The organism is Pseudomonas quercus (assembly GCF_012033695.1).
GTDB lineage: Bacteria > Pseudomonadota > Gammaproteobacteria > Pseudomonadales > Pseudomonadaceae > Aquipseudomonas > Aquipseudomonas quercus.
Genome location: NZ_JAAVJI010000004.1, coordinates 167,747 through 224,749, shown reverse-complemented (window position 1 = coordinate 224,749; position 57,003 = coordinate 167,747). Strand labels below are relative to the sequence as shown.

The 57,003-nt window shown below is 62.8% G+C and carries 51 protein-coding genes and 3 pseudogenes (2 of these 54 only partly in view); 25 read left to right on the top strand and 29 right to left on the bottom strand.

Going from position 1 to position 57,003, the window contains the following annotated elements; translation table 11 throughout:
* Positions 1 to 201 carry the 5' portion of a zinc metallochaperone GTPase ZigA gene (gene zigA / locus HBH25_RS09830; protein ID WP_168083730.1) on the bottom strand. The gene continues 1,014 nt to the left of window position 1, outside the view, so only the first 201 of its 1,215 coding nucleotides appear in the window; its start codon is at positions 199 to 201; its stop codon lies beyond the left edge, outside the window.
* Positions 202 to 409: 208 nt separating this feature from the next.
* On the opposite strand from zigA, the gene HBH25_RS09825 reads away from it, so the two are divergent.
* Complete coding sequence (locus tag HBH25_RS09825; RefSeq protein ID WP_218585486.1) at positions 410 to 1,198, top strand: N-acetylmuramoyl-L-alanine amidase-like domain-containing protein; 789 nt, start codon at positions 410 to 412, stop codon at positions 1,196 to 1,198.
* Between the two features lie 57 nt (positions 1,199 to 1,255).
* Here the strand turns inward: HBH25_RS09825 and HBH25_RS09820 are convergent, their stop codons facing one another.
* The 11 genes from HBH25_RS09820 to HBH25_RS09770 all read right to left on the bottom strand — a co-directional run bounded on the left by HBH25_RS09820 (position 1,256) and on the right by HBH25_RS09770 (position 11,957).
* On the bottom strand, positions 1,256 to 2,215 hold the full coding sequence (locus HBH25_RS09820) for a transglycosylase SLT domain-containing protein (protein ID WP_168083729.1): 960 nt from the start codon (positions 2,213 to 2,215) through the stop codon (positions 1,256 to 1,258).
* A 290-nt stretch (positions 2,216 to 2,505) separates the two neighbouring features.
* Complete coding sequence (locus HBH25_RS09815; protein ID WP_168083728.1) at positions 2,506 to 3,138, bottom strand: LysE family translocator; 633 nt, start codon at positions 3,136 to 3,138, stop codon at positions 2,506 to 2,508.
* Positions 3,139 to 3,176: 38 nt separating this feature from the next.
* Positions 3,177 to 4,166, bottom strand: coding sequence for an MBL fold metallo-hydrolase (locus HBH25_RS09810; protein WP_168083727.1), 990 nt, complete (start codon positions 4,164 to 4,166; stop codon positions 3,177 to 3,179).
* A gap of 127 nt (positions 4,167 to 4,293) precedes the next feature.
* Positions 4,294 to 5,481 carry an ABC transporter substrate-binding protein gene (locus HBH25_RS09805; RefSeq protein ID WP_168083726.1) on the bottom strand — a complete coding sequence of 396 codons (1,188 nt, stop codon included), beginning with the start codon at positions 5,479 to 5,481 and terminating at the stop codon, positions 4,294 to 4,296.
* Positions 5,478 to 6,467 carry a CobW family GTP-binding protein gene (locus HBH25_RS09800; RefSeq protein WP_168083725.1) on the bottom strand — a complete coding sequence of 330 codons (990 nt, stop codon included), beginning with the start codon at positions 6,465 to 6,467 and terminating at the stop codon, positions 5,478 to 5,480. Before HBH25_RS09800 ends, HBH25_RS09805 begins: the two co-directional genes overlap by 4 nt.
* Positions 6,464 to 6,763, bottom strand: coding sequence for a hypothetical protein (locus tag HBH25_RS09795; RefSeq protein ID WP_168083724.1), 300 nt, complete (start codon positions 6,761 to 6,763; stop codon positions 6,464 to 6,466). Before HBH25_RS09795 ends, HBH25_RS09800 begins: the two co-directional genes overlap by 4 nt.
* A gap of 15 nt (positions 6,764 to 6,778) precedes the next feature.
* Complete coding sequence (locus HBH25_RS09790) at positions 6,779 to 7,528, bottom strand: SDR family NAD(P)-dependent oxidoreductase (protein ID WP_168083723.1); 750 nt, start codon at positions 7,526 to 7,528, stop codon at positions 6,779 to 6,781.
* Positions 7,529 to 7,537: 9 nt separating this feature from the next.
* Complete coding sequence (locus HBH25_RS09785) at positions 7,538 to 8,305, bottom strand: SDR family NAD(P)-dependent oxidoreductase (protein ID WP_168083722.1); 768 nt, start codon at positions 8,303 to 8,305, stop codon at positions 7,538 to 7,540.
* A 13-nt stretch (positions 8,306 to 8,318) separates the two neighbouring features.
* Positions 8,319 to 9,686, bottom strand: coding sequence for an MFS transporter (locus HBH25_RS09780; protein WP_168083721.1), 1,368 nt, complete (start codon positions 9,684 to 9,686; stop codon positions 8,319 to 8,321).
* Between the two features lie 24 nt (positions 9,687 to 9,710).
* Complete coding sequence (locus HBH25_RS09775; RefSeq protein ID WP_168083720.1) at positions 9,711 to 10,592, bottom strand: polysaccharide deacetylase family protein; 882 nt, start codon at positions 10,590 to 10,592, stop codon at positions 9,711 to 9,713.
* 27 nt (positions 10,593 to 10,619) lie between these two features.
* Entirely contained in the window at positions 10,620 to 11,957 is a 1,338-nt protein-coding gene (locus tag HBH25_RS09770) for an amidase (RefSeq protein WP_168083719.1), read from the bottom strand.
* Positions 11,958 to 12,244: 287 nt separating this feature from the next.
* On the opposite strand from HBH25_RS09770, the gene HBH25_RS09765 reads away from it, so the two are divergent.
* Positions 12,245 to 13,246: a GntR family transcriptional regulator gene (locus tag HBH25_RS09765; RefSeq protein WP_168083718.1), complete on the top strand. Its 1,002-nt coding sequence runs from the start codon at positions 12,245 to 12,247 to the stop codon at positions 13,244 to 13,246.
* Here HBH25_RS09765 and HBH25_RS09760 read toward each other — a convergent pair whose 3' ends face one another.
* The 4 genes from HBH25_RS09760 to HBH25_RS09745 form a co-directional block, all read right to left on the bottom strand.
* Positions 13,247 to 13,648: a response regulator gene (locus HBH25_RS09760; protein WP_267874374.1), complete on the bottom strand. Its 402-nt coding sequence runs from the start codon at positions 13,646 to 13,648 to the stop codon at positions 13,247 to 13,249.
* A gap of 157 nt (positions 13,649 to 13,805) precedes the next feature.
* Positions 13,806 to 14,084, bottom strand: coding sequence for a hypothetical protein (locus HBH25_RS09755; protein WP_168083716.1), 279 nt, complete (start codon positions 14,082 to 14,084; stop codon positions 13,806 to 13,808).
* 154 nt (positions 14,085 to 14,238) lie between these two features.
* Entirely contained in the window at positions 14,239 to 14,664 is a 426-nt protein-coding gene (gene uraH, locus HBH25_RS09750; protein ID WP_168083715.1) for a hydroxyisourate hydrolase, read from the bottom strand.
* Between the two features lie 11 nt (positions 14,665 to 14,675).
* Entirely contained in the window at positions 14,676 to 15,143 is a 468-nt protein-coding gene (locus tag HBH25_RS09745; RefSeq protein ID WP_168083714.1) for a GlcG/HbpS family heme-binding protein, read from the bottom strand.
* 133 nt (positions 15,144 to 15,276) lie between these two features.
* Between HBH25_RS09745 and HBH25_RS09740 the strand changes: the two genes are divergently transcribed.
* Positions 15,277 to 15,951: a heavy metal response regulator transcription factor gene (locus HBH25_RS09740; RefSeq protein WP_168083713.1), complete on the top strand. Its 675-nt coding sequence runs from the start codon at positions 15,277 to 15,279 to the stop codon at positions 15,949 to 15,951.
* Positions 15,944 to 17,356, top strand: a complete 1,413-nt coding sequence (locus tag HBH25_RS09735) for a heavy metal sensor histidine kinase (protein WP_168083712.1) — start codon at positions 15,944 to 15,946, stop codon at positions 17,354 to 17,356. Before HBH25_RS09740 ends, HBH25_RS09735 begins: the two co-directional genes overlap by 8 nt.
* Here HBH25_RS09735 and HBH25_RS09730 read toward each other — a convergent pair.
* From HBH25_RS09730 to HBH25_RS09720, 3 genes are all read right to left on the bottom strand, one after another.
* Positions 17,346 to 17,789 carry an RES family NAD+ phosphorylase gene (locus tag HBH25_RS09730; protein WP_168083711.1) on the bottom strand — a complete coding sequence of 148 codons (444 nt, stop codon included), beginning with the start codon at positions 17,787 to 17,789 and terminating at the stop codon, positions 17,346 to 17,348. The genes HBH25_RS09735 and HBH25_RS09730 overlap by 11 nt on opposite strands.
* Complete coding sequence (locus HBH25_RS09725) at positions 17,786 to 18,235, bottom strand: antitoxin Xre/MbcA/ParS toxin-binding domain-containing protein (protein WP_168083710.1); 450 nt, start codon at positions 18,233 to 18,235, stop codon at positions 17,786 to 17,788. Before HBH25_RS09725 ends, HBH25_RS09730 begins: the two co-directional genes overlap by 4 nt.
* Positions 18,236 to 18,350: 115 nt before the next feature.
* Positions 18,351 to 19,088, bottom strand: a complete 738-nt coding sequence (locus tag HBH25_RS09720) for an IclR family transcriptional regulator (protein ID WP_168083709.1) — start codon at positions 19,086 to 19,088, stop codon at positions 18,351 to 18,353.
* Between the two features lie 97 nt (positions 19,089 to 19,185).
* On the opposite strand from HBH25_RS09720, the gene HBH25_RS09715 reads away from it, so the two are divergent.
* The 4 genes from HBH25_RS09715 (at position 19,186) to HBH25_RS09700 (ending at position 23,559) form a co-directional block, all read left to right on the top strand.
* The gene (locus HBH25_RS09715) at positions 19,186 to 20,709 is read left to right on the top strand and encodes an MFS transporter (protein ID WP_324616876.1); all 1,524 of its coding nucleotides are present in this window, start codon (positions 19,186 to 19,188) and stop codon (positions 20,707 to 20,709) included.
* The gene (locus HBH25_RS09710; protein WP_168083707.1) at positions 20,706 to 21,734 is read left to right on the top strand and encodes an HlyD family secretion protein; all 1,029 of its coding nucleotides are present in this window, start codon (positions 20,706 to 20,708) and stop codon (positions 21,732 to 21,734) included. The genes HBH25_RS09715 and HBH25_RS09710 overlap by 4 nt, the downstream gene beginning before the upstream one ends.
* Positions 21,731 to 23,146 (top strand): efflux transporter outer membrane subunit, encoded by a 1,416-nt coding sequence (locus HBH25_RS09705; protein ID WP_168083706.1) that lies wholly within the window; start codon positions 21,731 to 21,733, stop codon positions 23,144 to 23,146. Before HBH25_RS09710 ends, HBH25_RS09705 begins: the two co-directional genes overlap by 4 nt.
* Positions 23,147 to 23,253: 107 nt before the next feature.
* Positions 23,254 to 23,559, top strand: a complete 306-nt coding sequence (locus HBH25_RS09700; RefSeq protein WP_168083519.1) for a hypothetical protein — start codon at positions 23,254 to 23,256, stop codon at positions 23,557 to 23,559.
* An 858-nt stretch (positions 23,560 to 24,417) separates the two neighbouring features.
* Here the strand turns inward: HBH25_RS09700 and HBH25_RS09695 are convergent.
* The 5 genes from HBH25_RS09695 to tpx form a co-directional block, all read right to left on the bottom strand.
* Complete coding sequence (locus tag HBH25_RS09695; RefSeq protein ID WP_168083705.1) at positions 24,418 to 25,851, bottom strand: efflux transporter outer membrane subunit; 1,434 nt, start codon at positions 25,849 to 25,851, stop codon at positions 24,418 to 24,420.
* The gene (locus HBH25_RS09690) at positions 25,848 to 28,955 is read right to left on the bottom strand and encodes an efflux RND transporter permease subunit (RefSeq protein ID WP_168083704.1); all 3,108 of its coding nucleotides are present in this window, start codon (positions 28,953 to 28,955) and stop codon (positions 25,848 to 25,850) included. The genes HBH25_RS09695 and HBH25_RS09690 overlap by 4 nt, the downstream gene beginning before the upstream one ends.
* Complete coding sequence (locus tag HBH25_RS09685; RefSeq protein WP_168083703.1) at positions 28,952 to 32,137, bottom strand: efflux RND transporter permease subunit; 3,186 nt, start codon at positions 32,135 to 32,137, stop codon at positions 28,952 to 28,954. The genes HBH25_RS09690 and HBH25_RS09685 overlap by 4 nt, the downstream gene beginning before the upstream one ends.
* Positions 32,134 to 33,432, bottom strand: a complete 1,299-nt coding sequence (locus tag HBH25_RS09680) for an MdtA/MuxA family multidrug efflux RND transporter periplasmic adaptor subunit (protein WP_168083702.1) — start codon at positions 33,430 to 33,432, stop codon at positions 32,134 to 32,136. Before HBH25_RS09680 ends, HBH25_RS09685 begins: the two co-directional genes overlap by 4 nt.
* A 160-nt stretch (positions 33,433 to 33,592) precedes the next feature.
* Entirely contained in the window at positions 33,593 to 34,093 is a 501-nt protein-coding gene (tpx, locus tag HBH25_RS09675) for a thiol peroxidase (protein WP_168083701.1), read from the bottom strand.
* Between the two features lie 339 nt (positions 34,094 to 34,432).
* Between tpx and HBH25_RS09665 the strand changes: the two genes are divergently transcribed.
* Complete coding sequence (locus HBH25_RS09665; protein WP_178088914.1) at positions 34,433 to 35,896, top strand: M10 family metallopeptidase C-terminal domain-containing protein; 1,464 nt, start codon at positions 34,433 to 34,435, stop codon at positions 35,894 to 35,896.
* A 498-nt stretch (positions 35,897 to 36,394) separates the two neighbouring features.
* On the opposite strand, the gene HBH25_RS09660 is transcribed toward HBH25_RS09665, so the two are convergent.
* Positions 36,395 to 36,796 (bottom strand): hypothetical protein, encoded by a 402-nt coding sequence (locus HBH25_RS09660; RefSeq protein WP_168083700.1) that lies wholly within the window; start codon positions 36,794 to 36,796, stop codon positions 36,395 to 36,397.
* On the opposite strand from HBH25_RS09660, the pseudogene HBH25_RS09655 reads away from it, so the two are divergent.
* From HBH25_RS09655 to HBH25_RS09585, 16 genes and pseudogenes are all read left to right on the top strand, one after another.
* Positions 36,719 to 36,952 (top strand): annotated as a pseudogene (locus HBH25_RS09655) (tyrosine-type recombinase/integrase); the annotation flags it as partial. The gene HBH25_RS09660 and the pseudogene HBH25_RS09655 overlap by 78 nt on opposite strands.
* A gap of 83 nt (positions 36,953 to 37,035) precedes the next feature.
* Positions 37,036 to 37,266 (top strand): type II toxin-antitoxin system VapB family antitoxin, encoded by a 231-nt coding sequence (gene vapB, locus HBH25_RS09650; protein ID WP_168083699.1) that lies wholly within the window; start codon positions 37,036 to 37,038, stop codon positions 37,264 to 37,266.
* Positions 37,266 to 37,676 (top strand): type II toxin-antitoxin system tRNA(fMet)-specific endonuclease VapC, encoded by a 411-nt coding sequence (gene vapC / locus HBH25_RS09645; RefSeq protein WP_168083698.1) that lies wholly within the window; start codon positions 37,266 to 37,268, stop codon positions 37,674 to 37,676. Before vapB ends, vapC begins: the two co-directional genes overlap by 1 nt.
* Before the next feature lie 22 nt (positions 37,677 to 37,698).
* A pseudogene (locus HBH25_RS23275) lies at positions 37,699 to 37,898 on the top strand (hypothetical protein).
* Positions 37,899 to 38,226: 328 nt separating this feature from the next.
* A complete protein-coding gene (locus tag HBH25_RS09640) occupies positions 38,227 to 39,738 on the top strand; it encodes a M10 family metallopeptidase C-terminal domain-containing protein (protein WP_168083697.1) in 1,512 nt (503 codons plus the stop codon).
* Positions 39,739 to 39,990: 252 nt separating this feature from the next.
* Positions 39,991 to 40,143 (top strand): annotated as a pseudogene (locus HBH25_RS09635) (IS3 family transposase); the annotation flags it as partial.
* 299 nt (positions 40,144 to 40,442) lie between these two features.
* On the top strand, positions 40,443 to 41,252 hold the full coding sequence (locus tag HBH25_RS09630) for a formate/nitrite transporter family protein (protein ID WP_168083696.1): 810 nt from the start codon (positions 40,443 to 40,445) through the stop codon (positions 41,250 to 41,252).
* Complete coding sequence (gene moaA / locus HBH25_RS09625; RefSeq protein WP_168083695.1) at positions 41,253 to 42,251, top strand: GTP 3',8-cyclase MoaA; 999 nt, start codon at positions 41,253 to 41,255, stop codon at positions 42,249 to 42,251.
* A gap of 114 nt (positions 42,252 to 42,365) precedes the next feature.
* Complete coding sequence (locus HBH25_RS09620) at positions 42,366 to 43,325, top strand: AAA family ATPase (RefSeq protein ID WP_168083694.1); 960 nt, start codon at positions 42,366 to 42,368, stop codon at positions 43,323 to 43,325.
* Between the two features lie 10 nt (positions 43,326 to 43,335).
* The gene (locus HBH25_RS09615; protein ID WP_168083693.1) at positions 43,336 to 44,298 is read left to right on the top strand and encodes a DUF58 domain-containing protein; all 963 of its coding nucleotides are present in this window, start codon (positions 43,336 to 43,338) and stop codon (positions 44,296 to 44,298) included.
* Positions 44,295 to 44,804, top strand: coding sequence for a DUF4381 domain-containing protein (locus HBH25_RS09610; RefSeq protein ID WP_168083692.1), 510 nt, complete (start codon positions 44,295 to 44,297; stop codon positions 44,802 to 44,804). Before HBH25_RS09615 ends, HBH25_RS09610 begins: the two co-directional genes overlap by 4 nt.
* Entirely contained in the window at positions 44,797 to 45,861 is a 1,065-nt protein-coding gene (locus tag HBH25_RS09605) for a vWA domain-containing protein (RefSeq protein ID WP_168083691.1), read from the top strand. Before HBH25_RS09610 ends, HBH25_RS09605 begins: the two co-directional genes overlap by 8 nt.
* Entirely contained in the window at positions 45,858 to 47,573 is a 1,716-nt protein-coding gene (locus tag HBH25_RS09600) for a tetratricopeptide repeat protein (RefSeq protein WP_168083690.1), read from the top strand. The genes HBH25_RS09605 and HBH25_RS09600 overlap by 4 nt, the downstream gene beginning before the upstream one ends.
* A complete protein-coding gene (locus HBH25_RS09595) occupies positions 47,570 to 49,186 on the top strand; it encodes a BatD family protein (protein WP_168083689.1) in 1,617 nt (538 codons plus the stop codon). Before HBH25_RS09600 ends, HBH25_RS09595 begins: the two co-directional genes overlap by 4 nt.
* A gap of 14 nt (positions 49,187 to 49,200) precedes the next feature.
* On the top strand, positions 49,201 to 50,433 hold the full coding sequence (locus HBH25_RS09590) for an exonuclease SbcCD subunit D C-terminal domain-containing protein (protein WP_168083688.1): 1,233 nt from the start codon (positions 49,201 to 49,203) through the stop codon (positions 50,431 to 50,433).
* Positions 50,430 to 54,062, top strand: coding sequence for an AAA family ATPase (locus tag HBH25_RS09585; protein ID WP_168083687.1), 3,633 nt, complete (start codon positions 50,430 to 50,432; stop codon positions 54,060 to 54,062). Before HBH25_RS09590 ends, HBH25_RS09585 begins: the two co-directional genes overlap by 4 nt.
* A gap of 172 nt (positions 54,063 to 54,234) precedes the next feature.
* Here HBH25_RS09585 and HBH25_RS09580 read toward each other — a convergent pair whose 3' ends face one another.
* The 4 genes from HBH25_RS09580 to HBH25_RS09565 all read right to left on the bottom strand — a co-directional run.
* Positions 54,235 to 55,392: a lactonase family protein gene (locus tag HBH25_RS09580; RefSeq protein WP_168083686.1), complete on the bottom strand. Its 1,158-nt coding sequence runs from the start codon at positions 55,390 to 55,392 to the stop codon at positions 54,235 to 54,237.
* A gap of 64 nt (positions 55,393 to 55,456) precedes the next feature.
* Positions 55,457 to 55,735: a DUF5629 family protein gene (locus tag HBH25_RS09575; RefSeq protein WP_168083685.1), complete on the bottom strand. Its 279-nt coding sequence runs from the start codon at positions 55,733 to 55,735 to the stop codon at positions 55,457 to 55,459.
* 55 nt (positions 55,736 to 55,790) lie between these two features.
* Positions 55,791 to 56,783, bottom strand: coding sequence for an AraD1 family protein (araD1, locus tag HBH25_RS09570; protein WP_168083684.1), 993 nt, complete (start codon positions 56,781 to 56,783; stop codon positions 55,791 to 55,793).
* Between the two features lie 21 nt (positions 56,784 to 56,804).
* Positions 56,805 to 57,003 carry the 3' portion of an MFS transporter gene (locus tag HBH25_RS09565; protein WP_168083683.1) on the bottom strand. 1,112 nt of this gene lie beyond the right edge of the window, so the window shows 199 of its 1,311 coding nt (coding positions 1,113-1,311); its start codon lies off the right edge, out of view; the stop codon is at positions 56,805 to 56,807.

Genomic DNA, 57,003 nt, shown 5'->3' with positions numbered 1-57,003 from the left:
GCCGGCACCTCCGTTTCGAACCAGGGCCGCGTCGATGTTTACCTCCGACATGTCATTGACGATGACAGCGACTCGCCGCCCCTCGCGGTTATTGAGGATGTGATTGAGCAGCGTGGTTTTCCCAGCGCCTAGGAAGCCGGATAAAACCGTCACGGGCAGGCGCTTGAACGGGGCCAGGGGAAGGGATGGCGACAGGGTCATAAATGCAGACTCACGGCTAAGATTCAGCGCTGCATTAAAACGTTATACTATAACAATTACAATAGGCATACTTACTGGGTTCTAGGGGACCACTGATTCAGCCCTTTAGGCTGTGGTACGTTGTGGCACTCGCCGCTCAGGCCCCCTGCAAGCACAAGGGCGTGCAGGGGGCTGACCCAAGCAGTTGACATTAACAGGAGGTTGACCAGTGATACGTAGCGTGTGGCCAGCGGCGTTATCGCTTTTGTTCATGTTGCCTGGCAGTGCCCCGGCGCAGGTTCAACTGGATGCCTACAGCAACGCGCTTATCACCCAGGCGGTGGCTGACCAGAAGGCGCGCATGGCTGACCCAGAACGCAGAGCAGAGCGTATTACCTCGCCGTTCCTGGGTACGCCTTACGAAGCGAATCGACTCCAGGGTTCGTACACCACACCCGAGCAACTGGTCATTGACCTGGAGCGGCTGGACTGCTTCACCTTCCTGGACTATGTAGAGGCGCTACGGAAAACAAGCCATGCGTCAGCCTTTCAGCAGAACCTGATACTCACTCGTTATGCTCAAGGCATCGTCAGCTACCCCAACCGCCGGCATTTCTTCACCGACTGGGCCATGACGCTGCCACGCAACGCGGTAGACATCACGCCCGAGCTGAGCCTGGATAGCCGTACCGTCACTAAAACGCTGAATGCAGGGAAACAGGGTGTGCCGCTCATTCCCGGTTTAGCCGTGGTGGCGCGTGACGTGCATTTCATCCCGGCGAGCCGCGTGGGGCCGGCGCTCATCAGCAAGCTGCGCCCCGGTGACTACGTCGGCATCTACAGCCCTGCCCCAGGCCTGGATGTCACGCATGTAGGTGTGTTTTTGAACACGGAACAGGGCCCGGTGTTGCGCAATGCGTCGTCGCGACCCAGCCAGCACAAGGTGATCGATTCACCCTTTCTTGAGTACGTGAGCAAAACGCCTGGGATTGTAGTGCTCAGGCCCATCGCGCCCTGATGGTGCCTGCCGCGCCAGTGTTCCAGGCGAAGCAGGCGCGCTCGATCGAAGCCAGCCTTAGGCCGCGCTGCCTTTCAACTCGGCGGCGATTTTCATCACGCTGTCGGCGTACTGGCTCGCGTGAATAGGCCGGTTGTAGTCATCTAACCCAGCTACCCCAGCCTGTTTCCAGTTAGGCCCGCCGTTATAGGCCGCCAGCTTATCCTGGTCGCTGCCTTTCAAGCGGCTCATGATCACGGCGGCCATTTCTACTTGGTCCGCCTGGCTGCCATGGTTGTACTCATGCCCTGCCTGCTCACGAAATGCTTGAGCATTGTCCGCACGGGTACCTTCCTGCACCTGCATCACACCATCCTTGCCACTGGCTCCGTTCAAGTCAGTACCAAACTGGCTCTCCTGCTTGGCCTGTGCGGCCAATATGTAAGGATCAACCCCATGCTTGTTTCCCGCAGCTACACAGTCCTGCCATAAATCCTGGGGCATGCCCTGGGGCGCGTTGCCGGCACTGGCAGTGGAATCTACGCCACCGGTACTGCCGGTGCCGCCCGCTTGGCCTACTGGCTCACCACCCCCGCTGCCGCCACCCGCAGGGGCACCACTGGGCTCTGCACTTGAAGGTGCCTGTGGCGCTACGGCCTGTTTGTTGGACAACGGGGCTATCGCGCCATTGCCAGAGGAGGATTTATCACCCTTGCCTTTGTTGCCATCTGTGCTGCCCATCATCTGGTTGAGCATGTCGATCAGCTTTTGCAGCAACGACATGATCTCGGCCTGCAGTCCACCGCTTGCTGCTTCCTGGCCACCCTGTGTATCGGACGTGGGGTTAGCCTGCAGCGCACGCTTTTCACTGGGCGAGGAAAAGTCCACCTCTTTGTTGCCCACGGCACCAAAGGAGAGGCCCTGTCCCGTACCTTGCTGCCCCGCCCCTTGGGACAAAGGCTTTTCGGAAAACGATGGGTCTGGCTGTAAAAGAAAACTCGTAGGGTTGGGGTTAAGGCTATTGATGGGTAGGTTCATGGCAGTCTCCGGTCACCGCGCTGTAGGCCAAACACTGGGTGGTAGCAGGGGGGGTTCCGGTTCCCTGGCAGGCGTCCCCTTGCACCTACATTGCCCTTGGAAGTTACGCTTCGTACGAAATCGCGAACTTGGCCTGTTGATTATCGGGTACCTACCCTGCAGCAGGTTCCCGGCCTCCGCCTTCGGCTGCGGTCGGTCCCACAGCATAGACTGAGCTCGCCGATCAGGCTCATGGCGGGTTGCGGCCCTTTGCCTACAACCTGGGCGGCCCAAGCAAGCGCCCCGTGCAACTAAACCGCCTTTGTACCCAGCAACCGCACGCCCAACCCTACGAACAAGGCACCCGTCGCCCGCTTGAACCACAGGCTCCAGCGGCTAGCGCGCAGTGTGCCGTTCAAACGGTAGGCGCTGTAGCAATACACCGAATGCACCAGCATTACCGTGGCCGCAATAGTGAGGTACATGACCGCGAACTGCGCCCACAGTGGCCGGTCGTGCGCCACAAACTGTGGGAGAAAGGCGCAGAAGAAGATGAGGGTTTTAGGGTTGGTTGCTGATACGAAAAACGCCTGTACAGCGATCCGCCAGCGGGCGGCTGGCAAGGTGTGCCCTGCAGGCGTTGCAGGCAAGGCTGGGCGCTCACGGGCAAACACTTGCCGTACCCCCAGGTAGATCAAGTAGCCTGCGCCTAACACTTTCAACGCTAGAAATGCCATGGGTAGGGCCAGCAGCAGCGCCCCTACCCCCGCGGCCACGGCACTGACCACCAGCAATTGCGCGGCAAGGTTGCCCATGAACGTAGCGCCCATGCCGGCAGGCCCATGCCGAAGCGTGTTCCTTACAACCAACAACACGTTGGGCCCAGGCGTGAGGGTAGTCGCCAGATAGGCCAGAGCAAACGTGAACCACAGGTGAAGTGCCATACAACGCTCCTTGTCAACGCAATGGGTAAACCCGCCCTTCAGTTACTCGCCCACTCCACCACATTCACGTCTTTGCCCACGTAGATACGCATCAGGTCCTTGCCTAACAGAATATGCCCCTCAGGCCAAGCCTTCAGGGCACGGGCGACCAAGGCCTCGTCGGCGTTGGTTTCGTCCTGCGGGCCGGGCCGGGAGATGTGGGAGAACACGGCCAGCTTGGGCTGTGCCTTGGCAAACACCTCGCCGGCCTGTTCGGGTGAGGTGTGATGGGCAACGCTAGGCTTGGCCCAGTCTTCGGTCAGGTGGTGCGTGGACACTGCGCCCACCTCGTGCACCAATACATCGGCACCCTTGGCGTTCTCGCTCACCTTTGGGTCATAACGGGTATCGCCCGACAGGGCCACCGTATGCCCGTTGTACTGCACCTTGTACCCATAGCTGGGCTTGACAAATTCCCCGTGGTTGACCTCGAACGCGGTCACCTTCACGCCTTTATGCTCATACACCACACCGGCATGGTGGAAGGTATGGGCCGTAATATGCTCGGCGTCAGCCTTTACACCGTTTTCATCGTGGCGGATGCGCAGGTCAGCGGTGAACATCATTTCCATGCCTTCCACGACGTTGTCCAGGCCAGGCGGGCCGTAGAGTTCAAAAGGCGTCGCGCGGCGGTTCTGCACGGTAGGGAGAAAGCCCGTGGCCCACAGGTCGGGCAGCCCGTTGATGTGGTCCGAGCGGTACTGCGTAATGAACGTGGCGTTCACCTTACCCAAGGGTATGCCCAGTTGAGCCAGGCGGATGGTGTTGCCACGGCCTGCATCGAACACCAGGTTCAAGCCATTGGCCTGCACCAGCGTAGAGTAACCAAAGCGGTTCGGGTCCAGGGTGGGCGAGCCGGTGCCCAGCAAGGTGACCACCAGGCTGGCTTCTTTGGCCAAGGCCTCGGTATTGGCCGGGGTGTCAGCGTGTGCAACGGTACCGGCCAGCAGCGCGGTGATTAAGCAGGCAACCTGCGAGCGGTGTTTCATGGCGAATGGCGCGTCCCTTCAGAATGATCAGGCCTATGGGCGACAGCACGCTACCGCCCCACTCTCGAACACAAAAGTATAATTTTCTTCGCCCAACCGCTGATTTATTTATCCACCCACAGCCGTTTCAGTTCCCACGGCTGGCGCGCATGAAGTCCGCCCACTTGCGCACCAGGTAATTGTGTTCGTCCATCACCGCATTCCACACGCCAATGTGTCCCATACGCTGGGCATAGGTACCACCCTCCCGTACCTCGCCTGGCTCGATCAGCGGTTGGCCATCGCTGCCAGGCAGCGCCTGGGCAGCGGGCTTGCCGTCATACCAGTAGTCCCATTCGGCGGGCGTGAGGTGGTCCCGTGCACGGGGCGGGTTGGAAATATAGAAACCTTGCCGCGCCATTACCGCACCCGGCCAACCGGCCAGCCACCAGTTGAGGTAGGCGTAGGCGGCATCTTTGACCCGCCCTTCCAGGCAGCGGGACAGCGACAGGCCGCCAAACCAGGCCCGGTACCCTTCCTGAGGAACGGCCAGGCGGTAGTGCAAGCCTGCCCGGTGCAGTTGCATCAAGGTGGGTGACCACAGGCTCTGGATATGAATATCCGGCCCCAGCATCAGCTCCCCCGCCTCACGGTCATCCGACCAGAAGGCCGCGAAGTGCCCTTGGCGCTGGCACGCGATCAGGCAGCGGGCCAAGGTGTCGATTTCTTCCAGGCGCAGGTTGCCCAGGTTGTGGAACTGCGCCAGCCCACTGGCCTGCACGGCCAAGGCGGCATCCAATGCACCAATGGCTGCATCGCTTTGCAGGGCAGCATGGCCACACCACCCTTTGGCCAGCAGCCAGGCCCAGCTTTCCGGCTGGTTCGCCAGAGACGCTGGCAGGTGCTCGGGCCGGTACGCAAAGCTGTCGGCGTTATGGGTCAGGGGCAGCATGCTGATGAAGTCGCTACGGCGGCTGCCCAGGCTGCCATCGTGCTGCACATACAGGCGGTCGCACGGCAGGCTGCCTTGTGCCAGGCGATCATCAGGGCGCAGACGGCCCAGCTTGGGCAGGTCGTTGATCTCGTCCCACAGTGCTACCCGGCGGGTGTCGATAGGCTGAATAGCCCGGGCGGGCCACACGAAATCCACGTTGTGAAACCATTGGTCGTAGAGGTCGTAGCTCTGTGGCTGCATCACGGCAATGCGCTGGGCCGCCTGCATGTCGTGGATCTGGTACTCCAGCCGAATCCCCAACTCCTCTTCGGCACGTTGCCGAATGGGCTCCAGCAACGTGACGGACGTGCCCAGTACCCGCAGTGTGATGGGTTCACTCATGCCGCGTGCCCGATGTCACCCAAAAAGGCGCGGAAGGATCGACGCAATTGCGCCGTATCCAGGTCTCGCACAATAAAAACCAGCCTCGATTGCCGCTTGCCCTCGGGCCAGGCACGCAGGTGAACCGGGGCATGCAGGCAATGCTGCACGCCGTGGATAACGATCGGCTGGGGAGAATCAATCACGTCGAGCAGGCCCTTGACCCGGAGAATGCGTTCGCCATGGCATCTTAACAGCATCGACAACCACACCCCAAAAGCCACCCAGTCCAAGGGCTGGTCGAAGGCCAGGCAGCACACCTCGGCATTGCCATGACGGCTGGCGTTTACCGACGAAAACAGCTGCCAGCCGGCAACTTCTTGTTCCGGGTGGGCGCCGCGCAGGCCTTCCCCCAACAGCAACGTATCGCCGGCGGTGATGTCTTGAACCAGGGCCTGGCTGGCAGACGGGTTGAGCGCGCGAAGCCGCGCTCGCACCTGGTCGAGGACCGCCTCCGGCACTCGGTCGGCCTTGCTCAGCAGCAAGCGGTCCGCCGCCGTGACCTGGCCCAGCCATTCCGGGTGCAGCCGCTGCTGCAACTCGGCCTGCTCAGCGTCTACCACCGTCACCAACAGGCCCAGGTGATACCGGCCTCGCAACTGGGTGTCACGCAGCAACGTGGCCAGAATGGGGGCTGGGTCTGCCAGGCCGGTGGTTTCCAGCAACACCCGCTTGAAGGCCGGCACCTCGCCGCGCTCGCGGCGGGCGTAAAGGTCCAGCAGGGCCTGGCGCAGGTCGCCATTGACGGTGCAGCACACGCAGCCCCCTGGTAGCAGCACCGTGCCTGGCGCCACCTCCTCCACCAGCCAGTGGTCGATGCCCACGTCCCCGAACTCATTGATCAGCAGCGCACTGTCGCCCAGGGTTTCTCCAGCCAGCAAACGGTTCAGCAAAGTGGTTTTGCCACTGCCTAGAAACCCTGTAATCACGCTGATCGGCAGGCTCATGGCCGAGCTTCCAGGGCGTCCAGAATACGCGGATCGAGGGGGTCTAACGGGCGAGCGATCAGCGTTTCAGCCTGCTGCCAGAGTTCATCCAGCCCTGTGGCCAGCGCTTGGCGACCCGTAGCGCCCTGCAGCAGATAAGACGCCCCTTGCACGTCGCTGATGGTCAACCGGAAAGGCGCTACCACCCGGTTGATGGCCGCGATCCGCCGCAGCCGCTCCCGCCGCCGAGGCAGGCTGTTACCCAAGGGGTCGCTCCAATGGCCGTCTTCCCCGATCAAGCCGCATAGCCCACACATGTTTCTCCCCTCCCCTTACGGCATCACATCGCCAGAATTGGGCCCCAGCGTCTGCCCCACGAACAGGTTACCGCCAGGCTCCGACGCCAGCAGCACCGCCACAGGGGCCACTTCATCGGCGCGGCCGAAGCGGCCTAGGGGCAGTTCCTTGGCCTTGGCGGTTTTCCAGGCCTGGCTGATACCGTCCACCAGTGCCGTTTCAATAGGGCCTGGGGCGAGGGCGTTGACCAATACGTTATGGGCGCTTACTTCCAGCGCCAAGGATTTGGTGAAGCCGATAACGCCAGCTTTGGCCGCCGCGTAATGGCACAGCTCGGCGCCGCCTTTGATGCCTAGCTGGGAAGCCACGTTGATGATCCGGCCCCACCGCTGGGCCAGCATGTGGGGCAGCGCCCGCTGGCTGGCGATAAACACGCTGGTGAGGTCTACCCGCAGCATGTCGTCCCACATCTGCTGGGTAAGGTCTACGCAGGGTGCCTGGGTCAGCATGCCGGCGTTGTTCACCAGAATGTCGATACCGCCGAAGGCCTGTACGCAGGCATCCACACCGGCCTGGGCGCCTTCGCGTGTGCCTACATCGGCCACTGACTCCACCACCTGTGCGCCGAGTTCTAGGCACTGGATGGAAACCGCTGAAAGCTGTGCGGCGTTGCGGTCGCACAGCACCAGGTGGGCACCGGCCTGGGCATAGGCGTGGGCAATGGCGGCTCCGATACCACTGGCGGCGCCGGTAATCACGGCGCGGCGTTCGTGCAAGGGGTTCATGGGGCCTCCTTATTCTGGCCAGCGTACGGTCAAACCACCGTCCACAATAATGCTTTGCCCGGTGATGTAGCTGGCCAGGTCGCTGGTGAGAAAGCGCACCAGTTCGGCCACTTCACTGGCCTTGCCCACGCGGCCCAGGGGGATGGCGCGTGCAGCCTGGGCCAGCCCTTCAGGCCCGAGAGAGTTCTTGGCGTCCAGCGATTGCGGGGTTTCGATCAGGCCGGGAATCACCGCATTGCAGCGGATACCCTGGCTGGCCAGTTCCACGGCCAGCGAGCGGCACAGGCCAGGCACGCCCGCCTTGGCGGCCGCGTAGTGGCTGTGGTCCTGCCAGCCATAGACACCGCCGGCAATGGACGAAATGGCCACCAGTGCCCCGCTTCCGTTCATGTGGCGCACGGCACTGCGGAAGGTACGCATCACCCCGGTAAGGTCCACGTCCAGCATGGCGTGCCAGGCCTCGTCGGTCATCTCCAACAAGGGCGCACGGCGCAGCAGCCCCGCATTGGCCACGGCATAATCCAGCCGGCCAAAACGTTCCACTGCCGCGGCAGCCAACGCGTCCAGGGAGGCGCCGTCGGTCACGTCCGCCGGTAGCAGCAGGCATTGCCCGCCGGCGGCTTCCACCAGCTGGCGGGTATCGTCAGGGTTGTGGGGGTCGCCAGGGAAATAGCCGCCAGCCACATGAATGCCATGCCGTGCGTAGGCCACGGCCAAGGCCTGGCCAATGCCGCTGGCGGCACCGGTGATCAAGGCTACAGGTTGGGCAGAGGTCATCAACGGTCTCCAATCATTTGATATGGGTAGGGTCCACGTGGCGTGCGGCCCACATCACCACGCCAGACAGGAAGCACGGCAAGGCGCCGAACCACAGGGCCGCACTGTGCCAATCGCCGCCTGCCGACAGCACCCCCGTAATGCCCAGGCCAGCCAGGATCGCCCCCACGGGGCCCATGGCATGCACGATGGCGCCGCCCGTGGCGCGAATGCTGGTGGGGAAGCTTTCGCCCATGAAAAACAACATGGCGGAATAGGGGCCGGTGAGGAAGAACAGCCCCAGGCTGTACAGGGCGACCACAATGCCCAATTGGCTAGGCGCCTGGACCATGGCGAAGAAGCTCACGCCGCCCAGCATCCAGCCGATGGCCACCGTGTTACGCCGGCCAATGCGGTCCCCCAGCCAGCCATGGAACAGGTAGCCGATAAAGCCCACCAGGTTGGACAGCACCAGAATCCACAGGGAATTCTCGAACGACAGGCCATGCACGCTTACGATTACCGACGTACCCAGTACGCTGAACACCTGGATCGCTGACCAGTTCAGCAAAATGGCCAGGCTCAGCACCAGGGTTGGGCGCAGGGCTGCGCCTCGGAAGGCTGCCGCCACCCCAGCCTTGGCGTGGTCCTCGTAATCCACGCTGTGGGCCTGGGCCAGGGCACGCGCCTGCGCGTCCTGGCCGCTTTTGCGCAGCGCACCGATACGCTGGTGTACCTGGAACTGTGGGCTTTCCTTGAGCTTACGCGCCAGTACCGCAATCACGAACGCGGGCACAGCGGCAAATACGAAACACCCCTGCCAGCCAATGTGAGGCAGTAGCAAGGCGGTAAGGCCCGCCGCAATAAGCGCGCCCACCGGCCAGCCGCTTTGCACCAGGCTGTAGATAAAGCCACGGCGTTTGACCAGGCGGGGGTCCTCGGACGCTGCATAGATCTCGGTGAGGTAGGTAGCGTTTACCCCCTCCTCCGCATACCCCAGGCCTGCCACAGAGCGCACGCCGATCAACGCCCCCTTGCCCATGCCCGCGCACACCGCTGTCAACGCCGAACACAGGGCCGCGCCGCCAATGGTGAACATGATGCCGCCACGGCGGCCGATACGGTCGACCAGTGGCCCGATGGCAAACGCCACCACCGCACCGCCCACGGCCACCCAGGTGGCGATTTCCGCTTGTTCAGCCTGGCTCCAGCTGAAATGCCCACCCATCACTGGCAGCAGCGTGCCGAACAGGATGAAGTCGTATACGGCAAATACCCAGGCAAAGAACGCGATCCAGGTGGCGTATACCACGTCCTTGGTCGCCAGGGGGACTGGCGCCCAATCATTGGGCGTTGGTGTGTGCAGCGGCGTGCGCAGCGGCGTTGCGATTGGCGTCGTCATGGCGGTGGTCTCGCAGGTAAGGGATCAGCGTTGCCGTGGCTGGCGGGCGATGAAGTCGTCAGCGATCTCATCCATGGTCACGAACCGCACCCCTTCATGGCCGCGAATGTATTCGATCAACCGCTCCAGCATCAGCAGCACCTGCGGGCGGCCGGAGACGTCGGGGTGAATGGTGATGGGGAACACGGCATAGTCCATTTCCCGGTACACCCAGTCGAACTGGTCCCGCCACATCACTTCGATGTCCCGCGGGTTGACGAAGCCGTGGCTGTTAGGGGCCTTCTTGATGAACATCATCGGTGGCAGGTCATCCAGGTACCAGTTGGCCGGAATCTCCACCAGGTCGGTTTCCTGGCCACGCACCAAGGGCTTCATCCAGGTATCGGGGTGAGCGCTGTAGTCGATCTTGGTCCAGCTGTCCTTCACCCGAACGTAATACGGGGTGAAGTCGTTGTGCATGAGGCTGTGGTCGTACTTGATGCCTTTTTTAAGCAACAGCTCGTTGGTTACGTTGCTGAATTCCCACCAAGGCGCCACATAGCCGGTGGGGCGTTTCCCAGCTAGCTGGGTAATCAGCTCGATGGCTTTGTCCAGCACCACCTCTTCCTGCTCCGGCGTCATGGCAATAGGGTTTTCGTGGCTGTAGCCGTGAATGCCAATCTCGTGGCCTGCCTCTGCCACGGCCTTCATCTGCGCGGGGAAAGTTTCGGCCGAATGCCCTGGGATGAACCAGGTAGTGCGCAGTTGGTATTTGTCGAACAGCTTGAGCAGGCGTGGCGACCCCACTTCCCCCGCGAACAGCCCGCGGGAGATATCGTCGGGTGAATCCTCTCCCCCATAAGAGCCCAGCCAGCCTGCCACGGCATCCACATCCACGCCGATGGACACCAGAATTTCTTTAGCCATTGTGTTGTTCCTCCAGGTTGTCAGGGATCAAGCGCCGCGCACCAGGGCCTCAGCGGCCAGCGCAGCCCGTAACAGGTAACAATCGTTTCCACTGGGCGCCGACAGCAGCACACTGGTGGCCAGCCCCTCGGCGTCTGTGCCGCTGGGCAAAGCAATGCCGGGCATGTCCAACAGGCTGCCGGGCATGGTCAACCGCAAGGTGGCCAGGTTAGTGCGCGCAAACAGTTCTGGGTCCGCCTCCAGCGGCTTGAGCAGGGGCGCCACGTGGGCCACGGTCGGGGTGACCAGCAACGCACCGTCCAATTGTTCAGCGAGCTGCTGGCGCAGGTCGTCGGCGGCCTGGTACAGCGCCACTTGGGTGCTGGCCGGAAAGGCGCGGGCGGCTTCCAACCGCGTGCGTACACGGGGGTCCAGCTGTTCGGCCAGCGGGCTGTCCAGCAGCGGCTGGTGCAGGGCGAAGGCCTCGGCACTGCCCAGCCAGCCACGGGTTTCAATCAAGCTCAAGGCTGTGGCGAACGCCGGCACAGGGCGCTCGTCGATCACCGCACCGGCCTGCGCCAGGCGCTCTACGGCCGCCAGCAGGTTAGTGCGCACGGCGTGCTGAATACGGGTATCGGCCAGCAGTTGCGGGTCCAGCCGCAGCCGCAAACCGGCCAGCGGCAGCGGCCGGGTAATGGCGTCCCCGCCTAATAACTGGTCCACGCACACCACATCGCGCACGCTGCGGCCTATAGGCCCCAGTGCATCAAGGGAGCGCGCCAAGGGGAACACACCGGTGAAGGCGTAACGGCGGCGGCTGCTGCGATAGCCCACCAGCCCATTGAGGGCAGCGGGGATACGAATGGAGCCGGCGGTGTCCGTGCCCATGGCCAGCGGCACGGCCCCGGCCGCCACTGCGATGGCAGACCCTGAGGATGAGCCGCCAGGCGCCCGCGCCTCTGCGTAGGCAGGGTTGATAGGCGTACCAAAATGCGGGTTGAGGCCAAGCCCTGAATAAGCGAGTTCGCTCAGGTTGGTTTTGCCAAGGCTGACCAGCCCGGCCCGGGCCAGAGCATTGACCAAGGTCGCATCCTGGGTAGCAGCGGCACGCAAGCGATAGGCCTGAGCGCCTGCCGTGGTCACAGTGCCTGCCAGGTCAAACAGGTCCTTCCAGGCCATGGGCACACCGTCGAGGGGAGACACCGGCTCACCGGCTTCCCAACGCGCCTTGGACGCTTCCGCTTCACGCCACGCACGGGCTGGCGTCAGTGTGATGAACGCAGCAGGCACCGTGTCGGCCTGAGCCAATGCTGCGCCCAGGGCGCGCACGGGGTCATCCGTACCCGCTTGAAAGGCTGCGGCAAGGGCATGTGCATCCTGGAACATGGCCACTCCTAAAAATGTATTCATTAATAATTTGTACGTTTTATGCGACGCAGTGTTCGTGCCAACCGCACGCTGCCAGTCTCCAATGCTTGAAGATTGCCTAGTAAGCGTGCCCTAGAGCGCCTCGCTTGTTAGGATCCACGAATGTACTATTTTATAAATGATCCATTACTGGGCATTCCTGTAACACGTGCACTGCCAGGTATCACGGGTGTGTTACGGCCACCCACTGCTGAGCGGTGCAGGCTGTGAGAGAATCAACCGCTGCCGCACACTGGACCGAGCCCATGCCCACCGCTGTCACCCCAGACCGTTCCGCTTCCCGCTATGAAATGATCCGCGATACCTTGCGCAGCGCCATCCTCAAAGGCGTAGCCGTGCCGGGCCTGGTGCTGGTAGAGGCACCCTTGGCGCAGTTGTTTGGAACCAGCCGGGTGCCTGTACGCCAGGCCCTCACCCTGTTGCACGAGGAAGGGTTGATTCAGCGGTTTGAGGGGCGAGGCTATGTGATCGGCGGCCCAGGGCAAGAAGCACCGCCCTGCCGCCTGCCGCTGACCCGGGCGTTGCTGGGCTTGGAGCCCTTGCAGCACCTGATCGATACCCGCGCATTGGGCGAACGGGTCTACGATACGTTGGCCAGGGCTGTGACCCATGTGATGGTGTTCGGGCATTACCGTATCGACGAGCAGCACGCAGCCGAAACCCTTCACGTGAGCCGCAGTGTGGTCCGTGAAGCCTTGATGCGGCTGCGTGACCGCGGCTTGGTGGAAAAGGAACCCTACGCGCACTGGCTGGCGGGGCCGCTTACGGCCCATGCCATCACCGAAGACTACGAACTGCGCGGGCTGCTGGAGCCCGATGCCCTGCGCCAGCGCGCCAGTGCCGTACCACGCACCGAACTGCAGGCCATGCTCACGCGCATTACCACGGCGCAGCAGGCCGGTGCTGGGGTAACACGCGCGGCGATCGAGCACATCGAACAGGACCTGCACGTGACGTGCCTGGCCGGCCTGCCCAACGCACGCATGGCCGCCATCATCGGCCAGTGTCAGATCCCCATGAGCATCGGCCGGGTGCTGCACGAGGCGCTTCACACCAGCATGGACGACGCCATGCTGAACGAGCACCGGCTGGTATTCGAATCACTGCTGCACGGTACGGTGGAATCCGCCGCGCTCAGCCTGCGCGAACACCTGCTGCGCGCGCGGGAACGTACGCTACAGCGCCTCAAGGTCTTATCCGTACTGCCCGAGCCCGCTTTGCCTGGCTATATGCAGCGGCTTGCGTGATCAGCGCAGGGGTCGCTGGGCCAGGCATTGGCTGACTAACGCGCAGATGTCGCTCAGCGACCAGGGTTTGGCTACAAAAGTGGCATTGGGCGGGAGGTCAACTGTCTGCCGCAGGCTGAAACCGCTAGTGACGATCACTTGCAGCTCCGGGCGATGATGGTAGGCCCAGGCGGCCAGCTCCCACCCTGAGGTACGGCCGGGCGTCACTACGTCGGTGATCAACAGGTCCAGTTCCGCGTGGGCCATCATGGCGTCAACGCCCTCATCCGCCGTCCGGGCGGTGTGGACGACGGCGCCCATGTCTGCAATCACTTCAGCCAACAGGTCCCGAAGGATCATGTCGTCTTCCACAATGAGGATAACGGGGGGTTGCGTAGGTGGTGTAAGGGCTAGATGCACCATGAGTACACGAGTCTCGTCATCAGGTCATCCTACGACAACGCTTCGGCGTTATCCTTCCCACCTGTTCGACGAAATAGCAGGTTTGTACAGCTTTAGGCTACTTTCCAGCCCGGCCTGGGCTTTTGGGTACAAGGCTTTAGCCATGTGCAACCCTCCTTCAGGAGCCGAAATCCGTGGCGTCCATCAAGCGGCCGTCTACCAGGGGCAACTTTTTCAACAGCGCATGCGAGCCTTTGCGCTGAAGCTCGTTGATGGCATGCAGGATGATGACCTGAAACAGGTCTCGGTTCTGGTATTGCCACGGCTCTATGTCCCGGACCGCGGTAGCATTTATGACCGGGTCCGTCAGCACCACGTGCATTACCCGTTCCCTGAACTCCACGGCCGTCTCCAATGGAGGGCTAAGTGCAGCCAAGGCCCTTTTCAAGTCTTCCATTCTCAAAACCTCGTCTGCAGCGGCACTGAGTGGCCCAACCCTGTGATCACAAGGGTTGAGCACCTTTCACGAGATATTTGACAACGAGAAGCCCGGAGGGGTCCGTCTTCAAACGGGCCTTGGCTGGCCTGCGGCTCAGAGGGCTAGCCTAGGATCAGGACCCCCGATACGTACTGAACCCGTACGGGCTCAATAGCAACGGAATATGGTAGTGCTGGGTGGGCTGGGTCACATCGAACACCACCGGAATTTCCGGGAAAAAGCTGTCACGGCCTTGGTGGCGGTAATAATCCCCTGTCTTGAATACCACCCGGTATTCCCCTTTCTGGAAGGATACGCCTTTAGGAAACAGCGCAGGAATCCGCCCCTGCTCATTGGTAGTACCCTGGGCCAGCGGCTTCCAGCCTTCATCTACTTGCTGCTCCAGGGTGACCTGCACACCGGCCGACGGCACGCCGGTTTCCAGGTTCAGCACATGGACGCTCAGGGGGTTGGTGTTCGGGGTAGAGGTGGGCTCGGCCAGGGCCAAGGTGGACACGCTGGCAAGGCCCAGGGCCAGAACCCATTTGGATCGTTTCATAAGTGCTTCCTTCAAGGGTGAGTGAGAAGGCCAACCTTGGCCACGGCGTCTAATGCGCATTGTTCGTCCTGCTGTGCGCCCCCCGCGCCAGCCACGCCCAAGGCGCCTACTAGCGAGCCGCCCTGGTACAACGGCACGCCACCGCCCAGGAGCAGCAATTCAGGCAAGGTGGCCAGGTTGGCCGCATCGGGGTTCTGGCGGGCCGTGTCGGCCAGTTGCCGGGTAGGTGTTTTCGTGGATAAGGCGGTATAGGCCTTGCGCCGTGCCGCATCGGCGTTGTGCGGGCCCGTACCATTGCCGCGCTGGATCAACAAGGGGTTGCCGCCCAGGTCCAATGCTGCAAACGCTGCTTGGCAGGGGGCGGCGTCCACCAGTTGCCGGGCAGTGGCCAGGTCCAGCTCGGGATGCTGCGGCAGGGCGGCGCGTGCCTGGCAGGCGAGCAGCAACAGCAGGGCGGTACACAATGGCTTGACGGTCATAAGGGCTCCTTGGTTGACGGAACACACCCTAATCCACGGCGCCGCTCACCTTTGCGTCGCAGGCATTACAGTTTTGTAATGGGCAATGCGCCCCAAGGGGCTTAGCCTATGCGCAGTCGATTGGGAGCGAACCATGCGCGTGCTACTGGTGGAAGACGAGGCCAAGACCGCAGGGTTTCTGGCCAAAGGGCTAAGGGAAGCCGGCTATACCGTAGACGTGGCCCTGGACGGGCTCGATGGGCGGCATTGCCTGGAAGAGGAAGCCTACGACCTGTTCATTCTGGACGTCATGCTTCCTGGGCTCGATGGCTGGCAGCTGGTCAAGCTCATTCGCCAGCGGGCCGATACACCGGTGCTGTTCCTGACCGCACGGGATTCGGTTCAGGACCGGGTCAAGGGCCTGGAACTGGGAGCAGACGACTACCTAGTCAAGCCGTTCGCCTTCGCCGAACTGCTGGCCCGGGTACGCACCCTGTTGCGTCGGGGCCCGCCCCGGGAGCTGGAGCACTACCGCATCGCAGACCTGGAACTGGACGTGCTTAGCCGCCGGGTCATCCGCGCCGGGCAACGCATCGTGCTCACCAACAAAGAGTTCGCCCTGCTGCACCTGCTGGCCAGCCGGCGCGGCGAAGTGCTGCCGCGCACGCTGATCGCCTCCCATGTGTGGAACCTGAATTTTGACAGCGACACCAACATGGTGGACGTTGCCGTGCGCCGGCTGCGTGCCAAGCTGGACGACCCTTTCATGCCTCGGTTAATCCATACCGTGCGTGGTGTGGGGTATCAGCTGGAAGCCCCCGATGCCTGAGCGTTCGCCTTCACTGACGTGGCGCGCTGGCCTGGCCTTCGCGGCCACCTGTGGCATCGTGCTGGGGGCCACGGCGCTGTTCCTGTACCGCAGCCTTGAAGCCGAGGTTGCCTACCGCGACGATATCGCCTTGATGGGCCGGCTGGAACAGGTGCGGGCGCTGCTGCAGGACAGCGACAGCCTCAGCGCCCTGCAACAACGCCCTCGCCTGTACCAGAACATGCTGGGCAATCAGGAAAGCCTGCTGCTGGTCGGTCGCACGCAAGTGGCTGACGTGATCGCCATCAACCCGCAACACGATACCTTGCCCGCGTTAAGCCCCTTACCGTTAGGCACCGCACCCCGGCGCGAAAACGTGGTGCTGTGGGCGCACGACGGCGCACCGCCTCTGCTGTTACTGGCAGGCCGCGCACAGGGGCGGCAAGGTGAAGCCCTTCAAGTCACCGTCGGCAAGCGCCTGGACGAACGCACTGCCATGCTGGCCAGCTACCGCCTACACGTGTACCTGGCCGTCAGCTTCGGCACGGTACTGGCATTTCTGCTGGGGCTGCTGTTGCTGCGTAAAGCCTTGAAGCCCCTTGAGCAGATTGCGGCCAGAGTGGCCCGGATCACCTTGGGCAGCCTCGATCAACGCCTGGACATCCACGCCATGCCTCGGGAACTGCACCCGCCGGTGCAGGCACTCAACGGCATGCTGGGCCGGCTGGAAAACAGCGTCGCTCGGCTCTCGCAGTTTTCTGCCGACCTGGCCCATGAGATGCGGACCCCCTTGCATACCTTGCTGGCCAGCAACGGGCAGGCCCTGAGCCAGGCACGGACGCTACCCGACTATCAAGACCTGTTGGCGTCCAACGTGGAGGAATTCGAACGGCTGAACCGCATGGTGACCAACCTGCTGTTCCTGGCCCGTGCCGACCACGGCGACTGCCCGCTGGCCTGGGCACCTATCGACCTGGCCACGCTGGGCGATGAGTTGTGTGGCTACTTCGAGATCCTGGCCGAGGACCGTGGGCTGGCGCTGCATCACCAGTTGAGCGGCACCGTGCACGCCGACCGGGCCTTGCTGCAACGGGCATTGGCGAACCTGCTGGCCAATGCCGTGCGCCACGGGTTGCCAGGCTCCCACGTGGCGCTGCGCCAGCGGCCGTTGCCGGGCGCGCTGGCGCTTGAGGTGGTCAACCAAGGGGCAACGATTGCCGAACACCACCTGCCGCACCTGTTCGAGCGCTTCTACCGCGTGGACGCGCACCGCACCGACCCCGGCGACTCTGGTGGGCTAGGGCTGGCCATCGTTCAGTCCATCATGCAGATGCACGGCGGCACTGTGCAGGTCACCAGTGCGGAGGGGCAGACAGTGTTTTCGTTGGTGTTCAGGCGGCCTGGGCAGGCTGGCGCTAATGCTTGATCAGCCGGGAATCCAATGAAAATAACTCCGCAGTGACCGTGGCACTACCCGCATCGGGATGCAGCGGGTTGAACAGGTAATTCATCGTATGAGGCATGACTGCACTGGGCACAGGCAATAGCAGCGCCGCGTTAGATCTCAGAAAATCATCACCTATTGACCTGGTGACATCAGGTGCTGATTGCCAGCCTGGTTGAAGCACTACTGCCGGGAGAACGCTTGCTTCGTTGGGCAAGTCCACACGCAGTAGCTGCAAGTTTTCTGGAAAGTCTTCTTGATCGACCTCCATATGAACCAGCACCTCCAGCAGCGCGCCCGAAGGTGTGCCCGCCATATACACCACTGGATTGCCCACCGTATGCCAACGCCCGCCCACTAGAAAACCACCTCGACCAGAAAGATCAGAAAATGCACTGATGCGCCACAGAATCAAAAGACAAAACCCTCCGCAAGTTGCACCAGCGCTTCTTCTACCTGGCGGGTTCCCTGAATAGTCGACAACATCGCCACAGGTGTCTTGCCTGCAAAGCGCTCTTTGGGTTTGGTCAGCCAGCGACGCGCCTTGGCACAATCCCCAAACAACGCCTCCGCTAGCGCAGCAATGTGAGCTGACCTAAACAGCCGGTCGCTTTCGTCCACTGTGAGAGACTGCCCCTTGGTCAAACGGTTTTTAAGCGTTTTTAGTGGGATGATGTGATCGCGCTCAAGCAAGCTGATTGCCCCCTCGTCAGCCATGGCTTTGAGGCGAGTGGCTGGAAACCCTACCTCGATCAACTCATGAATACGCTGATCCGAAGCGTCGATGGGTATTTCAAGTAGTGTGTAAAGCCGGGTACGGTAAGCACGATAGGCCGGCGCCCGGAGAATTTCGGCGTACATGACAACACCTCTATTTCGGCATTTGCCGGGAATTATCCGGCAAATGCCGCCTTCTGTATAGCGCTCTATGGTCGTCTGCTAGCCCGGTACGCCTAACGCGTGCCTGCTCAGGCTGCTACAGGCTAATCTGCGCCTGGCAAGCCAACAGCGCCTGCTTGTTCGCCGTTTCATGGGCGCGGATACGTGAGGCGGGGCCTACCAGGCTCAAGCCATACATACCCTGGGTGGTCGCCAGGCCTACGGCCATGGCGCCAACGCCCGGCATGTGCTCCTCGTAGTCGCATGAGAACCCCGTGGCGCGCACCTCTTTCAGTTGCTCGATCAAGGCCTCCAGGCCCAGGGTGTTGGGCGTGAGCGGGCGCATGTTGCCCTCCAGCAGTTCCCGCACGCTACGTTCAGGCATTTGCGCGAGAATCACCTTGCCGCAGGACGTGGCATAGATACTCAGCAGGCTGTTCACTCCAGGGGCTACCCTTAGGGCCTGGCTCGATACCACACAGTGCAGGATCATCATGTCCAGCCCACTGGCGTGTGCCAGTACCACCGTTTCTCCGGTACGTTGCGACAGGGCTTCCAGGTGCGGCCTGGCCTTGGCCGTCAGGTCGAAGTGGCTGCGCGCCGCCAGGCGCATCAAAGCCGGCCCTAATCGCACCCCGGCGCCTCCACGGGTTTCCACCAATTGCTCCACTGCCAACGCGTCCACCAGCCGCTGAACGGTAGAACGGGGCAACGCGATACGCTTGGCAATCACGCCAAGGCTCAGCCCCAAGGGCTCGGCTTCCAGGCAGCGAAGGATGGCGGCTGCACGGGAAATGATTTGAATCCCGCCGCGTTCAGCGTCTGGCAATGACATGCGCGTTGCTCCCTGTATTGCTGGTCGGTACACTGTACCGAAATTTCCTACACGAAGCTTTCTCTTTTCTGAACGTTTCCCTCTCTCAAGGCCCTTCGTGAACGCACCTACACCCCCACCACCGCCCTCCCCAGCCCCCTTTACTGGGCGGTTGGCGCTTGGCCTGGTGGGCGTGCTGCTGGCAGCGTTGACCTCAGGCATCAATGACCGGGTGACCGACATTGCGCTGGCGGACCTGCTTGGCGCGTTCGGCCTGGGCCATGACGAAGGCACCTGGTTCAGCTCGGTGTATGCGGCGGCCGAAGTGTCGGCCATGCTGCTTGCCCCGTGGTTTGCAGTCACGTTTTCGCTGCGCCGGTTTGCCGTGGTGGCCACGGTAGCGTTTGGTGTGCTGGGCGTACTGGCCCCCTTGGCGCCCAACTTTTCCACCCTGCTGGTGCTGCGCGTGCTTCAGGGCCTGGCCGGCGGTGCGCTGCCGCCCCTGCTGATGACGGCAGCCCTGCGCTTTCTGCCTTGGCACATCAAGCTGTATGGGCTGTCGGCCTATGCCCTCACGGCCACCTTCGGCCCCAACCTGGCCCTGCCCTTGGCGGCCCTCTGGACCGAAAACGCCGACTGGCGCCTGCTGATGTGGCAGATCATCCCCCCCTGCCTGCTGGGCGGCGCCCTGATCGCCTACGGCCTGCCACAGGACCCCTTGCGCCTTGAGCGCCTGCGCCAGTTCGATTGGCGTGGGGCGCTGCTGGGAGCGGGTGGGCTGACCCTGCTGATCATTGGGCTGACCCAGGGTGAACGACATGACTGGTTCAACGCCCCGCTGATCACCTATACCCTGCTGGGCGCAGCGGTGTGCCTGCCTTTGTTCGTGCTCAACGAGTGGTTCCACCCCCTCCCCTTGTTCAAGCTGCAACTGCTGGGCCGGCGCAACTTCGCCTTTGGCATCTGCACCCTGGTGCTGTTCATGTTCCTGGGCTTGGCCGGCAGTGCCATTCCCTCGGCGTACCTGGCCGGCGTGCAGGGTTACCGGCCTTTGCAAACCATGCCGCTGGCCCTTGCTATCGCCCTGCCCCAGTTGGTGATCGCGCCCTTGGTGGCCTTCGTGATCAACCGTAACTGGGTAGACGCCCGCTACGTGATCGGCCTGGGGCTGGTGCTGCTAAGCACCGCCACCCTGCTGGCCTCCCAGGTGACCAGTGAGTGGATACGCGACGACTTCTATCCGCTGCAAGTGCTGCATACGTTCGGGCAACCCATGGTGGTGGTCCCCCTGCTGATGCTGGCCACGGGAGTGATTCATCCGCTGGAAGGCCCCTTTGCGTCGGCCATGGTCAACAGCCTGCGGGGGCTGGCCTCGGTGGCGGCCGGGGTGGTACTGGAAAACTTCATCACGCACCGCGAACACCTGCACGCCAATACCCTGCTGGACCAGGCCACCCAACGCCTGCCGTCACTGCCGCCCGAGCAGGTGCTGAATATCGCTGAGCGTGTGCGCCAGCAGGCGTTCACCCTGACCTTCGCTGATGCCTGGCTGGCCGTGATCGCGGTTGCCGTCGCTATGGTGGTGATTCTGGTCACCCTTCCCGTGCGTGCCTACCCACCGCAACCTCCGGTACCTACATGACACACAGAACCTCTATTTCCCTGGCCGTGCTGGCGGTGGTCGCCTGCGTGGCCTACGCCGGCTGGCGGCTGACCGCCACCGGCTCGGTGGAGCGCACAGATGACGCTTACATTCGTGCCGACTCGGTGCTGATTGCCCCTCGCCTGCCCGGCCAGGTGGTTGAGGTGGCCGTAGAGGATAACCAGAAAGTGCAGGCTGGGCAGTTGCTGGCGCGGCTGGACGACAGCGAATACCTGGCAGCCCAAGCGGCGGCCCGGGCCAACGTGGCTGGCGCTGAAGCCGAGCTTAAACACTTGCAAGCCGGTATCGCCCGGCAAGTGGCCGTGATCAATCAGGCCGGGGCCACGGTTCGGGCCGCTGACGCCTCGCTCAACTATGCCCAGGCCAATGCCCGGCGCTACCTGAACCTGTCCAACAGCGGTGCCGGGACCCAGCAGGAGCGTCAGCGCTCAGAGGCTGACCTGCTGGGCGCCCAGGCAGCCCGTGATCGCGATGCCGCCGCGCAGGTGGCGGCGGCGCGCAGCCTGGATGTGCTCAAGGCGCAGCTGGAGGTGGCCCAGGCCACGCTGGACAAGGCCCGAGCGGACTTGCGCCAGGCGGACCTGAACCTGTCATGGACGCGCCTGGTAGCCCCGGTCGACGGGCTGATCGGCCAGCGTTCGGCGCGCGTGGGTGCCTACGTGCCCCTGGGTACGCCGCTGATGGCTGTTGTGCCCACGGACCTGTATGTGATCGCCAATTTCCGTGAAACCCAACTGGCCCACATGCGTGCAAACCAACCTGTGAGCCTTCGGGTGGACAGCCACCCAGACCAGCCCTTGCGGGGCCACCTGGAGAGTCTGGCCCCGGCGACCGGGCTGAGTTTTTCCGCCATTGTGCCCGACAATGCCACCGGCAACTTCACCAAGGTGGTGCAGCGCATTCCCGTGAAAATCCGCTTCGACGAGACACCCGACGCCTTGCAGCGCCTGCGGGTGGGCATGTCGGTGGTGGTAGACGTGGACATCAGCGAGGGTGACCAATGAGAGGCTGGGCGTGGGCCATGGGCGTGGTGGTACTTACGGGCTGCACGGTCGGGCCGCACTATGAGCCGCCTCAGGCGGCGCTGCCCTCGCAGTGGCTTGCGGACCAGGGCCACGGCAACGTCGACACCCACGGGTGGACACAACTGGGCGACCCGCAGCTGGACCGGTTGGTAGAACAGGTCGCAGCCAGCAACCTGGACCTGCAACTGGCGGCCAACCGCTTGGCGCAGAGCCGCCTGGTGCGCAACATCAGCGCCGGCGACCGCCTGCCAACCCTGTCTGGGCAAGCCAGCTACAGCCGGGAGCGCAACAGTGGCGAAGGCCTGAACGACCCCTCCGGCCGCGCTGGGCAGGCCCCGTTCGAACTCTGGACATTGGCCGCAGACGCCAGTTGGGAAGTGGACCTGTGGGGCCGCGTGCGCCGGCAGGTCGAAGCCGCCGACGCTCAGGTTGCCGTGAGCCAGGCGGAGCGTAATGGCCTGCTGCTGAGCCTGACGGCCGAGACCGCCAGTGATTATCTGCAACTGCGCGGCGTGCAAGCCCAACTGGCGGTCACACGGCAGAACCTGGACATCGCCGAGCGCAGCCAAGCCCTTACCCAGAGCCGCTTTGACAATGGCGTGACCACTCAGCTGGATATGGCTAACGCCGCCGCACAGGTTGCAACCATTTCTGCACGGCTGCCAGTGCTGGGCGCGCAGCAGGCACGCTTGATCAATGCCTTGAGCGCCCTGCTAGGGCAACCACCCCGAACGCTTCAGGCTGAACTGATCGAGCCAAAGCCTTTGCCCGCGCCCGACGAGGCCATTGCCTTGGGCGTGCCGTCGGAACTGGCCCGCCGCAGGCCGGATATCCAGCGTAGCGAAGCCGCCCTCCACCGCGCGGTTGCCGCCACCGGCGCCGCACAGGCTGATTTCTATCCGCGCCTGACCCTGGGGGCCAGTGTAGGTACGCAGGCGCTAGGTGGCGCTGACCTGGGTGACTGGGGCGCGCGCGACTGGTCCTATGGCCCTAGCCTGTACCTGCCGATTTTCCAGGGGGGTCGCCTGACCGGCACACTGGCATTGCGCGAGCAGGAGCAGCAAGCAGCCGCCATCGATTACCGGCGCACGGTGCTGGCCGCCTGGCATGAAGTGGACAATGCCTTGACCGACGCCGCTGCCGAGCGCCAGCACCAGCAAGCCTTGGCACAAGCGGTCACCCAGAATGAGCGCGCCTTGTCGGTAGCCCGCCAGCGCTACCAGGAAGGGGCCATCGATTTCCTGAATGTGCTCAATGTACAGCGCGCCTTGCTAGAGACCCAAAGCGCGCAAGTGTCCAGTGCCACTCAACGGCTGTTGAACCAGGTACAGCTGTACAAGGCCTTGGGGGGCGGATGGCCGAGCAACGCGAGCATGGGTACATTGCCTTGACACAGTGCCTTGACACATTTGTTAACGTACCGCCCGTCGGCATTAAGGCACCTCGCCCTTAGTAGCGCGCCCAAGTAGAGGTAATCCCCACCCTGCGGAGATTGACCATGAACATGAAAACATTGGCTGGCCTGGCACTGGCCGGCCTGTTGGGCGCCTCGTCCCTTGGCGCTATCGCGGCTGATTCCACCAGCACCACACCGCCCAGCAGCGGCAACCAAACTAACCCCGGCACCACCGGTGGCGGCAATGGTAGCGATGCTGCTGGCATGGGCCAAAGTACGCCCGGCACCCCGGGCACAGGGGCCGGCGGCATGAGCAATGGCACAGGCGGCGGCGGTGCCAGCGATGGCGGTGCGGGCGGCGGCGGTGCCGGTGGTGGTGCGGCTGGCGGCGGTGGTGCTGGCAAGTGACACGTTGCCTGCAATGAAGACCGGCCCCTGTGGCCGGTTTTTCATATACGGCGCATCAACAGTTTCCGGCCTCCGTCTTCGGCTCCATCCAGTTCCACAGTTCCACAGCTAGCGATGCACGGCCAGTTTCTGTAGGAGCTGGCGATAGCCGGCGAACTTTTCCCGGCCTCCGCCTTCGGCTCCGACCCGTCCTACAGTGAGTAGCGAGCTGGCCAGAGCCAGCGAATTTTCCCAGCCTCCGCCTTTGGCTACGGCCCGTTCTACAGTGAGTAGCGCATGGCCAACCTCTGTGGGAGCTGGCCATAGCCAGCGAACTTTCCCGGCCTCCGCCTTCGGCTACGACCAGTCCTACAGTGAATAGCGCACGCTTAGCTCCTGTGGGAGCTGGCGGTAGCCAGCGAACTTTCCCGGCCTCCGCCTTCGGCTACGACCAGTCCTACAGTGAATAGCGCACGGTTAGCCTCTGTGGGAGCTGGCCATAGCCAGCGAACTCTTCCCGGCCTCCGCCTTCGGCTACGACCAGTCCTACAGTGAATAGCGCACGGTTAGCCTCTGTGGGAGCTGGCCATAGCCAGCGAACTCTTCCCGGCCTCCGCCTTCGGCTACGACCCGTCCTACAGTGAATAGCGCACGCTTAGCTCCTGTGGGAGCTGGCGGTAGCCAGCGAACTCTTCCCGGCTTCCGCCTTCGGCTACGACCCGTCCTACAGTGAGTAGCGCACGCTTAGCTCCTGTGGGAGCTGGCGGTAGCCAGCGAACTTTCCCGGCCTCCGCCTTCGGCTGCGACCAGTCCTACAGTAAATAGCGCACGGCTAGCCTCTGGAGCTGGCCATAGCCAGCGAATGAACGGCAGTACAGATTATTGCTCAGCGTTCCAGCCACCGCCCAGGGCGACAATCAGGTTCACGCTGGCCACCAGGCGGCTTTGCAGCAGGCTGAGCACACTGCGCTCATTGCTCAATGCCGTGGCTTGCACCGTCACCACATCCAGGTAGCCAATCAGCCCTGCGCGGTATTGGTTGGTGGTCATGCGCAGCGAATCCCGTGCGGCAGCCAGGGCCTCGTCACGTAAAGCCGCTTCATTGCCGTACACCTTCATCTGGCTCAGGTAATCCTCTACCTCACGCATGCCATCCAGCACGGTCTGTCGGTATTGGGCCACGGTCTGGTCGTAGGCTGCTTCGGTCCGCTCTACCTCTGCCGAACGCTGCCCACCATCGAAAAGAGTGAGGGCCAGTTCCGGCCCCACCGACCAGAAGCGGTTGGGCAAGGTGAACCAGTTGGACGAGGTGCTGGAGCTGTAGCCACCGCTCATGCTCAGGGTGAAGTCTGGGTAGTACGCGGCCTTGGCCACCCCGATCTGTGCATTGGCGGCGATGACAGAACGCTCGGCGGCGGCAATGTCCGGGCGCCTTTCCAGCCATTGGGAAGGTACGCCCACCGGCACCTCTGGCAAGGCAGGCACCTGTTTGGCTTCAGCCAGGCTGAAGGTGGCCGGAGCCTGCCCCATTAATACAGCAATGGCATTTTCAAGCTGTGCACGCTGCCACTGCAGGTCTACCAGGTCCGCCTGGGTGGTTTTGAGTTGGGTGCGAGCCTGCGCGGTGGCATCGCTGCCCGCCACCCCAGCACGGTACTGGTTCTGCGTGAGCGTGAGGGAGCGCTGGTAGGCATCCACAGTGGCTTCGAGCAACCGTTTCTGTTCATCCAGCACGCGAACCTGCAAGTAGTCCTGCACCAGCTGGGATTGCAGGCTCAGGCGCATGGCGGCCAGGTCAGCCTGGCTGGCACCGGCATTGGCTTTGTCCGCCTCCAGCCCACGGCGCAGCTTGCCCCACAGGTCGGCTTCCCAGCTTACGCCCAGTTGGGCATTGTAGGTATCACGGATGCCGCTGCTGGCATTGCTCAGGCTCGACCCACTGCTACCACTGCCCTGGGCCGCCCGGGTCTTGCCCACGTTCAGCCCCAGGCTGGGGTAGAACGCCCCACGGGCGCTGCGCACCAAGGCCTGTGCCTGGCGGTATTGGGCTTCATATTGCGCCACCGTCTGGTTATTGCGGTTCAAGGCATCGACCAGGGCATTGAGTTGAGCATCCTGATACACCTCCCACCAGCTACCCCGAGCACGCTCGTCCGCCGGCGCGGCCTGGCGCCAGCCCTCGGCCTGCTTGAACTGCGCGGGCGTTGCCAGCGCAGGGCGCTGGTAGTCGGGGCCTACGGCACAACCGGCCAGCCAGGCTGCACAGCAGGCCAGCGCCAGGTGCCGCACGCGAAGGGATACAGGCAAGGTCATAGCGGTTTTTCCAAAGCGGCATCGGTACGTACGCCGCGCCAGCGGTTGAACCGGTGGCGCAGGCGGTCAAGGGCAAGGTACACCACAGGCGTGGTGTACAAGGTCAGAACCTGGCTAAGCAACAGCCCGCCGATGATCGCCACACCCAGTGGCCGGCGCATTTCCGCACCATCGCCGCTGCCCATAAGCAGAGGCAAGGCGCCCAGCACGGCCGCCAGCGTCGTCATCAGAATGGGCCGCAGGCGCAGCAGGCAGGCACGGCGGATGGACTCCAGGGGGGCCAGCTGTGCTTCACGCTCCAGCTGCAGCGCCAGGTCGATCATGAGAATGGCGTTTTTCTTCACCACCCCTATCAGCAGGAACAAGCCCAACAGGGAGATCAGGCTGAACTCGCCACCGGTGAGGTAGATGGCCAGCAACGCGCCCACACCGGCGGACGGCAGGGTAGACAGGATGGTTAGCGGATGGATATAGCTTTCGTAGAGAATGCCCAGAATCAGGTACACCCCCACCAAGGCGCCCAGGATCATCCAAGGCTGGCCTTTCTGGGAATCGATAAAGGCGTTGGCATTGCCCCCCGCCTTCACGATCAGTTCGTCCGGTATGCCCAAACCGGCCAGCCCCCGTTCGATGGCCGCCGTGGCGCGGTCCAGGGGTACGTTTTCGGCCAGGTCGAAGGAGATGGACTCGGAGGCAAATTGCCCGTCATGGCTCACACTGTCATTGGCCAGGCTGTTTTCGTAGCGGGCGATGGATGCCAAGGGCACGCGCTTGCCGCTGCTGGTGATCACCTGCACCTGGTCCAGGGTAACCGGGTCCTGGGCGTAGCGGGGGTCGATTTCCATCACCACCTGGTATTGGTTCAGGCTGTCGTAAATGGTGGAAATCTGCCGTTGGCTATAGGCGTTGTTCAGCACTGTCATCACAGTATTCATGTCCACACCCAAGCGCTTGGCCTGGTCCCGGTCCACCACCAGGGTGACCTGGGCAGTGCCTGCCCCGTCGCGGGCGTCGATGGACGTGAGTTCCGGCAACGAACGGAACAGCGTCACGATCTTGGGGAACCAGGTACGCAGGCTGGCCAGGTCCCCGCTTTGAATCACGTACTGGTACTGAGAGCCAGCGCTGTCTCGGGCACCCCCGAACTGCAGGTCTTGGTCCGCGAACAGCACCAGGCGGCCGCCAGCGATCTTTGGCACCTCCCGGCGCAGCCGGTCGATCACCTGCTGGGCAGACACCTTGCGCTCGGCCAGGGGCTTGAGCCGCACCAGGATTGTCGCGTTGTTGGTGCCGTTGTTGCCGCCCAGGGTGGCCGCCACGCTTTGCACGGCGGCGTCAGCCAGGATCGCATCGCGGAAGGCGTGCATCTTGGGTTGCATCACCGTGAACGACAGCCCGTCATCGCCTCGGATAAAGCCCATCAACTGGCCAGTGTCCTGCTGCGGCATAAAGGTTTTGGGCACCACCACGTACAACGCCACATTCAACACGATGGTGGCCAGCAACGACAGCAAGGTGAGCACCGGGTGGCGCAGCACCCAGCCCAAGGTGCGGTCGTAGCCGGCCATCAGCCGCTGGTTGCCGGCTTCGCTCCAGCGCTCCAGCCGGTTCTGCGGGCCGGGCGCCCGTGGCTTGAGCCAGCGCGCGCAAAGCATGGGCGTGAGGGTAAGGGACACCACCAGGGACACCACCACGGCCGCAGCCAAGGTGATGGAGAACTCCCGGAACAGGTTGGCCACAATGCCGCCCATGAACAGAATGGACAGAAACACCGCTACCAGGGACAGGTTCATGGCCAGCAGGGTAAACCCGACTTCCTTGGCGCCCAGGTAAGCTGCGCGCAGGGGTGCCACGCCTTCATCGATGTGCCGGGAGATGTTCTCCAGCACCACAATGGCGTCATCCACCACCAGCCCGGTGGCCAGGATCAACGCCATCAAGGACAGGTTGTTCAGGGAAAAACCGTACAGGTACATCACCGCAAAGGTGCCAATCAGGGACACCGGCACCGCCAGTGTGGGGATCAGCGCCGCACGGCCATTGGCCAGGAACAGGAACACCACCAGTATCACCAGCACCACGGCAATCAGCAGGGTGCGTTCAGCTTCATGCAGGGTGGCTTTGATCACGGTGGTGCGGTCCATGGCCACGTCCAGTTGCGCGCTGGCTGGCAACAGCGAACGCAACGCTGGCAGGTGGGCCTTGATCGCTTCCACCGTTTCAAGGATGTTGGCGCCGGCCTGGCGGTTGACTACCAGCAACACTGCATCCTGGCGGTTGTAGAAGCCGCTGTTGTAACGGTCTTCCACGCCATCACTCACCTTGGCGACATCCCCCAGGCGCAGGATGGCGCCGTCCTGCTGGCGAATGATCAACGGGCGGTAGTCGCTGGCCTGCTCCAACTGGTCGTTGGCCTGCACTTGCCAGGCCCGTTGCGCGTCTTCCACAAAGCCTTTGGGCTGGCGCACGTTGGCGTTGTCGATGGCGGTACGTACATCATCCAGGGCGATGCCGTACTGGTTAAGGCGCGCAGGCTCCAGCTCGATGCGCACAGCAGGCAGCGAGCTGCCGCCGATCTGCACCTCCCCTACCCCGTTCACCTGCGCCAGAGTCGGCGACAGAATGGTAGATGCCATGTCATACAGCTTGCCCTTGCCCAGGGCCGGCGAGGTCAGCGCCAGCACCATCACCGGCGCCTGGGAGGGGTTGATCTTCTTGTAGGTGGGCATGCTCTTCATGCCGCTGGGCAGCAGGTTGCGCGACGCATTGATGGCTGCCTGCACATCCCTTGCGGCACCGTTGATGTCCCGCCCCTGCTCGAATTGCAGGATTACCCGCGTGGAGCCCTGGCTGGAGCGGCTGTTCATGCTGGTCACCCCGGAAATGGCACCGAATGCCCGCTCCAGCGGGGTTGCCACCGAAGACGCCATCACTTCAGGGCTGGCCCCGGCCAGGTTGGCGCTGACCACAATGACGGGGAAGTCCATCTCCGGCAGCGGTGCCACGGACAGCTGGCTGAAGCTCACGGCCCCCAGCAGGATGATCGCCAGGCTTAGCAGTAGCGTAGCGACCGGGCGCCGAATGAACGGGCTGGACAGGTTCACGCCTGCACCTGCTGGGCCGTGCGCCGAGTGAAGCGACGGCTGGTGCGGTCAAACCACAGGTAGATCACTGGGGTGGTAAACAGGGTGAGCAACTGGCTCACCAGCAGACCGCCCACCATCACCAGGCCCAAGGGTTGCCGCAGCTCAGCGCCCGACCCCGTGGCGAACATCAGGGGAATGGCGCCAAACAGTGCGGCCAGGGTGGTCATCAGGATGGGCCGGAAGCGCAACAGCGCCGCTTCGTAAATGGCCTGCTCCGGCGCCAACCCGCGACCACGCTCGGCCTCTAGCGCGAAGTCGATCATCATGATGGCGTTCTTTTTCACAATGCCGATCAGCAGGATGATGCCGATAATGGCGATCATGCCCAGGTCCTTACCGCTGATCAGCAAGGCCAGCAAGGCACCGACGGCGGCCGAGGGCAAGGTGGACAGAATGGTAATGGGGTGGATGTAGCTCTCGTACAGCACCCCCAGCACGATGTACATGGTGACCACCGCGGCCAGCACCAGCAGCAACGTGCTGGACAACGAGGCCTGGAAAGCCGCAGCGGCCCCCTGGAACTCGGTCTGCACGCCCAACGGCATGCCAATGTCGCGCTGTACCTGCTCGATCACCTCCACCGCATTGCCCAGCGCCACGCCGTCGGCCAGGTTGAAGCTAAGGGTCACGGCCGGGAATTGCCCCAGGTGGGAAATGGCCAGTTGCGCCTGGCGTTGCTCGATACGGGCCAGGCTGGACAGCCGAACCTGCGTGCCCGCTGTGGTGGTGGTGTCTGTGGTGCCATTGGCCGATGAGCCGGTGCCGCTGGCCATCTGGCTCTCGGTGCTGGTGCTTGAACCGGTGCTGGCCGACGCCTTCACGTACAGCTGCTCCAGGGCCTCGGGCCCGATACGCCCACCGTCCGCCGACTGCAGCACCACACGGTACTGGTTGGCCTGGGTATAGATGGTGGAAATCTGCCGCTGGCCAAAGGCGTCGTACAGCGCATTGGTGATGTCCGACACCTTCACACCCAGGCGCATGGCCGCGTCCCGGTCGATGTCCAGGTACACCTGCAAGCCCTTGTCCTGCAGGTCACTGGCCACGTCTCGAAGCTCTGGCCGCTGGTTCAAGGCGTCCACCAGCTTGCCTGTCCAGTCTGCCAGCAGGTCGGCATCCGGCGAGGCCAGGCTGAACTGGTATTGGGTACGGCTGACGCGGTCTTCGATGGTCAAGTCCTGCACCGGCTGCATGAACAGGCGCACGCCTACCAGTTGGTCCACCTGGGGTTGCAGCCGCGCAATCACCTGGGCGGCACTGACATCCCGTTCCCCATGGGGCTTGAGGTTGATGAGCAGGCGCCCGCTGTTGAGGGTAGCGTTGTCGCCGTCCACACCAATATAAGACGACAGGCTCTGCACGGCCGGGTCTTTCAGGATGATTTCGGCCAAGGCCTGCTGGCGTTCGCCCATGGCCTGGAAGCTGGCTGCCTGGGGTGCCTCGGAGACTGCCTGGATAAACCCGGTGTCTTGCACCGGGAAGAAGCCCTTGGGCACGACCAGGTACAGCACCACGGTAAGCCCCAGGGTAGCGACCGCCACCAGCAGCGTCAGGGGCTGATGCCGCAGTACCCAGGCAAGCCCAGTGGCATACCGGGCCACCAGCCAGTCCAGCCAGGCACCGCTGGCTTTGTAGAACCGGGACTGCTCCCCTTCCGGCGGTTCGCGCTTGAGCATGCGCGCGCACATCATGGGCGTGAGCGTGAGGGACACCACCAGCGAAATAAGAATGGCGACTGCCAACGTGATGGCGAATTCCCGGAACAGCCGGCCCACCACATCGCCCATGAACAGCAGGGGGATCAGCACAGCGATCAGGGAAAACGTGAGGGACAGCAGCGTGAAGCCGATCTGCCGGGCGCCTTTGATGGCCGCCTGCATGGGCGTCTCGCCTTCTTCGATGTGCCGGGCGATGTTCTCCAACATCACGATGGCGTCATCCACCACAAAGCCGGTGGCGATGGTCAGCGCCATCAACGTGAGGTTGTTAACCGAGAACCCCGCCAGGTACATCACGCCGAAGGTGCCGATCAACGACAGCGGCACCGTAATGGATGGAATGAGTGTGGCGCTGAGCCGGCGCAGGAACAGGAACGTCACCATCACCACCAAGGCAATGGCAAACAGCAGCTCGGTTTGTACGTCGTGCACCGAGGCCCGAATGGTCTGGGTACGGTCGCTGAGTACGGTCACGTCCAGGCCAGCGGGCATGCTGGCGGTCAGCGTAGGCAATACGGCTTTTACCCGGTCCACCACGTCGATCACGTTGGCACCCGGCTGGCGCTGAATGTTCAACAGCACCGCCTGGTTGCGGTTGGCCCAGGCCGCCAGGCGCTCGTTCTCGGCGCCGTCCACAATGTCGGCCACGTCCTGCAGGCGCAGCGGTGCACCATTTTTGTAAGCCAGGATAAGGTCGGCGTACTCCTCGGGTGACCGCAGCTGGTCGTTGGCATCGAGCATCGATACCCGAGTAGGGCCGTCGAAGTTACCCTTGGGCTGGTTGACGTTGGACGCGGTAATCAAGGTGCGCACGTCTGCCAGGTTCAACCCGGCCGAGGCCAGGGCCTGAGGGTTGACCTTGATCCGCACCGCATGGCGCTGGCCACCGGCGATGCTCACCATGCCCACGCCGCCGATCTGGGCGATTTTCTGCGCCATGCGCGTGTCCACCAGGTCGTTTACCTTGGGCAACGGCAGGGTGCGCGAGCTGATGGCGATGGTGAGCACAGGGGTGTCGGCGGGGTTGACCTTGTTGTACACCGGGGGGGCGGGAAGGTCGTTGGGCAGCAGGTTGTTGGCGGCGTTGATGGCGGCCTGCACTTCCTGCTCGGCCACATCCATGTTCAGGGCCAGGCTGAACCGCAGGGTAATCACCGAGGCGCCGCCAGAGCTGGTGGACGCCATCTGGTCCAGGCCTGGCATTTGCCCGAACTGGCGTTCAAGGGGAGCCGTTACCGCGCTGGTCATCACCTGCGGGCTGGCACCGGGGTACAGGGTCATCACCCGAATGGTGGGGTAATCCACCTGGGGCAAGGCTGAGACAGGCATGAGCCGCCAGCCGATCAGCCCGGCCAGAACAATGGCCAGCATGGTCAGCGTGGTAGCGACCGGCCGCAGGATGAACAGGCGGGAGATGTTCATGCGCCAGCCTTGGTCGAACCTGTGGTGTCGCCTGGCGTGGTGCCCTGTAGGTGTTCACTGGTGCCTGCGGGCAGTGCGCGGTTATCGTTCACCACCTCCACTTCCCCACCATCACGCAAGCGGTCCGTGCCTTCCAGCACAATACGGTCCCCTTGGGCCAAGCCGCTTTCAATCACGGTAGAGGTGCCATCGCTGGCGCCCACCTTCAACTGCCGCACCTTTACGGTTTTTTCGCCGTCCAGCACATACACAAACGTGCCATCGTTGCCGAACTGAATGGCCGCGCTAGGGGCCAGCACCACACCGTGCAAGGTGTCTACCAACAGGCGCACGTTCACAAACTGGTTGGGGAACAGGTGTTCGTCCTTGTTATCGAACCGTGCCTTGAACTTCAGGGTGCCGGTGGCGGTGTCGATCTGGTTGTCCGGGCTGGCCAGTACACCGCTGGCCACCAAGGCACGGTCGGCCCTGTCCCAGGCCTCCACCCGCAACTGCTGCCCCTCGCGGTAGTGCGCCAGCACGGCGTCGATCTGGGTTTCCGGCAGGGTGAAGGCAATGCTGATGGGCTGCATCTGCGTCACTACGGCCACGGCAGTGGAGTCGTTGGCCGCCAGCAGGTTGCCCGCATCCAGCTGGCGCAACCCTACCCGGCCCGTGATCGGTGCGCGAATATCGGTGAATTGCAGGTTGAGCCGGGCATCCTCGATGGCGGCAGCGTTGGTCTTGACGGTGGCCTGGTACTGGGCCACCAGCGCCTCCTGGGTGTCCAGGGTCTGGCGGGCGATACTGTCTTGAGCGAACAGGTCCCGGTAGCGTTTAAGGTCCAGTTGCGCGTTTTTCAGCTGTGCCTGGTTTTCACCTTGGGTGCCTTCGGCCTGTTGCAAGGCGATGCGATAGCTGCGCGGATCGATCTGCGCTAGCAGGTCGCCAGCCTTCACGTGCTGGCCTTCCTGGAAGTTGACCTTCACCAGCTCGCCCGCCACGCGTGTGCGCACATTCACGGTGTTGAGGGCGGTCACGGTGCCCAGTGCCTTCAGGTAAACCGGGAAGTCGCCCACGGTCACGGCACCGACACGAACGGGGGTTGCCCCGGCGGCATTCCCGAACCCTGGGCGCATAGGGTTGCCACCGGCGCGGCGGCCAGCCCCTTGCGTGGCAGCCGCCTGCTCACCGGTGGAGGCCGCTTGGCGGTGCTTCCAGTACCAATAGGCCGCGCCGGCTACCAACAGCAGCAACAGCACAACCAACAGGCGCTTGATCAGGGGGGAACGTGGGTGCAGCGGACGATCGACCATGGTACGGCTCAGCTTTCCTTCAGGACGCTGAACGATAAGCACTTGGGCGTGATTCGCAAAGCGCATTTACCGGTCTTTTACGTATCAGTCACATAACAGAGCCGATACGTAGGGGAATGTGCCGCAGACTGCGCGGCAGGGAGGCCGCGCAGCCAGGGAGTTACTTCAGAACAGCCAGGGCGGCCTCGTAGTTCGGCTCTTGGCCGATTTCCGGGACCAGCTCGCTGTACAGCACTTTATCCTGTTCATCCAGCACCACCACGGCACGGGCCGTCAGGCCTTTCAACGGGCCTTCGGCAATGGCCACGCCGTAGGCCTGAATGAACTCGGCACCGCGCAGGGTGGACAGGTTGACGACATTTTCCAGCCCTTCGGCGCCGCAGAAGCGCTTCTGAGCGAACGGCAGGTCGGCCGAGATGCACAGCACGGCGGTGTTGTTCAGCTCACCGGCCTGCTTGTTGAACGTACGTACCGAGGTGGCACAAGTGGGCGTGTCCACACTGGGGAAGATGTTCAGTACTTTGCGCTTGCCGGCAAAGGCACTCAGGGACTTGTCGCTGAGGTCGCCGGCCACCAGCGAGAACGCAGGCGCCTGGCTGCCAGGCTGAGGAAGCTGGCCGTCGACACGGACCGGGTTGCCCTTGAGGGTGACTTGAGCCATGAAAGGGTTCCTTTAGGTGAGGGTGGGTGAAAACGGCGAGTTAACCATGAATGGGCGGTTATCACCATGAACAGTCGTTGGAGAATTGTAAGCCGAATAGGTCCGCGACCAGTGCCAGGAACAGCAAGGGCACGTGCGTGTGCAAGCCTGGGCGCTGGCGCGCTATCTATAAAGTTTCGCCGTTAAAGGCACCTGGCGCCCGCTGACGCCCAGGGCCTACATTGAACTTAACGCCTTTTCCGTGGGCAAACGCTGTTTGAGCAGTAGCGTGCGAGCTTTCTGGCCACTCGCAGGCAGGCAGTCGCTCGCGGCCACCCTTTTCAGCTCAGAGAGCCTGCCATGCCCAATGCGAACGACATCCAGCAGATCAACCGCCCTGTCTACACCACCTTCATCGGCACCGACGGTGACGACAGCATCACCGGCACTGCCAAGCGCGACGTTCTGATCGGCGGGGCCGGTGACGACACCCTCACCGGTGTGGCCGGCTCGGACACGTTTATCGGGGGCGCCGGCGCTGACACGCTGATTTCGCATTCCCCCCAATACGCCTCTTCGCTCAACCAGTTCGTTTTCACCGCGCTGTCCGACAGCTACTACGACGCCTCAGGCTCGCATTCGGATCTTATTGTCGACTTCGACGACGAACGTGATGTGCTCGACCTTACTGCCCTGGGCCTGGAACGCGTAGGCGACGGCCGCAACGGTGACTTGGCGGTGCGTTACGACGCAGGGGAAGATGTGACCTATGTGTATTCCCTGGACAAGGACGCCAGTGGTAACGCATTCGAAGTGCGCCTGGCGGGCGATCACTCGGGACTAAACACCGCTAACTTTGCGCTCACCTACAACATGGTGCCGGGTGAAGACTTCCCCTACGGCCGCAGCGAAAAGGAATGGCATGTCACCGGCACCGATGGGGATGACTACATCAGAGCCCCGAAATACAGCAGCGTGCTCGACGGCGGCGCCGGCGCAGACACCGTCGACGTGGGCGACGCGCGCACTACCGTGCAGTTCGACCAGGTCACCGACAGCTTCGTCAATGACGCTGCTGGCACGTCCAGCTTCGACAATGTGTATCTCTTCAAAGTGGGCAGCGACCTGCTAGACGTCTCGCGCCTAGGCTACACCGGGCTGGGCGATGGTTATAACGGCACCTTGAACTACAGCTTCGACAAGGCGCTGGATCGGGTGGTGGTGCAGTCGTTCGAAACCGATGCGCAGGGCAACCGCTTCATGCTGCACCTGACCACCGCTGACAATAATGGCGTGAACGGCCTGCTGGATATCGACCGTTTCATCTTCGCGGGCAATGAAACCGTGGATCGCACCACCGCTACCCTCACCGGCAACAGCTATCACGACCACTTCGTCGCCGGCGCCGAAGGCGGTGTGTTCATCGGCAATGGCTTTGGCGACTACCTCAAGGGCGGCGCGGGCGCAGACACCTTCACTTATCTGGACAAGAGCGATAGCCAGCGAGGCAACAGTGACCTGATCGTCAACTTCGATACCCAACAAGACAAGGTCGATGTGTCGGCGTTGGGGTATACCGGGCTGGGTGACGGCACCGATGGCACCTTGAAACTGGTGTATGACCAAGGCAACGGCCGTACTTACCTGAAGGATTTCGATGCCGATGCGCAGGGTGATCGCTTCGAGATCGGGTTCCAGGGTAATTTCACGAAGACCTTCAGCGCGGATAACTTGGTTGTTGCCAATGCGCCGACTGTGGCGGAGGCGCACCAGGCCGTGGAGTTAGTAGGCGTGGCAGCGGACCATGTGACTGGCGCGGCTTGAGGTAGATCATCGCGTCGCGCTGCGAGCTGTTCTTCTAACAGCGAAATGGCGCTAGGCCGTAGGTGTGGTTTAGTGCCGGGTTGTAGGAGAGTGGCCCGCGGCGCGACGGGCTTATCTGACAGGTTGCACAACAGGTGGATTGGAATGGTGGATAGGGGTATGCGTGTCGGCTTTTACGGCGTGATGAACTGCGGATTTCTTGCACTGGGCGGATGCACGGTCCCTCACGCCAGCGTGAATGTGTGCGTCGTGGACCGGCAGGACCAAGCGATCAAGCATTTCTTGCAGCAGCACCCGGAGCAATCCCGATTACCTGTGCAAAACGCAGTCATGTCGCTACGCTAGCCGGCAAAGCCGCATGGGGTGCATGGTCTCAAACTCATCTGCTCGTTATTGAGGAGATGACATGTACATGGCATCAAGGAAGAACGCCTGTCATAAAGCTGTTCCAGGCGGGACCCAAATTTAAATGCGCCCCATGATGAATGGCTGAACGCGCTAGCAATGCTGCAAAGTCAAAACAATCCGCATCAGGCGGCATTGTGCTTTACAAGATGTTGCGAAATTCTTCAGGCTCAAATCGATGACGAGGTCATCGCGACCGAGCAAGACATCACGCAGCGCTAGGACCTCATGGCCTTGTGGGCAGAACGCGTGTGAGCACGCTAACAGCCCGACGCAGTTACTGTTGTGGATGATAGCCTTGGAGGCTAGAGGATTATTGCGCTGGTTGAATTGTTCACGGCATGTGCGCGCAGTCAGGTTAGCTTGGCGATAGCTGTCACCGGCAAACCTTGGTTTTGTCATTTTCAGTGAACACCATGGCGGGCCTGTGATGCGCTCCAGCAGACGATCAGCAGGCTCTACCAGCAGGCCGGGATTACGCTCGGGAGCTCGCATAGTGGACGCCGCTCGCTTGCTGCCCGCGTGCTGGCGGCTACCGGCGATGCGGAGACGGTGCAGACCATGCTAGGCCATCAGCACCTGGATCACAGCAAGCCTTACCTGACTGTCGATCAAGAAACCATTCGGCCAGCCTTCGAGGTCGCGCTATAAAGCAATTTACGTACATACCATCGACATATCCCACTGGGTGAGTATCATGGGATATACGATAGGTATATCCCGATAGGTGAGCCGTGGAACAAGGTGCTGTTTTTCAGAGCAATCGTAGCCAGGCCGTAAGGCTGCCCAAGGCGGTCGCATTTCCTGAGGACGTGAAGCGCGTCGATGTTGTTGCTGTTGGCCGAGCAAGAATTATCACTCCTGCTGGCGAATCATGGGATAGCTGGTTCGATGGTGAGGGTGTTACCACTGACTTCTTGGCTGAGCGTGGACAGCCGGCAGATCAGGAGCGCGAGAGTTTCTGATGCTCAAGTTCATGCTCGACACCAACATGTGCATTTTCACCATCAAGAACCGCCCGCAAGAGGTACGCGAGGCGTTTCTGCGCCACTACGACCAGATGTGCATCAGTACCGTGACGCTGATGGAGCTGATCTACGGCGCTGAGAAGTCATCGAACCCTTCTCGCAATCTTGCGGACGTTGAAGGCTTCGCTGCTCGCCTTGAAGTGCTCAGGTACGACCAGGAAGCTGCTGCCCACACCGGCCAGCTCCGCGCTGAGCTGGCTCGCCTTGGCAAGCAGATAGGCCCCTATGACCAGATGATCGCCGGGCACGCCCGCGCTCAGGGCCTGATTGTCGTCACCAATAACCGCCGCGAGTTCGACCGCGTACCTGGCTTGAGAGTTGAAGATTGGGTCACGCCAATCGGATAACCTTTTCGCTAGGCGCTAACCATTGTCTACAGATCCGCTATGTCTCGTCTTCGTACCGGCGCTTGTTGCACTGCTCAAGGCGGCAGAGGATCGTAAAGGATCAGCATTCAGCGAGCCTGAGGTGCTTGAAATTCGTGATAATGCAACCGCGACGGCAGTACCGTTCAGTGCTGCCTTCGCGATGGAAAAGAGCGAGGTTATCGAGACATCCCTCCAGAGTAGTGCTGGAAGGAATGGCAGCGAGTACGCACACCCTTCTGAGCACCATTGCTCATATAGCCGTTCGAAATCAGAAAATGGCTAGGCCCTGCTTCCCTACAATCTGCTAAGGGTCGTTCGCTGCCGTCCATGAGGGGCAGCTTCGGGTCGGTAGCGGTGGGTGGTGACAGGCAGCTGCCGAGCCATAGCTGCCATCGATGCGAAAACAAACAAGGTTTTTACGGGTCTACCACGCCAATGGCGGATATTGGTGAACGCTCACAATGCTCGTTATGACTAGACCTGTCCTTGCGGCCGGCACATTGCCACATCCTCTACGAGTGAGAAAATCATGGCGCAGACAAAGAAAACAGCACTGCAGAGCAAAGCGGATGACACAGTTGCCATTAGCCTTCATGGCACGTATGACAGCTACGTAGGCACTGCGGATGACGACATCATCACCGGTACAAAAAAACGAGACTCCATCTTCGGCGTCGATGGCGATGACATGCTTAAGGGCCACGCAGGTCAGCCTAATCCATATGACGCACCGGATCGCTATAACGGCGGCGCCGGCGTCGACACCATGATCAGCCACCCCGTTTATTCCCATGGGAACACGTTCGTCTACACCTCCGTAACGGACAGTTATTTCGATAAGCAAGGCTCCCACTCGGACTTGATCAAAGAGTTTCAACCCTTTGACGTACTAGACCTGACAGCGCTCGGGCTGGAGCGAGTGGGCAACGGTCACAATGGCGATCTGGCGGTCACTTACAACGCTGACGAGAACATCACCTATGTTCGCTCGCTGGATAAAAATGCTCAGGGCCAAGCATTTGAAGTGCGGCTGGAAGGTGACTACGCCGATCAACTCAGCACGCAGAATTTTGTCCTGCGCTATAACCTGACAGCTGACAGTGACGGCCGTGAGCATCAGGAAAGCGACAAGCAATATGTCATCACCGGAACCGAGGGTGATGACTATCTGATCGTTCCCCACGCTAACAATATCGTTACGGGTGGCGGTGGCGCTGATAAATTGTTCAGCGGCGATTCCTTTACCACCTTTGTCTACGATTACGTCACCGACAGCTTCGTTAATGACAATACGGGGCAGTCCAGTATCGATTCAATTATCGGCTTTGGGCTCGGTGTAGGCGATCATCTGGATGTGTCGGCGCTGGGCTTTACTGGTCTGGGAAATGGCTATAACGGCACGCTCAATTACTCCTACGACCGCCAAGCTGGTTATGCGATTGCCCAATCCTTCGAGACCGACGAAGACGGGAACAGATTCGTCGTGCACTTGACACAATACGATCGGTATCCTCTCGCGGGGGTGCAGGATATGGACCGTTTCACTTTTGCTGGGGCCAATGTGGCAGATCGCGCCAGTCAAACACTGACTGGCGATGGCTACCGCGACTCGTTCTCTAATTCGAGCGAGGGTGGCATTCTGATCGGCGGAGGTGATGACGATGTGTTGGTCGGCAATACCGGGATCGATACGTTCCGATACCTGGAGAAGAGCGACAGCTTCCGGGGTGATTCAGACTTTATCCAAAACTTCGATGCCACACAGGACCGGATTGATGTGTCAGCACTGGGCTACACGGGCCTGGGCGACGGCACCGACGGCACTCTGAAGTTGATCTACGACACTTACACGCACCGTACCTATCTCAAGGATTATGAAGCAGACGCCGAGGGGCAGCGGTTCGAAATCGGTATCGACAAAAACGTCGCCAACGCCTTCTCTGCCGACAACCTGATCGTGGCCGACGCAAGCACCCATACGACCGCTGCACCTATTGAGCTTGTTGGTATGGCGCCCGTCGAACTGCACTCAATCGGCTGAATCCAGAACCGCCAATCCATATAGCACACATAGAAGAGACGTCGCCGGTGCGGCGGCTCTTCTGAACACGGGCACCAACAGATGCTGTCTGGTGAGGATACTACTCACTCAATTTCTGCCAAGGCTTTGGCCCAGTCTGCCTGGGCGCTGGTGAGCTCGTGACCCGTAGTAAAACCGTCACTCTTCTAAGCCTCGCTAACCTTGCCTCCCCCCACGCCGTTCTTAAGATTTTGTGGATAGGTATATCTCCCTCAGGGTAGCCAATATGCCAGCCGTAGTTTCCGTCAGCGGCTGTGGCGCTATCGGATAACTCAAAGCATGAGCCGACGGGGGAACTGCTATGACAACGCGCCCATGGAGCGGCTGTTTCGCAGCTTGAAAGCGGAATGGATACCAACGGTGGGTGACATGTAGGGGTCAACCGATCCCGAACACTGAGTTAAGCTTTTCCTCACCTACGTGCGCTGACGAATGTCACCTATTCCCCACCCCACGAAAACCCGCCTGAACCCCTCTCCCATAAACACGGTCTATCACCCTATCGTTAGAAGCAATTAGACGGCCCCTGCCTTAGCGCTTAACGTGTCTGCGTCAAGGGTCATGGTGTCGCAGCCATGCCCAATATGCCCTCACATGCTCGCCGCAGCAGGATGCTCATCGGTAACCGCCACGTCAAACCTGGCCTGTCAATGCTTGAGCCTTCCATGTCTCTTAATACTCCACAGCAAATTGCCGCCCTGGCTGTCGAAGCCGGTGCGAAGAAAGCCCACTTGCCTGCAACCACCGTGATGGTGCTGGGCTTCCTCGCCGGGGCGTTTATTGCCCTGGGCTTTTTGCTGGACATCCACGTCAGCACCATGATACCTGCGCCTTGGGCCTCTTTTGGCAACTTGCTAGGCGCCGCTGTGTTCCCGTTGGGCCTGATTCTGGTGATCCTGGCGGGGGGCGAGTTGCTCACCGGCAACATGATGACGCTGCCCATGGCCTTGTTCTCAGGCCGCATTGGGGTTACAGCACTGCTGCGCAACTGGGTACTGGTCACCCTGGCCAACCTGCTGGGGGCGTTGTTCATTGCCTATGCGTTCGGCCATGTCATTGGCCTGACCGAAGGCCCTTACCTGGCTAAAACCCTGGCCATCGCCAATGCCAAGGCGGCGGCCACGTTCGAGCAGGCCTTTATTTCCGGCATCGGCTGCAACTGGCTGGTGTGCCTGGCCGTATGGCTAGCCTTTGCCAGCCGTGACGTGGCGGGCAAGGTTCTGGCCATCTGGTTCCCGGTCATGGCGTTCGTGGCCATCGGCTTCCAGCACGTGGTTGCCAACATGTTCATTCTGCCGGCGGCCATTTTTGCCGGCGCCATGGAGTGGTCGGCCTTTTTCGCCAATATGGTCCCTGTATGGCTAGGTAACGCCGTCGGGGGTGCTGTGTTTGTGGGCCTGGCGTATTCTGTGTCCTATTCCGGCCGTGCCAGCCAACCGCTGGCACAGCCCGACCCCACCACCAGCGAGGCCTAGATGGCACAGCGGGTTCTTACCGATAGTTTTGCAAGAAGGGTCGACTACCTACGGATGTCGGTCACAGACCGCTGTGACTTCCGCTGTGTGTATTGCATGGCCGAGGACATGGAGTTTCTACCACGGGCACGCATCCTTAGCCTGGAAGAGCTGCATGAGATGGCCCGCGCCTTTGTGGCCTTGGGTACCCGCAAGATCCGCCTCACGGGCGGCGAACCCTTGGTGCGGGCGGGCATCGTGGAGTTGTGTGCGAAAATCGCTGCCCTCCCCGGCCTGCAGGAACTGTGCATGACCAGCAACGGCTCCCAGCTGGGCCGCCTGGCCGGCCCGCTCCGCGATGCCGGGCTGAGCCGCCTGAACATCAGCCTGGACAGCCTGGACCCGGCCCGTTTTCGCGAGCTGACCCGCACCGGTGACCTCAACCAGGTCATCGCTGGCATCGACGCGGCGACCGCTGCGGGCTTTACCCACACCAAACTCAATTGCGTGGTGATGAAAGGCCGCAACGATGACGAAATCGCGGACCTGGTCCAGTTCGCCATCGACCGCGGGCTGGATATCAGCTTCATCGAAGAAATGCCCCTAGGCGTTATTACCGAGCACAGCCGTGCCGAAGCCTTCTTCTCCAGCGAGCAGGTGCGCGAGCGCATCGCCGAGCGCTTTACCCTGGTGCCTGCCACCGACACCACCCACGGGCCCTCACGCTACTGGCGCGTGGCCGGTGCGCCGGGCAGCCGAATCGGCTTTATCTCGCCCCATAGCCATAACTTTTGCGCCACCTGCAACCGGGTCCGGCTTACGGTAGAAGGCCGCCTGCTGCTGTGCCTGGGCAATGAGCACTCCATGGACCTCAAGTCCGTGTTGCGGGCCAACCCCGGCCAGCCCGAAAAGCTGGAGCGGGCCATTATCGAAGCCATGGCCCTCAAACCGCTCAAGCACGACTTCCGCCTGGACGACGATGTGCAAGTGGTGCGGTTCATGAACATGACGGGCGGCTAAAGGCCCGCGCGGGGCCGTTTGCCCAGTGCCATACCTTTTACTGCGCGGGTGCATTAAAATGCTGGCCCTCGACACCCGCCTGGGTGCCTCGCTTCCCCGTCAGGAAACCCGCCGATGGAACACCGTGACGCGCTCATCGCGCTGCGCACTTTTCTTTCTACCCAGATCCTGGGCCAGGACAAGCTGATCGACCGGCTGCTGATCGTGCTGCTGGCCGACGGGCACATGCTGGTCGAAGGCGCCCCGGGGCTGGCCAAAACCAAAGCCATCAAGGAGCTGGCAGAGGGGGTAGAGGCGCAGTTCCACCGCATTCAGTTCACCCCAGACCTGCTGCCAGCAGACATCACCGGCACTGAAATCTACCGGCCTGAAACCGGCAGCTTCGTGTTTCAGCAGGGGCCGATATTCCACAACCTGGTGCTGGCGGACGAAATCAACCGCGCGCCCGCCAAGGTGCAGTCGGCGTTACTTGAGGCCATGGCCGAGCGCCAGGTGAGCGTAGGGCGTAGCACCTATGAACTGTCCCCTCTGTTTCTGGTGATGGCCACGCAGAACCCCATCGAACAGGAAGGCACCTACCCACTGCCCGAGGCCCAGCTGGACCGGTTCCTGATGCACGTGAAAATCGGCTTCCCTGATGCCTCCGTGGAACGCAAGATCCTGCAACAGGCACGTGGCGAAGCGCTTAACGGGGAAACCAAACCGGAACGGCGGGTCAGCCAGCAAGCCATTTTCGCCGCCCGCAAGGACATTCTCGGCCTGTACATGGCCGACGCGGTGGAGGAGTACCTGGTGCAGTTGGTGATGGCCACGCGTACCCCGGCCAAATACGACGCCGAGTTGGCGGAGTGGATCAGCTACGGGGCCAGCCCCCGCGGCTCCATTTCCCTGGACCGCTGTGCCCGGGCCCATGCCTGGCTGGCGGGGCGTGATTTCGTCAGCCCTGAAGACCTGCAGGCCGTCGTGTTCGACGTGCTGCGCCACCGCATCATCCTGTCCTTTGAAGCCGAGGCGGCCGGCGTGGATCAGGACCGGGTTATCCAGCGCATCCTCGACGTGGTCGCGGTGGCCTGACCCAGCGACCATGAACAGCCACTCCCGCGCTACGCCCAGCATCACCGTGACCCTCGCCCAGTTGATCGAGATGCGCCACCGTGTGCGTGAAGTGCACCTGTTTTCGGGGCCTGGCCAGCGCAGCCCGTTGATCGGCCTGCACCATTCCAAGCTGCGCGGCCGGGGTGTGGATTTCGACCAGGTGCGGGTGTACCAGGCCGGTGACGACGTGCGCAACATCGATTGGCGCGTGACCGCACGCACCCAGGAACCCCACACGAAGCTGTTCCACGAAGAGCGCGAACGGCCCATTTTCATTCTGGTGGAACAAAGCCGGCAACTGTTCTTCGGCTCGGCCACCACGTTCAAGTCCACGATGGCCGCCCAGGTGGCGGCGTTGTTCGGTTGGGCCACGCTGGAGCACAACGACCGTGTGGGCGGCCTGGTATTCGGGGACTTGGAGCACTACGAAATAAAACCCCGGCGCAGCAAACAGAGCCTGCTGCAATTGCTCAACCGCCTGGTGAGGGTAAACGGCGCACTGAGCACCGACAGTGCGCCAGCGGCTGACCCCCTGGGCAGCGCGCTGCGCCGCGCCCGTGAAGTACTACGCCCCGGCAGCCTGGCCATTGTGATTTGTGACGAGCGGGCGTTGGGCGATGCGGCCGAACAGCAGCTGCGGCTGCTGGCCCGGCACTGTGACCTGCTGTTATTGCCCATCAGTGACCCGCTGGACCATGCACTGCCGGCAGCCGGCCTGTTGCGCTTCGGGCTGGGCGAGGCAGAGCTGGACATCGATACCGGAGATGCCGAACTTCGCCGTGGCTATCAAGCCCTGGCGCAGGCTCGCCAGGCCCGCTGGGAGCGCCTGGGCCAGAAGCTGGGTGTACTGGTGTTGCCGTTGAGCACGCGCAGCGACGCTGTGGATCAGCTGCGCGAATACACCAGCGCTCGCCCTCGCCTCGCCCCTGCCCCCATGAGCAGTGCGCCATGAACCCGCTCAGCCGGCTTCACCCGCTGATAGAGCCCTCACCCATTGGTGCCTGGCCACTGGCACCCGGCTGGTGGCTGCTGGCGTTGTTGCTGCTAGTCATGGCGGGAGCCGTATGGCGTTGGTGTCGAACGCCCGCCGCTGCGCCGCTCGAAACCGAAGTGCCTGCACCCGCCGCCGACAACAGTGTGGACCCGGTCCGCGCCGAAGCACTGGCCGAACTGGCCCAAATGCCCCGCCCCTACGATGGCGCACCGGCGGGCGCCTGGCTGCAGCAACTCAATGCGTTGCTCAAGCGGTTGTGCCGCAACCATTATCCGGGGGCTAACAGCCATACCCTCAATGGCCGCAAATGGCTGGCGTTCCTGGACAACCGCTGCCCGGCGGCGGGCCTTACCCGTTGGATGATCCTGGTTGAAGGTGTGTATCGCCCCGAGTGCAAGCTGGACGACAAGGCCATCAACGGCCTGTACCAGTCGGTGGATACCTGGATTCGCAAGCATGCTTGAGTTCGCCTGGCCCTGGATCGCCCTGCTGCTGCCTCTGCCCTGGCTCCTGCGCTTGGCCTTGCCCCCGGCCAGCACCGGTGAGCAGGTGCTGCAGGTAGGTTTTCTGGACGAATTGGCCCGCCTCAGCCAGCGCCAGGCGTACCGCCGCCTGCCCCGGTGGCGTCAGCAGCTGCCCTATGCACTGGTATGGCTGTTGCTGCTGACGGCAGCGGCCCGCCCGCAATGGCTAGGCCCCCCACTCCCCTTGCCAGCCAGTGGCCGTGACCTGCTGGTGGCCGTTGATGTGTCGGGGTCCATGGATTACCCCGACATGCAGTGGCAAGGTGAGCAGGTGAGCCGGCTGACGCTGGTCAAGCACTTGCTGGGTGATTTTCTCGAAGCCCGTGAGGGGGACCGGGTGGGCCTGATTCTGTTTGGCAGCCGTGCCTACGTGCAGGCGCCCCTAACCTTCGACCGGCACACTGTGCGTGCCTGGCTGGACGATGCCCAAGTCGGGATCGCCGGCCAAACCACTGCGATCGGTGATGCCATTGGCCTGGCGGTCAAACGGCTGCGCCTGCGCCCGGCTGACAGCCGCGTCCTGATTCTGGTCACTGACGGGGCCAATAATGGCGGCCATATCCAGCCCCTGGTAGCCGCACGCTTGGCGGCGCGCGAACAGGTGCGCATTCACACCATCGGTATTGGCGCCGACCCTGGGGCCGCGCCACCGGAAGGCGCGCTGGGCATCAACCCCGGCGGCGACCTGGACGAAGCCGCGCTGCAAACCATTGCCAGTGCCACGGCCGGGGAATACTTTCGTGCCAAGGATGGTAAGGACCTGCAAGGCATCAGCGACGCACTGGACCGGCTGGAACCGGTCAGCCAGGCACCCACACGCATTCGCCCGGTGCAGCCGCTGTACCACTGGCCGCTGGCCGGCGCGGTGATACTGGTGGGGTTGATGGTCTGCCAACGCCTGTTGCCACTGCTGCGGCGGTTGGCCTGGCTACGAGCACTCAGTAAACAGGCCGCGCACTGGCGTGAACGCCTGGCCCAGGCGAGGCGCCACCCATGATGGAGCTATGGCCCCACTGGTCGCGGCCTGGCTGGTTTGCCGCCTGGCCCGTGCTGGCCTGGCTGTGCTGGGCGTTGTGGTTACGCCGCCGTCGAAGTGGTCGTTGGCAGGCCCTGCTGCCTCGCCCGTTTCATGGCACCCTGCTGCGCGGTAACCAGCACGCTCGCTTTGAGCGGGGGCCGCGCATTCTGCTGGGGTTGGGTGCACTGCTGGCGGGTTTGGCACTGGCAGGGCCGGGCTGGGAAAAAGTGCAGCAGGCCGGTCAGCGGCCCGTCGACCCGCTGGTCATCATGCTGGCGCTAACGCCGGATATGCTGGCCAAAGATGCGTCGCCCGACCGCCTGGGCCAGGCGCGGCGCAAGGTGCTTGACCTGCTGGAGCGCCGTGCCGACGCCCAAACCGCCATCGTGGTGTATGCCGGTAGCGCCCACACGCTGGTACCCCTGTCTGATGACATGGCCACCAGCAGCAACCTGCTCCAGGCGTTGAAACCGTCGCTGATGCCGGTACCGGGCCAGCGTGCGGACCTCGCCGTGGCACAGGCGCTGGACCTTCTTGCCCAGGCGGGCCAAGGCGCCGGCCGGTTGCTGCTGCTGGCATCGAGCATCACCGACAGCGAGCAGCAGGCCATTGACCGGTTGCTGGCGCACCGAGCATCCCCGTTGCTGGTGCTGGGCTTAGGTACTGCCGAGGGTGAACCGGTCACACGCGAAGACGGCGAACTGCTCAAAGGCGCCGATGGCAGCATTGCCCTGCCACGCCTGGAGGCCGACCACCTTGCTGCTTTGGCCAGCCGCCACCAAGGCCGCTATGAAACGGCACGGCTGGACAACCATGACCTGCGCGCACTCGGCTTGTTCGAGGCGCCAAGGGGGCTGCCTGCTGCGGACGACCTGCCCAGTCACCCGCTGGATCGCTGGGCCGATCAAGGCTACTGGCTAGTGCTACCCCTGCTGATCGTGGCCGCGCTGGCCGGCCGCCGTGGCTGGTTATTATGCCTGCCGCTGCTGCTGGCCCTGGGTAGCATGCCGACGCCAGCCTATGCCTTCGGCCTGGCCGACCTGTGGTGGCGGCCAGACCAGCAAGGCCAACGCCTGCTCACAACGGGCCAACCCGCGGCGGCTGCCCTGCGTTTTCGCGAAACCCGCTGGCAAGGTGTGGCCCTCTACCAGGCCGGGCAGTACGCCGAAGCCGCAAAACGCTTTGCCCAAGGCGATACGGCCGCTGACCATTACAACCGTGGCAATGCGCTGGCCATGGCCGGTGAGCTGGAGGCCGCCATTCAGGCCTATGAACAAGCCCTCGACCGGCAGCCCTCCTTGAAGGTGGCCGCCGACAACCAGGCGGTGGTCAAGGCCTTGCTGGACACACGCAAAGCACAGGCCAGCCCCGCGCAAGACGCCCAGCGCACTACCGCCGAGTCACCGCCTGTAACCGTGCCGCCAGGTCAACCGGGCAACACAACCCCCAACGAGGCGACACAGCCTCAACCCTCTGCGGGGCAGCCACGTGACGGTGCGACCCAGGCCAGTGGCGCCAGTGAAGGCGACCCTACCCTTGCCCGGGCCAATACTGCGCAGGGTGACTACCCAGACAGCGAGGCACAGGAATCCCTCGAACAGTGGCTGCGACAGATCCCGGATGACCCCTCCGAACTGCTGCGCCGCAAATTCTGGTACGAACAGCAACAACGGCAGGAACAACAACCATGAGTCGGCTGTGTGCCTTTCTATTTTGCGCCATGATCGCCCTGTTTCCCTTGGCCGCCACTGCCAGCACGCTGTTGGCCAGTGTCGATCGCACCCGCCTGGCCGTCGGCGAGTCCTTCGAGCTGACGTTGTCCACCGCTGACGTGACCCTGTTTGGCCGGCCGGACACCACACCGCTGCAGGCCCAATTCGAGGTCGGTGCTGTGCGCCAGGTTAACGAGGTGGCCAGCCTGGCCGATGACCACGGGCCCAGCACCCGCTGGATCATTACCCTGGTGGCACGGCAGAGCGGCACCCTTACCTTGCCCGGCCTCTCCGTAGGCGAGCTGCGTAGCCAGCCTGTGGTCTTGCAGGTATTGGATGCCGATACGCCGGCCAGGCCCACCACCGCACCGGTGTTCATCGAGGCCACGTTGGACCAGGACCAGGCCTACGTGCAGGCCCAGGTCATTCTCACCCTGAGGGTCTACCATTCGGTACCGCTGTACGACGACAGCACGTTCGCCCCACCTGACCTGCCTGATGCCCGGGTGCAACTGCTGGGGGGCCGCCGTACCTATGAAAAGGTAATCAATGGGGTGCGCCATGGTGTACTGGAAACCCGCTATGCCCTGTACCCGCAGCGTAGCGGTACCTTGACGATCCCGGCACTGCTGTTCACCGCCACACCCGTGGAAAACAGTAACGGTGGATCGCCCAGGGCCGGCGCTACGCTGCGGGTTCGCTCGGCGCAGATCACCTTGCGGGTGCTGGCCAAGCCGGCCCTTTACCCTGCCGACGCCACCTGGCTGCCTGCACGTAGCCTCAGCCTGCAGGAAAGCTGGAACCCAGCGCCGGAAGACGCCCGCGTCGGGGATTCACTGACCCGTACCCTCACCGTCAAGGCTGAAGGGCTGTCCAGTGCACAGTTGCCACCGTTGCCCAGCACCGAGCTGACCGGCCTGCGTCGCTACCCCGATCAACCCCAGCTCAACGACCAGAACTCCGAACGCGGCCTGCTGGGTAGCCGCCAGGAACGCGAAGCACTGGTGCCGGTACGGGCCGGCGTGCAGGAACTGCCGAGCGTGGAGGTGGTGTGGTGGAACACCCGCGAAGACCATTTGGAACGTACCAGCTTGCCAGCGCGTATGCTGAACGTGACTGAACGGGTGCAAGCGCCTAGTACACCGGCCAGCCCGACGGTGGCCCAGCCCGCGCCACAAGTGTTATGGCCGTGGCAACTGGCAACCGCCGTGCTGCTGTGCACCAGCGTGCTGGGGCTGGGCCTGTGGTGGCGAGCGCGCTCACGCCCTGCCGTGGCTCGGCTGGCCGCCCTCGGCCCGAGCCCCCGCAGCCTGCTGGATGATTTGAAACGCGCCTGCCTGGACAACAACCCTCAAGCTTCCAGGCAGGCGCTGGATGCCTGGGCGCGCCAGCAGCCACAGACCCTGGCCGAACTGGCCGAGCACTACCCGCTGCTGTCCGAGGCGCTGGATGGCCTCAACGGCGCGCTTTATAGCGAAGCGGGCCGTTACTGGCAGGGCGAGCGCCTATGGTTGGCGGTCAGCGGCATTCCTGCCAACGGCCGGCATCACCCCGAAGCGGAGGACAACCTGCCTCCGCTGTACCCTAGATGAGAGCGAGGCCTTCCATGCGCTTATTGCACACCTCGGACTGGCACCTGGGGCAAAGCCTTCATGGCCAGGACCGTGACTTCGAACACCAGGCCTTTCTCAGCTGGCTGCTGGCCCGCCTTGTTGCGCTGGCGCCCGATGCCTTGCTGATCGCCGGGGACATTTTTGACACAGTGAACCCGCCGCTCAAAGCCCAGGAACGGCTCTACGATTTCATCATCAGTGCCCATGAAGCCCTGCCCTCGCTGACCCTGGTAATGATTGCCGGCAACCACGACTCCGGTTCCCGTATCGAATTGCCTGCCCCCCTGATGCGCCGCCTGCGCACCCATGCGCTCGGGCGTGTGCTGTGGCTGAACGACGGCGAGCTGGACTGCGACCGCCTGCTCATCCCCCTGAGCGATGCCACCGGTGCGACCGCGGCCTGGTGCCTGGCACTGCCCTTCCTGCGCCCGGCCGAAGTGACCGGCCTGCACCTGGGCGAGGACTACCTTGGCGGGATCGCGCAGGTTCACCAACGGCTGATTGCCGCGGCCAATGCACGCCGCCAACCCGGCCAGCCCTTGATTGCCATCAGCCACGCCCACATGGCTGGTGGCACGGTGTCCCTGGAGTCCGAGCGCAGCCTGGTCATCGGTACCGCCGAGGCGCTGCCGGCCAGCCTGTTCGACGACAGCGTGGGCTACGTTGCCCTGGGCCACCTCCACAAGCCTCAACAGGTCAACGGCGAGCAGCGCCTGCGCTACAGCGGCTCGCCCATACCCTTGTCCTTCTCGGAAGTGGACTATCCCCACCAGGTGTTGCAAGTGGACTTCAACGGCGAGCACCTGGAGCAGGTGGTCCCTCACCGAGTGCCCCGCGCCGTGGACCTGCTGCGCGTAGGGCCTGCCGCCCTGGACACTGTGCTGGCCACGCTCGACGCCCTGCCCGTGCCCGACCTGCTGGCCAGCGTGGTTCAGCATCCTTGGCTTGAAGTGAGGGTACAGCTGGACGCGCCACAGCCAGACCTGCGTGCTCGGATCGAAGCGGCACTGGAGGGCAAGGCCGCCCGCCTGGTGCGTATCGCCGTGGATTACCAAGGCAGTGGCCGTCGCGACGGCGACGTGGCCCTGGAACAGCTTGAGCAGCTCACCCCCGAGCAGGTGTTCAGCCGCGCCTGGGAAGAGCAGTACGGCAGCGCCGTGGATGAGCCTACCCTGGCAGACTTTCTCCTGCTGCTTCAGGAAGAACAGTTGGAGCAGCAGCCGTGAAGATTCTTGCGATTCGCCTGAAAAACCTTGCTTCACTGGCCGGCCCGGTGGAGCTGGACTTTACCGCTGAACCCTTGGCCAGTGCTGGGCTGTTCGCAATCACAGGCCCTACGGGCGCTGGCAAAAGCACGTTGCTCGATGCCCTGTGCCTGGCCCTGTTTGGCGCTGTACCCCGCCTGGGCCACACAAGCAGTAGCAGCAAAGTGCCTGACGTCGACGGCGAGATCAGCACCGGAGACCCGCGTAACCTGTTGCGCCGAGGCGCCGGGGCCGGTTATGCCGAGGTGGACTTTCTTGGGGTGGACGGCGTGCGCTATCGGGCACGATGGGAAGCCAACCGTGCCCGTGAAAAGGCCAATGGCAAGCTTCAGGGCAGCCGGCAGAGCCTGCGAGACCTGAACACCCAACAATTGCTCACCACCCAGAAAAACGAATACCGCCCACTGCTCGAAGCCCGCCTGGGCCTGAACTTTGAACAGTTCACCCGTGCCGTGATGCTGGCACAAAGTGAATTCAGTGCCTTTCTCAAGTCCGATGACAATGAGCGCAGCGAACTGCTGGAGAAGCTGACCGATACGGCGTTGTACAGCCGCCTGGGCCGTCGCGCTTACGACAAGGCACGCACGGCCCGCCAGCAGCTGGACGCCTTGCAGGCACAGGAAGGTGCATTCGCCGCCTTGAGCGAGGAGGAGCGGCAAGCGTTAGAGGCCCGCCTCAGCCAGGCGCGGGAGGCACTGCTCACCGCCCAGGCCCACCGCAAAGCCTTGGACGCCCAGCACCAGCAGCACCTGGCAGGCACACGCCTGGCCGCCGACCTGGCCGCAGCCACAGAGGCGCTGGCCCAGGCTGAAGCGGGCTGGCAACAGCTGGCCAACGAACGCGAGGACCTTACCCACCTTCAGGCCCTTGCCCCCCAACGGGCGCTGCTGGAACGCCATGCCCGGCTGGCAGGCCAAGTGCAGCAGCTTGAGCAGGCTACCGCTGCCGCCAACGCGCGTGTCATCGCGCTCCAAGAGGCCAGTGCTCATAGCCAACAGGCCTTGCAAGCCGCCGATCAGACCTTGCAAACGGCCCTTCAACAGCAGGCCGAAACCGGGCCGGCTTTGCGTGAGGCGTTCGATCAGCAGGCAGCGCTTCACCACGTGGAGCAGGACCTGGCGCCGCAGCAGGCCCGGGAGGCTCAGCTTAACGCTGAGCACGCGCAGGCTGAACAGGCTCAGGCCGCTCTCGAAGATGCCCATGCCCGCGGTGCGGCGGCCCTAGAATCGCTGGGCGCTCAGTTGAGTGCGAGCACGGAGCTGGCGCAGTTGGCCGAGGCCTGGCAGGCCTATCAGCCTCGGCTGCACCGGGCGGTACAGGTCGCGGCTCAGGTGCGTCAGCTTCATACGCAATTACCGGCCTTGAACGAAGCCGCTGAGGCCGCTAACGAGCGGCACAGCGCGGCCCAGGTAACGCTGGACGAGATCCTGGGGCGGCTGGGTAACCCTTCGGACCTGGGCGAGCGGCTGCGCCTGCTCAACACACTGCTCAAGGACAACCGTACAGGGCTGGACGACCTGAGTACGCTGGAAGGCCAGTGGCGTCGCTGTGCCGAGAGTGACACGCGTTTGGCCGACGTGCGGCTTCAACAGCAACGCCTGGCCGAACAACGTGAACGGTTGACCCAGGAAGGCCAGGCGGTGAAAGCCGAGCATGCCGCTGCCAGCCAGACACTGGACGTCACCTCACAACTGCTCGAACGCCAGCACCTGGCCCGCCTGCGTGCCGGGTTGGTGCCAAACGAGCCCTGCCCCGTCTGCGGTAGTGCCGAACACCCTGCCCAGGCGGGTGAAACCAGCACGGTACTGGAAACCCTAGAGGCCCAGGACCTGGCTGACATGCAGGCAGCCCAAGTCAAGGTACAGGCGCTGGCCAATCGGCTGGCCGAGCTTCGGGCTGAAGTACGAGGGCTGATGGAGCAGCAGAAAACCACGGCTGAGCAGCACCAGCGTATCAGCGCTGAACAGGCCGCCGACCTTGAGGCGCTGCAGCAGCTGCCACGGCAAGAGGCGTTACTGGCTATCGATGCGCCGAAACGGCAAGCCTGGTTGAAGGAAGCCGGTACCCGCTTGCGCACACAGATTGCTACTGACGAGGAACAGCTCAACCAGCTCGTTACTGCCCAGGGCGAGGCTACCGGCCACCAGAACCATGTGCAGGCAGCCCAGCAAGCCGCCACGGAGGCCGTGCGTGCCGCGCAGGCGCACCGTGAGCAACTGCAGCGGGAGCAACAACGCTTTGACGAAGAGCTGGAGGCCTTGGCTGACCTGCTGCCCGCGAGCGTGCTGGAGGCACTGCGGGAACACCCCGACCACGCTCTGGCCGAGCTGGAGGCCGCCGTGGGTGAACGCCTTGGCCTGTTGAACCAGCAACACACGCATACCCAGGCCCATACGCAACGCGAACAACAGAAGGCATTGGCGGCCGCACAGTCGCTCAGCCTGGCTGAGCAGTTGGCAACGGTGCGAGCCAGCCTGGAAAGCCAGTTGAAACGACATACGGATTTGCGTGCCGAATTGGCCGAGCGCTTAGGGCCCTACGCCACCGCCGACGCCTGGCAGGCCAACTTGGAACAAGCGGTCACAGCGGCTCGCTTGGGTCAGGCCCAGGCTGCCCAGGCGGCGCAGCACAGCAGCCATGATGCCCTGGCGGCCCAAGGGCAGGCGCAGGCGCTACGCGATCAGCACGCCGGCGCCCAGCAAGAGCATGCTGAGTTAACCACCCAATTGGCTCGGTGGAGAGCGACCTGCCCTGGGCTGGATGACAGCCGCCTGGCGCGCCTGCTGGCCATCGCTCCAGAGGCTGAGGAACAGCTGCGAGATCGCCTTCAATCAATGCAGACGGCACTTGAACACGCCAGGGCGCTACAGGCAGAGCGGGCGCAGCGTTTGCAGGCGCACGCCGAGCAGCGTCATCCAGAGGGGTTGGCACCCGAAGCCTTGAGCCAAGCGTTGGGTGACGCTGAAACAGACTGTACCGAGCGAGAACACGCCGTGGCCGAACTGCGTGCCGCACAGCTGGAAGATGATCGCCGTCGGCAGGCCAGGGAGGCGCTGGCCACGCAGGTCGAGGCGGCCCAGGCTGAACACCACCGTTGGGGGCGGCTGTCGGCCTTGATCGGCTCGGCGGAAGGTGACCGGCTGCGCAAGATCGCCCAGGCGTATAACCTGGACCTGCTGATTCGCCATGCCAATGCCCAACTGCTGCAATTGGTACGGCGCTACCGGCTCAAACGCGGTGGCAGTGCCTTAGGGCTGCTGGTAGTGGACACGGAAATGGCGGACGAAGTGCGCTCGGTGCATTCGCTCAGCGGCGGGGAGACCTTCCTGGTGTCATTGGCCTTGGCCCTGGGCCTGGCCTCCATGGCCTCGGACAACCTTCGCATCGAGTCACTGTTCATTGACGAAGGCTTTGGCAGCCTGGACCCGGAGTCACTGCAACTGGCCATGGATGCCTTGGACAACCTGCAAGCCCAAGGCCGGAAAGTGGCGGTCATTTCCCATGTGCAGGAGATGCACGAGCGCATCCCCGTGCAGATTCAGGTACGCCGGCAGGGCAATGGGTTGAGCGAGGTTACGGTCGTACCGTAGCGAGTGTGACCCCGTTCCCGGGTTTCGCCTTTGGCTACACCCGGTCCCACAGGGATGGGCTGCTCCCCAGGGTTGGACACCTATCCAACCTTGGGAGGCTCCATGGGTAAGTACAGCCAAACCCTGTGGGAGCTGGCGCAAGCCTGCGAACCTGTTCATGGAACCGGCGGCATCACCGCGTGGGCAGCAGGAATTTCAGGTCCGACGGTGAGTCCTGCGTGTAGTGCTGCACGGTGCGGGTCAGCATGCCGCTTTTCGCGTCTCGCTCCATCACGACAATCTCGTTGCTCTTCTGGTTAGCGATCAGCACAAACCGCCCGGTAGGGTCCAGGGTGAACTCCCGGGGGTGGTCACCTTCAATGGAGCGGCGCTGTACCACTTTCAAACCGCCCTCACGGTCCACGGCGTATACCACCAGCTCATTGACGGCGCCTCGGTTGGCCACATACAGGAACTTGCCGTCTGGGGACAGGTGCAGCCCACCACCGGCGCCCTGGGCAGGTTGCTGCCCGGGTACCAGGTCCTGCAGTTGAGTGCGTACCAGGTTACCCGCACGCCATTGGAAGCTGGCGACCTGGGCAGGCATTTCCAGGGTAAGCCAGGCGTGCTCGCCCTTGGCGTCGAACTGAAGGTGGCGCGGCCCCCCGCCGGGTGGCAGGGCTACCGAGGCCGGGCTGGCCGGGTTCAGTGGTGCCTTGGCGTTGCTCTGGTAACGGTAGATAAAAATCTTGTCGGCGCCCAGGTCGTTGGCATACACATACCCACGGTTGCTGACCACCGAGTGCACATGGCCGCCCGCCTGGCGCTCAGGGTTGACCTTGCTGGGCGTATTGCGGAACTGCTGCACCACTTCACCCAGGGTGCCATCTTCGTTGACCGGCAACACCGTCAAGCTGCCGCCTGGGTCCGGCGCGACGGCATAGTTGGACACGAACAGAAAGTGCTCATCCTCGCTCAGGCTGGCATGGGTCGGTTCGTCGCCCTTGCTTTCCACCTGGTTCACGGGGGTCACTTCATGGGTGGCCGGGTCAATGCGGTAGCTGCTCACTCGCCCGATGGGGTCTTTGGCGCCTGGGCCGTTTTCGTTGGAGACGAACAGGCGGGTGTGGGCCTTGTTAAGGGTGAGCCACGAGGGGTTATCCGCCTTGATGACCTGTACAGGGTCGTGGGCGATCTGGCCGGTCTGGCTGTCGAAACGCAGGCGATACAGGCCTTGACTGGCACCTTGCGTATAGGTACCGACCAGCAGGTCGTAGGTGGTGGCATTGGCAAGGGTGGCGCCTAAGGTAGCGGCGCCGGCAAGGGTAAGCGTCATCAGTACTCGCAGCATGTTGAATCCTCAGTGGAAGACCATGCCTACGCGCAAAAGTTGATCTCCAGACAGCCTGTAAATCTTATTCTTGGTCGTCATCTTCTTCGGCAGAAAAGGCGTCCAGCAAGCGTAGCCGATGCTCGGTATCGAGTCCGTCGATTTTCCACTGGTCGCCTTCCGTAACGAAGTTTGCGCAGGCAACCGCTTCGAGGCTGAAATGCCAGCGCCGTTCCGTCCGCCCATCCATACAGACAATGGTCAGGCCATCGTCGGCTAACGCAAAGTCGAAGGCGTAGAGCTCATCGATGATGATCATGTCGGCACATTCAAGCGCCTGGGCGAGGGTTTGGGGCTGGGTCATGGTGGGGCTCTGCAAGGGTAAAGGCAGCTAGTTTACCCTTGCGAACCCTAAGGCGTCACAGCACGCGCACATCCCCCGGCTGGAACACCGCCTCGGCAGAGGCGATTCCGTTGCGCAAGGGTTCACCGAAGGCTTCCAAGCTGATCTCGAACGTATCGCCTGGGCAGGCCTTGACCCCATCGGCGAAGGACAACGTGGCCGTGCCGAAGAAGTGTACGTGCACATCGCCGGGGCGAAGGAATTGCGCGTATTTGAAGTGGTGGTATTCCAGGTTTTCGAAGCTGTGGCACATATTGGCAGCGCCACTGAGAAACTCCTTTTCCCACAGCACGTCGCCATTGCGGTGAATACGGCTGGTGCCGGCCAGGTGCTCCGGCAGCGCGCCGACCCGCAGTTCCGGCCCGAAGGCGCAGGCACGCAGTTTCGAGTGGGCCAGGTAGAGGTAGTTCTTGCGCTCCATGACATGGTCCGAGAATTCGTTACCCAAGGCATACCCCAGGCGATACGGGCGGTGATCCGGCCCGATCACGTACAGCCCGGCCAGCTCTGGCTCTTCACCGGCGTCTTCGGCAAACGGTGGCAGTGGGAAAGCGCCCCCTGGGCGCACCAGAATGCTGCCATCCCCCTTGTAGAACCACTCCGGCTGCACGCCCGCTTCGCCCGCAGCAGGTTTGCCGCCTTCCAGGCCCCACTTGAATATTTTCATGCTGTCGGTGACAGCCGTTTCGTCATGGGCCTGCTGGTGCATCTTGTCCCGGGTGGCGGCGCTGCCCAGGTGGGTCAGGCCAGTGCCTGTTACCAGCACGTGGGCGGTGTCGGGGTGGTCCAGGGGGGAGAGAATACGTCCCTCATCCAGCAACTGCCGGTAGCTCAGGCGTTCGCCACGGGGGCAGCGTTCAGCCGCTTCGGCCAGGCTGTGGCCCTGCTCGATGGCACGCAACGCCAGCTCGCGGGTGGAGGTCACCTCGCCGAGCACCTGTACCTGTTCACCCTCCACCAGGCCTACGTGACGGGTGCCGGCGGCGGTTTGTAATTGTACTAAACGCATAACGGTCTCTCTCTGGCAGGTTCAGGTACGGGCGCTGGCGGCGAAGGTTTCAGCAGGCAGCACATGGCGCCGTTCCAGCACGCGGTACACGATAAAAGTGAGCACCAGGCCGAACAGCATCACGCCGGTGAGGAAATACAGCCCGCTGGCCAACTGGCCGGTGGCCTCTTTCAACGCCCCTACTACGAAGGGGCCCAGGTAACCGCCCAGGTTGCCCACC

Bases quoted from the DNA above. Each gene is read 5' to 3' on its own strand.
- tpx (WP_168083701.1), bottom strand. From the start codon at position 34,093: ATGGCTCAAGTCACCCTCAAGGGCAACCCGGTCCGTGTCGACGGCCAG.
- HBH25_RS09775 (WP_168083720.1), bottom strand. From the start codon at position 10,592: ATGGCTAAAGAAATTCTGGTGTCCATCGGCGTGGATGTGGATGCCGTG.
- HBH25_RS09680 (WP_168083702.1), bottom strand. From the start codon at position 33,432: ATGGTCGATCGTCCGCTGCACCCACGTTCCCCCCTGATCAAGCGCCTG.
- araD1 (WP_168083684.1), bottom strand. From the start codon at position 56,783: ATGCGTTTAGTACAATTACAAACCGCCGCCGGCACCCGTCACGTAGGC.
- HBH25_RS09755 (WP_168083716.1), bottom strand. From the start codon at position 14,084: ATGGAAGACTTGAAAAGGGCCTTGGCTGCACTTAGCCCTCCATTGGAG.
- HBH25_RS09600 (WP_168083690.1), top strand. From the start codon at position 45,858: ATGATGGAGCTATGGCCCCACTGGTCGCGGCCTGGCTGGTTTGCCGCC.
- HBH25_RS09760 (WP_267874374.1), bottom strand. From the start codon at position 13,648: ATGGTGCATCTAGCCCTTACACCACCTACGCAACCCCCCGTTATCCTC.
- HBH25_RS09795 (WP_168083724.1), bottom strand. From the start codon at position 6,763: ATGTGTGGGCTATGCGGCTTGATCGGGGAAGACGGCCATTGGAGCGAC.
- HBH25_RS09700 (WP_168083519.1), top strand. From the start codon at position 23,254: ATGAACATGAAAACATTGGCTGGCCTGGCACTGGCCGGCCTGTTGGGC.
- HBH25_RS09765 (WP_168083718.1), top strand. From the start codon at position 12,245: ATGCCCACCGCTGTCACCCCAGACCGTTCCGCTTCCCGCTATGAAATG.
- HBH25_RS09785 (WP_168083722.1), bottom strand. From the start codon at position 8,305: ATGACCTCTGCCCAACCTGTAGCCTTGATCACCGGTGCCGCCAGCGGC.
- HBH25_RS09640 (WP_168083697.1), top strand. From the start codon at position 38,227: ATGGCGCAGACAAAGAAAACAGCACTGCAGAGCAAAGCGGATGACACA.
- HBH25_RS09770 (WP_168083719.1), bottom strand. From the start codon at position 11,957: ATGTTCCAGGATGCACATGCCCTTGCCGCAGCCTTTCAAGCGGGTACG.
- HBH25_RS09595 (WP_168083689.1), top strand. From the start codon at position 47,570: ATGAGTCGGCTGTGTGCCTTTCTATTTTGCGCCATGATCGCCCTGTTT.
- HBH25_RS09740 (WP_168083713.1), top strand. From the start codon at position 15,277: ATGCGCGTGCTACTGGTGGAAGACGAGGCCAAGACCGCAGGGTTTCTG.
- HBH25_RS09790 (WP_168083723.1), bottom strand. From the start codon at position 7,528: ATGAACCCCTTGCACGAACGCCGCGCCGTGATTACCGGCGCCGCCAGT.
- HBH25_RS09605 (WP_168083691.1), top strand. From the start codon at position 44,797: ATGCTTGAGTTCGCCTGGCCCTGGATCGCCCTGCTGCTGCCTCTGCCC.
- HBH25_RS09820 (WP_168083729.1), bottom strand. From the start codon at position 2,215: ATGAACCTACCCATCAATAGCCTTAACCCCAACCCTACGAGTTTTCTT.
- HBH25_RS09665 (WP_178088914.1), top strand. From the start codon at position 34,433: ATGCCCAATGCGAACGACATCCAGCAGATCAACCGCCCTGTCTACACC.
- HBH25_RS09695 (WP_168083705.1), bottom strand. From the start codon at position 25,851: ATGACCTTGCCTGTATCCCTTCGCGTGCGGCACCTGGCGCTGGCCTGC.
- HBH25_RS09580 (WP_168083686.1), bottom strand. From the start codon at position 55,392: ATGCTGCGAGTACTGATGACGCTTACCCTTGCCGGCGCCGCTACCTTA.
- HBH25_RS09685 (WP_168083703.1), bottom strand. From the start codon at position 32,137: ATGAACATCTCCCGCCTGTTCATCCTGCGGCCGGTCGCTACCACGCTG.
- HBH25_RS09745 (WP_168083714.1), bottom strand. From the start codon at position 15,143: ATGACCGTCAAGCCATTGTGTACCGCCCTGCTGTTGCTGCTCGCCTGC.
- HBH25_RS09610 (WP_168083692.1), top strand. From the start codon at position 44,295: ATGAACCCGCTCAGCCGGCTTCACCCGCTGATAGAGCCCTCACCCATT.
- HBH25_RS09660 (WP_168083700.1), bottom strand. From the start codon at position 36,796: ATGCGAGCTCCCGAGCGTAATCCCGGCCTGCTGGTAGAGCCTGCTGAT.
- HBH25_RS09575 (WP_168083685.1), bottom strand. From the start codon at position 55,735: ATGACCCAGCCCCAAACCCTCGCCCAGGCGCTTGAATGTGCCGACATG.
- HBH25_RS09630 (WP_168083696.1), top strand. From the start codon at position 40,443: ATGTCTCTTAATACTCCACAGCAAATTGCCGCCCTGGCTGTCGAAGCC.
- HBH25_RS09590 (WP_168083688.1), top strand. From the start codon at position 49,201: ATGCGCTTATTGCACACCTCGGACTGGCACCTGGGGCAAAGCCTTCAT.
- HBH25_RS09805 (WP_168083726.1), bottom strand. From the start codon at position 5,481: ATGAGTGAACCCATCACACTGCGGGTACTGGGCACGTCCGTCACGTTG.
- HBH25_RS09810 (WP_168083727.1), bottom strand. From the start codon at position 4,166: ATGAAACACCGCTCGCAGGTTGCCTGCTTAATCACCGCGCTGCTGGCC.
- HBH25_RS09720 (WP_168083709.1), bottom strand. From the start codon at position 19,088: ATGTCATTGCCAGACGCTGAACGCGGCGGGATTCAAATCATTTCCCGT.
- moaA (WP_168083695.1), top strand. From the start codon at position 41,253: ATGGCACAGCGGGTTCTTACCGATAGTTTTGCAAGAAGGGTCGACTAC.
- HBH25_RS09735 (WP_168083712.1), top strand. From the start codon at position 15,944: ATGCCTGAGCGTTCGCCTTCACTGACGTGGCGCGCTGGCCTGGCCTTC.
- HBH25_RS09800 (WP_168083725.1), bottom strand. From the start codon at position 6,467: ATGAGCCTGCCGATCAGCGTGATTACAGGGTTTCTAGGCAGTGGCAAA.
- HBH25_RS09620 (WP_168083694.1), top strand. From the start codon at position 42,366: ATGGAACACCGTGACGCGCTCATCGCGCTGCGCACTTTTCTTTCTACC.
- HBH25_RS09710 (WP_168083707.1), top strand. From the start codon at position 20,706: ATGACACACAGAACCTCTATTTCCCTGGCCGTGCTGGCGGTGGTCGCC.
- uraH (WP_168083715.1), bottom strand. From the start codon at position 14,664: ATGAAACGATCCAAATGGGTTCTGGCCCTGGGCCTTGCCAGCGTGTCC.
- HBH25_RS09615 (WP_168083693.1), top strand. From the start codon at position 43,336: ATGAACAGCCACTCCCGCGCTACGCCCAGCATCACCGTGACCCTCGCC.
- vapC (WP_168083698.1), top strand. From the start codon at position 37,266: ATGCTCAAGTTCATGCTCGACACCAACATGTGCATTTTCACCATCAAG.
- HBH25_RS09815 (WP_168083728.1), bottom strand. From the start codon at position 3,138: ATGGCACTTCACCTGTGGTTCACGTTTGCTCTGGCCTATCTGGCGACT.
- HBH25_RS09780 (WP_168083721.1), bottom strand. From the start codon at position 9,686: ATGACGACGCCAATCGCAACGCCGCTGCGCACGCCGCTGCACACACCA.
- HBH25_RS09705 (WP_168083706.1), top strand. From the start codon at position 21,731: ATGAGAGGCTGGGCGTGGGCCATGGGCGTGGTGGTACTTACGGGCTGC.
- HBH25_RS09725 (WP_168083710.1), bottom strand. From the start codon at position 18,235: ATGTACGCCGAAATTCTCCGGGCGCCGGCCTATCGTGCTTACCGTACC.